Source organism: Novosphingobium sp. LASN5T (assembly GCF_003856955.1).
Lineage (GTDB): Bacteria > Pseudomonadota > Alphaproteobacteria > Sphingomonadales > Sphingomonadaceae > Novosphingobium.
The window spans coordinates 1-57,671 of the sequence record NZ_RQSI01000004.1 but is presented as its reverse complement, the minus strand read 5'-3'; the positions used below and the strand labels follow the sequence as shown (position 1 = coordinate 57,671).

At 66.8% G+C, this 57,671-nt stretch carries 48 protein-coding genes and 1 pseudogene (1 of these 49 running past the window's edge); 27 read left to right on the top strand and 22 right to left on the bottom strand.

From position 1 onward, the window contains the following. From EH199_RS04630 to EH199_RS04580, 11 genes are all read right to left on the bottom strand, one after another. Positions 1–1,305 carry the start of a DUF2126 domain-containing protein gene (locus tag EH199_RS04630; protein WP_124808103.1) on the bottom strand. Its footprint begins 2,112 nt before the window's first position, so only the first 1,305 of its 3,417 coding nucleotides appear in the window; its start codon is at positions 1,303–1,305; its stop codon lies off the left edge, out of view. A gap of 233 nt (positions 1,306–1,538) precedes the next feature. Then, on the bottom strand, positions 1,539–2,693 hold the full coding sequence (locus EH199_RS04625) for an aminotransferase class I/II-fold pyridoxal phosphate-dependent enzyme (RefSeq protein WP_124808102.1): 1,155 nt from the start codon (positions 2,691–2,693) through the stop codon (positions 1,539–1,541). A 28-nt stretch (positions 2,694–2,721) separates the two neighbouring features. Continuing rightward, positions 2,722–3,309, bottom strand: coding sequence for an NTP transferase domain-containing protein (locus tag EH199_RS04620; RefSeq protein ID WP_190287128.1), 588 nt, complete (start codon positions 3,307–3,309; stop codon positions 2,722–2,724). Next, a complete protein-coding gene (locus EH199_RS04615; protein WP_124808100.1) occupies positions 3,302–4,300 on the bottom strand; it encodes an XdhC family protein in 999 nt (332 codons plus the stop codon). The genes EH199_RS04620 and EH199_RS04615 overlap by 8 nt, the downstream gene beginning before the upstream one ends. A 31-nt stretch (positions 4,301–4,331) precedes the next feature. Continuing rightward, positions 4,332–4,874, bottom strand: coding sequence for a cytochrome C (locus EH199_RS04610; RefSeq protein WP_124808099.1), 543 nt, complete (start codon positions 4,872–4,874; stop codon positions 4,332–4,334). Positions 4,875–4,918: 44 nt separating this feature from the next. Then, positions 4,919–5,461 (bottom strand): methylamine dehydrogenase light chain, encoded by a 543-nt coding sequence (locus EH199_RS04605; protein WP_124808098.1) that lies wholly within the window; start codon positions 5,459–5,461, stop codon positions 4,919–4,921. 49 nt (positions 5,462–5,510) lie between these two features. Further along, positions 5,511–6,113, bottom strand: coding sequence for a methylamine utilization protein MauD (locus EH199_RS04600; RefSeq protein ID WP_124808097.1), 603 nt, complete (start codon positions 6,111–6,113; stop codon positions 5,511–5,513). Between the two features lie 4 nt (positions 6,114–6,117). After that, entirely contained in the window at positions 6,118–6,693 is a 576-nt protein-coding gene (locus EH199_RS04595; protein WP_124808096.1) for a MauE/DoxX family redox-associated membrane protein, read from the bottom strand. After that, positions 6,690–7,874: an amine dehydrogenase large subunit gene (locus EH199_RS04590; protein ID WP_124808095.1), complete on the bottom strand. Its 1,185-nt coding sequence runs from the start codon at positions 7,872–7,874 to the stop codon at positions 6,690–6,692. Before EH199_RS04590 ends, EH199_RS04595 begins: the two co-directional genes overlap by 4 nt. Positions 7,875–7,994: 120 nt before the next feature. Then, positions 7,995–9,134, bottom strand: a complete 1,140-nt coding sequence (locus tag EH199_RS04585; RefSeq protein ID WP_124808094.1) for an MFS transporter — start codon at positions 9,132–9,134, stop codon at positions 7,995–7,997. Positions 9,135–9,239: 105 nt separating this feature from the next. Continuing rightward, positions 9,240–9,875 carry a TetR/AcrR family transcriptional regulator gene (locus EH199_RS04580; RefSeq protein WP_124808093.1) on the bottom strand — a complete coding sequence of 212 codons (636 nt, stop codon included), beginning with the start codon at positions 9,873–9,875 and terminating at the stop codon, positions 9,240–9,242. 300 nt (positions 9,876–10,175) lie between these two features. Between EH199_RS04580 and EH199_RS04575 the strand changes: the two genes are divergently transcribed. The 9 genes from EH199_RS04575 (at position 10,176) to EH199_RS04535 (ending at position 21,433) form a co-directional block, all read left to right on the top strand. After that, positions 10,176–10,637 (top strand): (2Fe-2S)-binding protein, encoded by a 462-nt coding sequence (locus tag EH199_RS04575; protein ID WP_124808092.1) that lies wholly within the window; start codon positions 10,176–10,178, stop codon positions 10,635–10,637. Beyond that, positions 10,634–12,877: a molybdopterin cofactor-binding domain-containing protein gene (locus tag EH199_RS04570; protein WP_124808091.1), complete on the top strand. Its 2,244-nt coding sequence runs from the start codon at positions 10,634–10,636 to the stop codon at positions 12,875–12,877. Before EH199_RS04575 ends, EH199_RS04570 begins: the two co-directional genes overlap by 4 nt. Positions 12,878–13,088: 211 nt before the next feature. After that, complete coding sequence (gene peaA / locus EH199_RS04565; RefSeq protein WP_124808090.1) at positions 13,089–14,933, top strand: quinohemoprotein amine dehydrogenase subunit alpha; 1,845 nt, start codon at positions 13,089–13,091, stop codon at positions 14,931–14,933. Next, complete coding sequence (gene peaB / locus EH199_RS04560; protein ID WP_124808089.1) at positions 14,930–16,384, top strand: quinohemoprotein amine dehydrogenase maturation protein; 1,455 nt, start codon at positions 14,930–14,932, stop codon at positions 16,382–16,384. Before peaA ends, peaB begins: the two co-directional genes overlap by 4 nt. After that, complete coding sequence (qhpC, locus tag EH199_RS04555; RefSeq protein WP_124808088.1) at positions 16,381–16,710, top strand: quinohemoprotein amine dehydrogenase subunit gamma; 330 nt, start codon at positions 16,381–16,383, stop codon at positions 16,708–16,710. The genes peaB and qhpC overlap by 4 nt, the downstream gene beginning before the upstream one ends. Before the next feature lie 94 nt (positions 16,711–16,804). Then, on the top strand, positions 16,805–17,932 hold the full coding sequence (locus EH199_RS04550) for a hypothetical protein (protein ID WP_223806472.1): 1,128 nt from the start codon (positions 16,805–16,807) through the stop codon (positions 17,930–17,932). 24 nt (positions 17,933–17,956) lie between these two features. Next, positions 17,957–18,979, top strand: coding sequence for a hypothetical protein (locus tag EH199_RS04545; protein WP_124808087.1), 1,023 nt, complete (start codon positions 17,957–17,959; stop codon positions 18,977–18,979). Between the two features lie 29 nt (positions 18,980–19,008). Beyond that, positions 19,009–20,712, top strand: a complete 1,704-nt coding sequence (locus tag EH199_RS04540; protein ID WP_124808086.1) for an ABC transporter ATP-binding protein — start codon at positions 19,009–19,011, stop codon at positions 20,710–20,712. Positions 20,713–20,746: 34 nt separating this feature from the next. After that, positions 20,747–21,433, top strand: a complete 687-nt coding sequence (locus EH199_RS04535; protein WP_255420440.1) for a S8 family serine peptidase — start codon at positions 20,747–20,749, stop codon at positions 21,431–21,433. A gap of 97 nt (positions 21,434–21,530) precedes the next feature. Here EH199_RS04535 and EH199_RS04530 read toward each other — a convergent pair whose 3' ends face one another. Continuing rightward, positions 21,531–24,248, bottom strand: a complete 2,718-nt coding sequence (locus tag EH199_RS04530; protein WP_223806471.1) for a TonB-dependent receptor — start codon at positions 24,246–24,248, stop codon at positions 21,531–21,533. A 403-nt stretch (positions 24,249–24,651) separates the two neighbouring features. On the opposite strand from EH199_RS04530, the gene EH199_RS04525 reads away from it, so the two are divergent. After that, positions 24,652–26,676, top strand: a complete 2,025-nt coding sequence (locus tag EH199_RS04525; RefSeq protein WP_124808084.1) for a tetratricopeptide repeat-containing sulfotransferase family protein — start codon at positions 24,652–24,654, stop codon at positions 26,674–26,676. On the opposite strand, the gene panC is transcribed toward EH199_RS04525, so the two are convergent. Beyond that, the gene (gene panC / locus EH199_RS04520; RefSeq protein WP_124808083.1) at positions 26,673–27,527 is read right to left on the bottom strand and encodes a pantoate--beta-alanine ligase; all 855 of its coding nucleotides are present in this window, start codon (positions 27,525–27,527) and stop codon (positions 26,673–26,675) included. The two genes, EH199_RS04525 and panC, sit on opposite strands and share 4 nt — an antisense overlap. Positions 27,528–27,650: 123 nt before the next feature. Here panC and EH199_RS04515 point away from each other — a divergent pair, with 123 nt between their 5' ends. From EH199_RS04515 to EH199_RS04500, 4 genes are all read left to right on the top strand, one after another. Next, positions 27,651–28,502, top strand: coding sequence for a division plane positioning ATPase MipZ (locus tag EH199_RS04515; RefSeq protein ID WP_124808236.1), 852 nt, complete (start codon positions 27,651–27,653; stop codon positions 28,500–28,502). Continuing rightward, positions 28,499–28,783, top strand: a complete 285-nt coding sequence (locus tag EH199_RS04510) for a molecular chaperone DnaJ (protein ID WP_124808082.1) — start codon at positions 28,499–28,501, stop codon at positions 28,781–28,783. The genes EH199_RS04515 and EH199_RS04510 overlap by 4 nt, the downstream gene beginning before the upstream one ends. A 40-nt stretch (positions 28,784–28,823) precedes the next feature. Next, entirely contained in the window at positions 28,824–30,227 is a 1,404-nt protein-coding gene (pgmG, locus tag EH199_RS04505; protein ID WP_124808081.1) for a phosphoglucomutase/phosphomannomutase PgmG, read from the top strand. Between the two features lie 214 nt (positions 30,228–30,441). Next, the gene (locus EH199_RS04500) at positions 30,442–32,889 is read left to right on the top strand and encodes a ligase-associated DNA damage response DEXH box helicase (protein WP_124808080.1); all 2,448 of its coding nucleotides are present in this window, start codon (positions 30,442–30,444) and stop codon (positions 32,887–32,889) included. A 201-nt stretch (positions 32,890–33,090) separates the two neighbouring features. Here EH199_RS04500 and EH199_RS04495 read toward each other — a convergent pair whose 3' ends face one another. From EH199_RS04495 to EH199_RS04480, 4 genes are all read right to left on the bottom strand, one after another. Then, positions 33,091–33,531, bottom strand: coding sequence for a biopolymer transporter ExbD (locus EH199_RS04495; RefSeq protein ID WP_124808079.1), 441 nt, complete (start codon positions 33,529–33,531; stop codon positions 33,091–33,093). 54 nt (positions 33,532–33,585) lie between these two features. Then, positions 33,586–34,113 (bottom strand): biopolymer transporter ExbD, encoded by a 528-nt coding sequence (locus EH199_RS04490; protein WP_124808078.1) that lies wholly within the window; start codon positions 34,111–34,113, stop codon positions 33,586–33,588. Positions 34,114–34,245: 132 nt separating this feature from the next. Next, entirely contained in the window at positions 34,246–35,007 is a 762-nt protein-coding gene (locus EH199_RS04485) for a MotA/TolQ/ExbB proton channel family protein (protein WP_124808077.1), read from the bottom strand. Between the two features lie 89 nt (positions 35,008–35,096). Then, the gene (locus tag EH199_RS04480; protein ID WP_124808076.1) at positions 35,097–35,762 is read right to left on the bottom strand and encodes an energy transducer TonB; all 666 of its coding nucleotides are present in this window, start codon (positions 35,760–35,762) and stop codon (positions 35,097–35,099) included. A 352-nt stretch (positions 35,763–36,114) separates the two neighbouring features. Here EH199_RS04480 and EH199_RS04475 point away from each other — a divergent pair, with 352 nt between their 5' ends. The 3 genes from EH199_RS04475 to EH199_RS04465 are packed head-to-tail and all read left to right on the top strand — an operon-like array spanning position 36,115 to position 38,826. After that, positions 36,115–36,984, top strand: coding sequence for a hypothetical protein (locus EH199_RS04475; RefSeq protein WP_124808075.1), 870 nt, complete (start codon positions 36,115–36,117; stop codon positions 36,982–36,984). Between the two features lie 49 nt (positions 36,985–37,033). Continuing rightward, a complete protein-coding gene (locus EH199_RS04470) occupies positions 37,034–37,468 on the top strand; it encodes a thioesterase family protein (protein ID WP_124808074.1) in 435 nt (144 codons plus the stop codon). A gap of 32 nt (positions 37,469–37,500) precedes the next feature. Beyond that, complete coding sequence (locus EH199_RS04465) at positions 37,501–38,826, top strand: homoserine dehydrogenase (protein ID WP_124808073.1); 1,326 nt, start codon at positions 37,501–37,503, stop codon at positions 38,824–38,826. A gap of 19 nt (positions 38,827–38,845) precedes the next feature. Here the strand turns inward: EH199_RS04465 and EH199_RS04460 are convergent, their stop codons facing one another. Then, complete coding sequence (locus EH199_RS04460) at positions 38,846–39,289, bottom strand: hypothetical protein (RefSeq protein ID WP_124808072.1); 444 nt, start codon at positions 39,287–39,289, stop codon at positions 38,846–38,848. A 61-nt stretch (positions 39,290–39,350) separates the two neighbouring features. Here EH199_RS04460 and glpX point away from each other — a divergent pair, with 61 nt between their 5' ends. Together glpX and EH199_RS04450 are read left to right on the top strand one after the other, a co-directional pair. Continuing rightward, positions 39,351–40,346 carry a class II fructose-bisphosphatase gene (gene glpX / locus EH199_RS04455; protein WP_223806470.1) on the top strand — a complete coding sequence of 332 codons (996 nt, stop codon included), beginning with the start codon at positions 39,351–39,353 and terminating at the stop codon, positions 40,344–40,346. Positions 40,347–40,418: 72 nt separating this feature from the next. Next, positions 40,419–41,561, top strand: a complete 1,143-nt coding sequence (locus EH199_RS04450; RefSeq protein WP_124808070.1) for a serine hydrolase — start codon at positions 40,419–40,421, stop codon at positions 41,559–41,561. A gap of 96 nt (positions 41,562–41,657) precedes the next feature. On the opposite strand, the gene rpoC is transcribed toward EH199_RS04450, so the two are convergent. Together rpoC and rpoB are read right to left on the bottom strand one after the other, a co-directional pair. Continuing rightward, complete coding sequence (gene rpoC, locus EH199_RS04445; RefSeq protein WP_124808069.1) at positions 41,658–45,938, bottom strand: DNA-directed RNA polymerase subunit beta'; 4,281 nt, start codon at positions 45,936–45,938, stop codon at positions 41,658–41,660. Between the two features lie 125 nt (positions 45,939–46,063). After that, positions 46,064–50,227 (bottom strand): DNA-directed RNA polymerase subunit beta, encoded by a 4,164-nt coding sequence (gene rpoB / locus EH199_RS04440; protein WP_124808068.1) that lies wholly within the window; start codon positions 50,225–50,227, stop codon positions 46,064–46,066. A gap of 362 nt (positions 50,228–50,589) precedes the next feature. Here rpoB and EH199_RS24335 point away from each other — a divergent pair, with 362 nt between their 5' ends. The 5 genes from EH199_RS24335 to rplL all read left to right on the top strand — a co-directional run bounded on the left by EH199_RS24335 (position 50,590) and on the right by rplL (position 52,835). Next, entirely contained in the window at positions 50,590–50,739 is a 150-nt protein-coding gene (locus EH199_RS24335) for a hypothetical protein (protein ID WP_190287126.1), read from the top strand. Positions 50,740–50,764: 25 nt separating this feature from the next. Continuing rightward, on the top strand, positions 50,765–51,295 hold the full coding sequence (locus EH199_RS04435; RefSeq protein WP_190287124.1) for a DUF2975 domain-containing protein: 531 nt from the start codon (positions 50,765–50,767) through the stop codon (positions 51,293–51,295). Further along, positions 51,295–51,507: a helix-turn-helix transcriptional regulator gene (locus EH199_RS04430; protein WP_124808066.1), complete on the top strand. Its 213-nt coding sequence runs from the start codon at positions 51,295–51,297 to the stop codon at positions 51,505–51,507. Before EH199_RS04435 ends, EH199_RS04430 begins: the two co-directional genes overlap by 1 nt. 371 nt (positions 51,508–51,878) lie before the next feature. Further along, positions 51,879–52,391 carry a 50S ribosomal protein L10 gene (gene rplJ / locus EH199_RS04425; protein WP_124808065.1) on the top strand — a complete coding sequence of 171 codons (513 nt, stop codon included), beginning with the start codon at positions 51,879–51,881 and terminating at the stop codon, positions 52,389–52,391. Between the two features lie 66 nt (positions 52,392–52,457). Continuing rightward, entirely contained in the window at positions 52,458–52,835 is a 378-nt protein-coding gene (gene rplL, locus EH199_RS04420; protein ID WP_124808064.1) for a 50S ribosomal protein L7/L12, read from the top strand. 224 nt (positions 52,836–53,059) lie between these two features. Here the strand turns inward: rplL and EH199_RS04415 are convergent, their stop codons facing one another. After that, on the bottom strand, positions 53,060–54,388 hold the full coding sequence (locus tag EH199_RS04415; RefSeq protein ID WP_124808063.1) for a hemolysin family protein: 1,329 nt from the start codon (positions 54,386–54,388) through the stop codon (positions 53,060–53,062). A gap of 161 nt (positions 54,389–54,549) precedes the next feature. Between EH199_RS04415 and EH199_RS04410 the strand changes: the two genes are divergently transcribed. After that, the gene (locus EH199_RS04410; protein WP_124808062.1) at positions 54,550–55,242 is read left to right on the top strand and encodes an OmpA family protein; all 693 of its coding nucleotides are present in this window, start codon (positions 54,550–54,552) and stop codon (positions 55,240–55,242) included. 86 nt (positions 55,243–55,328) lie between these two features. Further along, positions 55,329–56,330, top strand: coding sequence for an aldo/keto reductase (locus tag EH199_RS04405; protein WP_124808061.1), 1,002 nt, complete (start codon positions 55,329–55,331; stop codon positions 56,328–56,330). A gap of 22 nt (positions 56,331–56,352) precedes the next feature. Here EH199_RS04405 and EH199_RS04400 read toward each other — a convergent pair whose 3' ends face one another. Next, the gene (locus EH199_RS04400) at positions 56,353–57,129 is read right to left on the bottom strand and encodes a 3'(2'),5'-bisphosphate nucleotidase CysQ (protein WP_124808235.1); all 777 of its coding nucleotides are present in this window, start codon (positions 57,127–57,129) and stop codon (positions 56,353–56,355) included. 292 nt (positions 57,130–57,421) lie between these two features. On the opposite strand from EH199_RS04400, the pseudogene EH199_RS04395 reads away from it, so the two are divergent. Then, positions 57,422–57,671 (top strand): annotated as a pseudogene (locus EH199_RS04395) (electron transfer flavoprotein subunit beta/FixA family protein); the annotation flags it as partial.

Below are 57,671 nucleotides of genomic sequence, written 5' to 3'. Positions count from 1 at the left end.
ATCGGGTTGCGGCGCCCCGGCCTCGGCCTCCGCATCAGCCGCCTGCGCCTGCGGCAGACTTTCCCCGGCGATCAGCGACGGATCGCGCCAGATCGGCACGCCATCGGCGCGCCAGTAGATCGAATAGCCCCAGCGCGGCAGGCTTTCGCCGGGATACCACTTGCCCTGCCCGTGGTGGAGCAGCGATCCCGGCGCGAACCGTTCGCGCAGCAGGCGGATCAGCCGGTCGGCATAGGCGGCCTTGGTCGGACCGACCGCCGCGCTGTTCCATTCGGGTGCCTCGAAATCGTCCTCGGCAATGAAGGTCGGCTCGCCGCCGATGGTGAGTCGCACGTCGCCCGCGGCCAGATCGGCGTCCACCTTGTCGCCCAGCGCGAGCAGGGCGTCCCAGCGCGCCTCGGTGAACGGCTTGGTGATCCGCACCGCTTCCTGGATGCGCGAGACTTCCATCTCGAACCGGAAGTCCGAATGGACCGGCTCCATCACCACGCCTTCGATCGGCGCGGCGGAGCGGTAGTGCGGCGTCGCGCAGAGCGGAATATGGCCTTCGCCCGCGAAGAGGCCCCAGGTGGCGTCCAGCCCGATCCAGCCCGCGCCGGGAACATAGACTTCCGCCCAGGCGTGCAGGTCGCAGATGTCCTGCGACACGCCCTTCGGCCCGTCGACCGCGACCACATCGGGCGTCAGCTGGATCGAATAACCCGAGACGAACCGCGCAGCGAACCCCAGGCGGCGCAGCAACTGCACCAGCAGCCACGCCGAATCGCGGCACGATCCGGTGCCGATCTCCAGCGTTTCCTCGGGCGACTGCACGCCCGGCTCCATGCGGATGACATAGCCGACGGTCTGGTTGACCGCCTGGTTGATCTCCACGAGAAAATCGATCGTGCGGCCCTGATGACCCCGGAAGCGCTTATACAGCGCATCGAACAGCGGGCCTTGCGGTTCCGTCTCGAAATAGGCGGCAAGATCGGAGGCCAGCGCGGGGGCATAAGTGTAGGGGTATTCCTCGGCGTATTCCTCGACGAAGAAATCGAACGGGTTGATCACCGCCAGCTCGGCCAGCAGGTCCACCTCGATCTGGAAATGGTCCACCGGCTCGGGAAACACGATCCGCGCCTGCCAGTTGCCCAGCGGGTCCTGCTGCCAGTTCAGGAAGTGGTTGGGCGGGCTGATCTTCAGCGAATAGTTGGGCACCGCCGTGCGGCTGTGCGGCGCGGGTCGCAGGCGGATGACCTGCGGCCCCAGCATGACCGGCTTGTTGTAGGAATAGCGCGTGAGGTGATGGAGACCCGCCTTGATCATGGTTGGGGACAGTGCGCCAAACAATGCTGCACCGCAACACGTAATGCCGCCGTCACGGGCAAAAATCGGGGCTTGTCGGTTTTGCGAACGTAGGAGCGCAGAAGGCCCACCCCGCTGCGACTAGCGCCGCCTGCGGCGACGCAAGTCTCGCTCCCCTCCCGCTTGCGGGAGGGGCTATCCCTTCTTCTCCCCTCCCGCTTGCGGGAGGGGCTGGGGGTGGGAAACCTGCCCCCTCAGGCCGAGACGGCGCGCGCTTCCGCCGTGCGCGCCGCGAACCAGGGCCGCATCCGCTCGATCGCGTCGATCACGCGATCGGTCGATACCGCGAAGCTGATGCGGATGAAGCGGTGCTCCTCCACCGGATCGAAATCGATACCCGGCGCGGTGGCGACGCCGGTTTCCTCCAGCAGGCGGATGCAGAAGGCCAGGCTGTCGTCGGTCAGGTGGCCGATGTCGGCATAGATGTAGAACGCGCCATCGGGCGGGGCGATGCGGCCCAGCCCCATGCCCGGCAGCGCCGCCAGCAACAGATCGCGGTTGCGCGCATAAGTGGCGACATGGCCTTCGAGTTCGTCGCGACAATCGAACGCGATCAGCCCGGCGTGCTGCGCCAGCACCGGCGGCGTCAGGAACAGGTTGCCCATCCGCGCCCGCGCCTGGTCCACCAGCGCGGCGGGCACCACCACCCAGCCCAGCCGCCAGCCGGCCATGCTGAAATACTTGGAGAAGCTGTTGACCACGATCGCCTGGCGGTCTTCGGCCAGCATCGACACCGCCGGCGCGCCATAGGTGATGCCGTGGTAGATCTCGTCCGAGATCACGCGGATGCCCTTGCGGCGGCAGACCTCGGCGATCGCCGCCAGTTCGGCGGGTTCGATCACCGTGCCGGTGGGATTGGCGGGGCTGGCCAGGATCAGCCCGTCGGGGACCGGGTCCAGCGCGTCGAGCGCGGCGGCGGTCACCTGATAGCGCTCCGCCTCGCCGCAGGGCAGTTCCACCGGCTCCATGTGCAGCGCGCGCAGGTTGTTGCGATAGGCGACATAGCCGGGCCGCGCGATGGCGACGCGCGCGCCGGGATCGAACAGCAGCGACAGCGCCAGCACCAGCCCCGGCGATGCCCCGCAGGTCAACACGATCTGTTCGGGATCGATCACCGCGCCACAGGTTTCCTGATAGTGCCGGGCGATCCGCGCTTTCAGCTTCGGGCTTTCCCAGTAGCCCATGGGATCGGTATCGAGCACATGGTGCGCGGCGGCGATCGCTTGTTCGGGCGCGCCGGTGGAAGGCTGGCCGAATTCCATGTGGATGATCGAACGCCCCTCCGTGCCCAGGCGATGGGCGATGCGGCTGACGGCAATGGCGTGAAATGGCTCTAGGCGGGCGGTCATGCCCTGCCGACTAGCACGGCCCCCCGCATCACAGAAGGCCGGACCGCAAAAGACTCTGGGCGCGCGCCAGGTCTTCGGGCCGGTCCACGTCCAGTTCCGCCCCCGGTGGCAGCGGCAGGCAAGGCGCGTCCGCCAGCAGCGCGCCCGCGCCCCGGTCCCCGGACAGGGCCTCCAGCGCGCCGAAGTGCCTCGCGCCGAACAGAGCCGGCGGCATGCGTTGCCCCCCCGCGCCGCTGGCGATGCGGTCCCCGTCGAACGCCGAAACCAGCGCCGCGGCATGGGCGGCCGGCACCAGCGGCATATCCGCCAGCGCAATCAGCACACCGCGTGCGCCCGCTGCCCGCGCCGCCGCCACGCCGATCGCCAGCGAGCGGGATTGCGGCGCGTGGGGAGAATCGAGCGGCAGGGTCGTCCAGCCGAGCGGAGCAAGGGCGGGCGTATCCTCGCGCACGACGGCAAAATGCTGGGCGAAGGGCAAGCCGGCCAACATGGCGGCCGCATGGAAGGCTACAGGCCGTCCCTCCAGATCCGCGTCCAGCTTGGCTCCACCGAACCGCGTGCCCCGTCCTGCCGCCAGCAGGATGACCGCGATGCCCGCAAAATCCGGATCAGCCACGCAGCGTGGCGGTCGGGTCGGCGGCGGCTGGTTGCGCCCTGGCGGTCGTCCATTCGACACCGCCGGCGCAGGCCTGATAATCCTGCACCACCTCGCCCAGGATCGACAGCGCCAGAGTGGCCGGATCGCGCGTGGACGGAATCAGGCCGATCGAGCCGCGCAAGGCATCGATCCGCGATTCCGGCACGCCTGCCGCGCGCAGCATGTCCACCCGCGCGCGGTGTGTCCGCCGGCTGCCGATCGCGCCGTGGTAGAAGGCCGGCGCGGCCAGCGCGCGCGGCAGCAGAGCCTCTTCCCAATCGTGGTCGTGGAACAGAAAGACGATCGCCGTCCACGCATCGCTTTCGAAAGCGACTTCCGCCGTGCGCGACGCCATCGGATGGACCGCCATCGCCCCGGCGGCTTCCCGCATCAACGGATCGCGTTCGGGCGCATGCGCGATGACCTCGATGCCGAACGCCATGGCCAGCCGGGCGAGCGCAGCAAGGTCTTCGCCCTGCCCCACCGCCACCAGCCGCAGTGGCGGCACGTAGTGCTGCACAAACGCGTCCGCACTCCATCCTGCCGGGGCATCGGCCACGGCAGGCGCGGCCCCCGCGACGCCGAGCGCGAGCGCCATCGGTTCGCGTCGGGCCAGCGCCCCCAGCACGGCCACGATCGATCGCGCATCGCGGCAGGGCGTGAACAACAGGTCGATGCCCCCGCCGCAAGGCAGGCGGATATCGATATAGGGCGATCCGGAACCATAGCGGATGACCCGCCCCTCGCCGCGCGCCAGCACGTCCAGCGCCTCGGCGATCACCGCGGCCTCGATGCAACCGCCCGAGAACGAACCGGCGTGGCGGCCATCGGCCAGCACCGCCATCTGCGTGCCAATCGCGCGCGAAGACGTGCCCTCAATGCCCGCCAGCGTCACCAGCACGCCATCGATTCCGTCGGCCGCGCCGCGCACCAGCAGGCGCAGGATGTCGATGGGGGTGGGCGCGATCATCGGCGCCGCTTACCACATTCCCGAGCCCGGGTCACTTGGTCTCGCCCGGATAGAGCAGGCCGAGCGAGGCCGGCGCGCGGCACTTGCGGATCGCGTCGGCGGCATGGCGGGCGCGTTCGGCGGTCAGCGAGGCCGAATCCATCACCAGCGGCCGTTCGCGCGTCACTTCCGCGCCCGTGAACGGCCTGGTCCCCGGCGGCACGCTGCCCGCGCCGATCACGAAGACCACGTAGTTCATCATGTCCGCCAGTTCCGCGTTATCCTTGATCCGGCTGTGCGCGATATTGGGCAGGCGCAGCAGATAGGCGCGCGATTGCGGCGTGCACATGAACCAGCCGACGCGGCCGAACAGTTCGGGCAGCGGCGCGGGCGCGGATTTGCCCTGCACCCCATGGCAGCCGGCGCAATGCTCGACATAGTCCGACCGCGCCAGTTCCGGATCGACCATCACCTCGGCCGGGGTGAGCTGGGGCGTACTGGGCTGGGCCGGCGTCGCGCGCCCGTCCGCGCGCCCGACGGCACAGGCCAGCGCCAACAGCGCCAGGCAGAAAACGGGCCAGGAACGAAACGCCATGCCGCCAATATCCCTCTGCGCGGTCCGTTCGCGCAATCGCCCGGTCAGGCCGGGCCGACAAGCACGGCGGTGGAGCAGTGGTATTCCATGCTGCTCGTGCCGAAGCACCAGATCACGTCGTTGTTGAGCTGCGGCACGTAGAGCTGCGTCTCGCGATCGGTATTGTTGCAATCGCACTGCATGCAGTACGCTTTGCCGCAGCAATCGCGATAGGCGATCAGGTAGGACTTGCCGTCATCGGGATTGACGCAGGTGCCCACCCACGAAACCGGCGAAGGTTCCGCGCCGGGCGGGCAGGTGTGGATGCCGCCGCCGCAGCAGGTGCAGAGCGAACCGTCGATCGCGCAATAGCGCCAGTAATCGCACTTGGTGTTGTCCTTGCTCTGCGCCACGCGGGCGAAAGCGGTCTTGCCTTCGCCCGACCGGTCAGGCTTGGCCGCCTCGGCCCGGCTGACCGGCAGCAGCGGAAACACCGGGGCGGCCACCAGCGCCGCGCCCAGCCGCGCCAGGATGCCACGGCGCGAGGTGCCGCCCGCGAAACGGCGAAGCAGCGTTTCGCCCATGGCGTCCGCATCGAACTTCTTCATGACCATGCCCCCTTGAAATTGTCCGCGCGGGCCAGCCGCGCCACAGCCATCACGCCACTTCCGCCTTCAGGCTTCCGATATAGTCCTGCACCGAACGGACGCCCATCTCGTGCGCGATCACCAGGCTCTCCAGGTGTTCGCGGCTGTTGACCAGCCCCTTGGACAGCACCGTGCCATCGGCGTCGAGCAGCACCGCGTAAGGCAGCTTGCCCACCTCGAACGCCTGCCCCACGTCCGGCCCGTTGATGAACTGGTACGATCCCAGGCCGTGCTGTTCGATCATCCCGCGCTGCACCGCCGGATCGTCGTCCCCCACGAAGATCAGCTGCACGCGCTCGTCGCGCGCGAACGACTTGGCCATCGGAATCAGCCCCTTGCACAGCGGGCAGGCGGCCGACACGAACATCAGCAGGCGCAGCGCCGATCCGGGCGCGGCGCCACCGACGGTCACCGCCGCGCCTTCGAGCGTCCGCGCCGGAATGGCGGCCGATCGCGCGCCCACCGAAGGCCCGCCCGCCGTGGTCAAAGCCCCGGCCGGCGCCACGCGCATGTGCAGCACGCCCACCTGCCGCGCCAGCGCCAGCACGGCAACGACGAGCGCGAGGACCACGCCCCACGAAATGACCTGCGAAACGATAAGCGCCGTCAGCATGGGCTCACCTCCGTTTGATTCCAGCGTTGACTCTGGCCGCGACGGGCGAGACAGCCAGCGCGGCGATGGCGTTGAACAGCAGATAGAAAACGAACAGGCTGAGGCCGCCCGCCAGGGCGGTGGCCAGCTCGAAGCCGGTGGACGGCAGCGCGGCGGGCAGGCGCAAGGCCGCCAGTGCCATCAGCACCACATTGCGCGCCACCAGCGGCCAGCCCAGCGTCTGGCGCAATTGCGACCGCCCGCAGCCGCAGTCGATCGAGCGCCGCCCGCGCCCGATGTTCACCGCCATCGCCGCTGCGAACAGCCCGAGCAGGAGCAGCGCCGGCACCACGGCCAGGCGCGGCCCGCCCGCCAGCAACGCCACCCCCAGCACCAGTTCCGCCCACGGCAGCACCGCCGCCACGGGTGCGACCAGCACATCGGGCAGCAGCCGGTAATTGGCGATCACACCGGGCAGCACATCGCGATGGAGCAGCTTCGACAGGCCCGCGTGCACGAAGACCAGACCAGTGCCGAACGCGCCGGCCAGCCCCGCGACGCGCAGGCCCGATACCGCAAGATCGGCGGCGACAGCGCTCACCGCGCGTCCGTAACCGTGATCACGCCGCTGCCGGCACGGTCGAGCTTGAGCGTTTCGTCCCAGGTCTTCAGGTCAATCACATGGACCGTACCACCCTCGCCGCCCGAATACATCAGCTTGGGCGCAGCCTCCTGCGTCACCTCGATCGTGGTAGCCGGATCGGTGATCGGCACGCGCTTCACCACTTTCTTCGCCGCGAGATCGACGTCCCAGATTTCGGTGCCGCCGGCCTTGTGCGTCCAGTATTCGCCTGGGTGCATCAGCACGAAGAGATGGCCGGACGCGCGGTGGAGCGCCATCGGCTGCCCCCCGCCGGGATACCAGTTGACGTCGAGCGGCTTGGTGTCGCCCGCGCGCAGCCCGGCCGCCACCTGGATCGAGAAGGGCTCGGAAACCGTCGGCGCCGCCGCCATCTTCGCGGTATAGATCTTGCCGGTGTAGGACAGGAAAACCGCTTGCTGCTTCGTCTTGTCGTAGATCAGGTTGTCGAAGATCGGATCGTCGGTCGCCGAAAAGAACGGAGCCGAATGGGTGATCGCGGGCTTCGCGGCACCCGCCGTGACCGTTGCCAGCGAACCATCGGCGCAGAGCGCGGAGAAGCCGGCGCCGGGATTGGGGATAAGGCTGGCGCAGCCGGGCAGCTCGATCGCGCGCAGGAACTTGCGCTTTTCCAGATCGACCACGCTGACCGACGACGCGGGGCTGAAGTTATAGACGAAACCCAGCTTGCCGTCGTCGCTCAGGATGAAGTCCTGCTTGCGGCCGCCGATCAGCAGGCGGCCGGGAATCGGGATTTCGGCCTGCAGCTTGAGATTGGTCGAATCATAGACCGTGACCATGTCCTGCCGCGTGCCGCGATTGCCCTTGCTCCAGATCGTTTCGGCCACGTAGTAGAACTTGCCCGCCGGATCGATCGCCATGTCCGCCAGAAGCGCCGTCTGCACCAAACCCAGCATCTTGCCGTTGCCGGTGTCGTAGATCGCGGTGCCGGGGAACACGAAACCCCGGTTCACGAAAATCCAGCCCGGCTTGGGCGGCGTGATCGCGGCGACGTCCGACTCTTCAGGCTCCGTGGGATTGGCGGTGTCGGCCAAGGCCTGCGGCGCGTCGATCACCGACAGCGCGAGGCAGGCGGCAAGCGTCGGGATGGCGGAAAGCATGCGGCTGGCAATGGATTTCATCTGACCTTGACCCCCTTCGGTTGCGACGGCCGATGCGGCGCCTTCACCATGCGCCTTGCCCCCGCAAGATAGCATGGCGCTGCGTCGTCGGGTGAAGGTTTGACGCCCGTCCAGTTTTAGTCAAGCGCCTATAGGGGCTGGCGCGCCACCCTTTTGAGGACTCGCGCCGGTCGCACCCGCAAATCCGGCGCGGACCGCCCAGCCGACCGAGACCAGCCCTCCCGTCAGGGCCAGCGCCACGCCGATCAGCAACCCCTCGCGCCCGAACAGCGCCATCATCGCCGTTCCCAGCAACGGCCCGGCGATCAGCCCAAGACTGTGCGTGCAGGCCACGAACACGCGAAAGCGCGAATCCCGGCTCGACGCCGTCGCCAGCCCGGAGCATCGGATGATGATCGCGGTGGAACCGATGTTGAGCAGCACGATCGACGCGACATAGGCGCCGTCCGCCCCCGGCACCGTCAGCACCACCGGCGAAGCGAGCGCCAGCCCGGACAGCAGGGCGGTGACCGGCAGCGGCACCAGCAGCCGTTCGCGCATCACCGCCACCGCCGTCAGCGCGCCGACGACGGAGCCGATCGCCACGGCCTGCCCGATCGTGCGATCGGCGATACCCGCGCGCGTGGCCAGCGCGGCCGAGAAGCTCCACACCAGCATCGTCGAACAGATGAACCAGAAGGTTGCCGCGGCCAGCGCCCAGCCGGCGACCGGCACCGCGCTCCTTCCCGCGGCGATGCCGGACGGGCTATCGATCATCGATGCCGACCGCACGAACGGCACCAGCACCACCAGCGCGAGGGCCGGTACCAGCGCCATAGCCATCAGCGCGGTTTTTGCGCCGGCCGCCAGCATCAGCTCGGGCAAGGCCAGCGAAACCAGCGTCGAGAGAATGAGCTGGGTCAGATAGACCGCGCCATAGGCCTTGCTGGGGCGGTGCGCGGCATAGGCCGCCATGGTGGTGGCATAGACCACCCCCATTGCCAGGCCATAGCCGGCGCGGCACGCGAGAACGGTCGCCAGGCTGCCGGCCAGCGCCGTTGCCAAGCTGCACAGGAATGCCAACACGGCCGCCGCCACAACGCTTCCTCGGGGCAGGACCGGCCCCAGCCACCAGACCGTCAGTGCGCCCAGCGCGGAGCCGGCCTGGGTAAAGCCCACGACCAGCCCGTGCGCCTCCAGCGGCACGGGCCGCGCATCGCTCAACACCGTCAGGTAGATCGGATCGATTCCGGGTTGCAGGCATCCCAGCGCGGCCGCCATCGAGGCCGCCCCAACACCCCTCCCGATGATCGCCCTGTTCCGCATCCGGCACACTCACAGCCCTGGGGTCAGGACCCTTCTGTGCCGCGTGCTGCTTCGCGCGCCTTACCGAAGGCCGGAAATCTGTTCCGGCGTTATCGTTCTGGCGAGATCGACCAGCGCGCGGGCGGCTATGGTCCGAAACGCCATCATCTTCGCGGCCCACGGTTTTTCATATCCGAGGAATGGCGTAGTGCCTTCCATCGACGCGCTGATATAAAGCGCCACCGTGTGCACCTGATCGGGCGACAGCCGGGGATTGAGCAGCGCTACGTATTCCCCGATGAAATCGTGGACCCCCTGGTAAAAGGCCCGGACCCGATCCGCGATGAATTCGTTCTGGTTGGCCAGCGCCCACAGTTCGGTGAACAGCCGCGTGGTGCGCTTGCCGGCGATATCATCCAGGCAAATCTCGATCAGCAGGCGCAGCCTTTCCTCCGCCGGCAGGTCGGGCTGGCGGACGCGGTTCTCCAGCAGCTTGTCATAGCTTTCCAGCAACTCGTCGAGCAGGATCTGGATCAGCATTTCCTTGCGCGGGAAATGGTAGCTGACGTTGCCCACCTTCATCCCGCATTCGGCGGCGATACGGCGGATCGTGAACGCGCCCGCGCCTTCGTCGATCAGCACGGTCAACGCGGCCTTGAGAATGGCGTCGACCGTCTCGGTCCCGCGCGTATAGGTTCCCGGCCGCGTGGCTATCATGTGGGCGACATCGCTTGCCATTGCACCCGGCCTAACACTCCTGAACGTGGGTCGCCAGCCCGACTGCCCCGCCCAACCCTTTTTATCCCGCGCGCGCAACGGCGCTTGACGGATACTTGATGCCTGTCCAATATTTAAGGCGTTTTCAAGCCAATTTCTTGAAACCGGACAACAAAGGTTTCCATCCCGCCAGCGTTCCGCGTTACGGAATATCTGTTTGGCAATGGTGCATCCCGTGCGCCCGGCTTAACAGGTGCGCGGGATGATAATATCCGCGCGATCAAGCATGAAGGACTGCCGATGGCCATTTCGCTGACCGTCAACCGCAAGAAGCGCGTCGTCGACGCCGAAGCCGACAAGCCGCTGCTGTGGGTTCTGCGCGAGGATCTGAATCTGCCCGGTACCAAGTTCGGCTGCGGTGCGGGCCTGTGCGGCGCCTGCACGGTGCTGTTGGACGGCAACGCGGTGCGAGCGTGCCAGACGCCGATCGCCGATGCGGCGGGCAAGCAGATCACCACGATCGAGGACGTGGCCTCGCTGCCGGTGGGCAAGAAGGTGGTCGATGCGTGGGTCGATCTCGACGTGCCGCAGTGCGGCTATTGCCAGGCCGGACAGATCATGTCGGCCACGGCGCTGCTGACGCAGACGCCCAAGCCCACGGCCGAGGACATCGAAGGCGGCATGAGCGGCAACATCTGCCGCTGCGCCACCTACCTGCGCATCCAGAAGGCGATCCGCAAGGCGGCGGGAGTGGCGGCATGAGCATCGTGAAGGATCGAGAAGCCGCCGGCGCGGCACTGAGCCGCCGGTCGTTGAACCGCCGCTCGTTCCTCGCCGCGTCGCTCGCGGGCGGGGCGGTGCTGACCTTCGACGCCCGCATCGCGCTGGCGCAGGCGGCTGGCGCGGCGGGCGAACCCGTCCTGCTCACCGCGTTCATCCGCATCAACGCGGACAACAGCGTGACCATCGGCGCCAAGAATCCCGAGATCGGCCAGGGCGTGAAGACCATGCTGCCGATGCTGATCGCCGAGGAACTCGACGTGGCGTGGAACCAGGTCCGCATCGAGCAGACCGACGCCGACGACAAGCGCTATGGCCTTCAGGTCGCCGGCGGCAGCACCGCGACGCCGAACAACTGGCTTCCCATGCGCCAGGCCGGCGCGGCCGCGCGCGCCATGCTGGTGGCGGCGGCGGCCAAGCAGTGGGGCGTCGCCCCGGCGTCGCTTTCGACCGAAGCCGGCAAGGTGATCGACAAGGCCGGCGGGCGCAGCGTGCCCTATGCCGCGCTGGCGCGCGAGGCGGCCGGCATGCCCGTGCCCGATCTCGCCACGGTGCCGCTCAAGCCGGCGGATGCATTCCATATCATCGGCCAGCCGATGCAGGGCGTGGACACGCCCAAGATCGTCAAGGGCACGCCGCTGTTCGGGATCGATACGCACCTGCCCGGCATGCTCCACGCCGCGCTGGTCAAGTGCCCGGCGTTCGGCGGCACCATCGCCCGGATCGACGATGCGGCCGTGCGCGGGATTCCGGGCGTCGTCGCCGTGGTACCGGTCAACAGCGGCCTTGTCCCGCCGGGGCAGCAGGATGCCGTCGCGATCGTCGCCGACAGCTGGTGGAAAGCCAGCAAGGCGCGCGAAAAGCTGGTGGTGGCGTGGGACGATGCCGCGCAGAAGCAATTCTCGACCGCCGGCTATGCGAAGCAGGCCGCCGATGCGCTGGGCGCCGCGCCGCAGGCCGATCTGTTCAAGGCTGGCGACGCCGACAAGGCCCTGGCCGGCGCGGCAAAGACCGTGACCGCCGACTATTCCTATCCCTTCCTGGCCCACGCCACGCTGGAACCCCAGAACTGCACCGCGCTGTGGACGGCGGACGGCAAGCTGGAACTGTGGGCGCCGACGCAGAACCCGGGCGCCGGGCGCAAGGAAGTGGCCGCCATGCTCGGCATCGCGCCCGAAGCGATGACCATCCACATGACGCGTATCGGCGGCGGGTTCGGCCGCCGGCTGATGAGCGATTACATGGTGCTGGCGGCGCAAGTGGCGAAGGGCGTCCCCGGCCGGCCGGTCAAGCTGCTGTGGGACCGCACCGACGATCTGCGGCACGATTACTATCGCCCCGCCGGCTGGCACCGCTTCACCGCCGGCCTCGATGCCAAGGGCGCGCTGATCGCGTTCAAGGACCACTTCATCACCTTCGGCGCGGACGGGAAGCCGATCCGCGCGGCGGAAATGAGCTCCACCGAATTTCCCGCTCCGGTCGTGCCCGATGCCCATCTGGGCGCGACCTATCTCAAGACCAACCTGCCGACCGGCTGGCTACGCGCGCCGACATCCAACGCCATGGCCTTCGTGTACCAGGGCTTTCTCGACGAGGTGGCCGAGGCCGCCGGAGTCGATCTGCCCGAACTGATGCGCCGCACGCTGGGCGAACCGCGCGAACTGCCGACCGAGCGCAAGGGGCTGGTGTTCCACACCGGCCGCGCCCGCAGCGTGATCGACGCGGTGTGCAAGGCCGCGAACTGGACCGGGCGCACAGGCCCCGCCAAGGGCGCGGGCGATGCGGTCAAGGGGCGCGGCTTCGGCTTCTATTTCAGCCATCGCGGCTATTTCGCGGAAGTCGTCGACGTCACGGTCTCGGGCGGAACTTCGGTGAAGGTCGACAAGATCTGGATGGCGGGCGACATCGGCAGCCAGGTCATCAACCCGCTCAATGCCGAGCACCAGTCGCAGGGTGCGGCGATCGATGGTATCGCGCAGGCGCTGGTGTGGCAGCCGGTGGTGCAGGAGGCGGGCGCGATCACGGCCGACAACTTCGGCGATTTCCCGCTGCTGCGCATCGATGCCGTGCCGCGCGATGTCGCGATCACCTGGGTGAAGAGCGATTTCCCGCCCACCGGACTGGGCGAACCGGCCCTGCCGCCGGTCATTCCGGCGATTGCCAACGCCATCCGCGCCGCCACCGGCAAACGGCTGCGATCCCTGCCGTTGCAGTTGACCTGATCGCGGCCCGAACGCCGCCCGTCAGGACAGCTTCCAACATCCGAAAGGCGTGTGATTCCAACCGGATCACACGCCTTTTTTCGCATCTGCAAAAAAGATGGGCGGCGCTGCAACAAAGGCGTTGACCAATCTTGGACAAGCGTCAAGCTTGCTCTCGTGACCCGCGCTCGAATCGCGCCGCTTCCGGTCCAATCAGGGGGATTTCGCGAGCATGGCCTACCCGGATACCGAGTCCCGTCCACACGACGCGCAGGATGCCGCCGCCAGCCCATCCTGGCGGGCCGCGCTGGCGACGCGCCTGTCGCTGCGCCCGCTGCTGCTGGCGGGCCTGTGCACCGCCACCGCCGTTGTCGCGCAGGCCGGGGGCATGACCGGCGGCGTGGCTGGCGGGGCGGACAAGCCCGAAAGCGAGGAAGGCATCCCGGTCACCGATAGCCTGACCAAGGAAAAGTGCGGCGCCTGCCACACCGCCGACGCGAAGGGCAATCTTTCGCGCATTTCCTGGCTGCGCACCACGCCGGAAGGCTGGGCGCAGGCGATCAAGCGCATGGTCAAGCTGAACGGCTTGCAGATCACGCCCGAGGAATCGCGGCAGGTGGTCCGCTATCTTTCGAGCAGCCACGGGCTTGCCCCCGAGGAAGCAAGGCCGGTGATGTACCTCGTGGAGCATCGCATCCAGGACGAGACCAACATCCCCAGCGAATCCCTGCGCGGAGCCTGCGCCACGTGCCACGCCTTTGCCCAGCCGCTTTCCTGGCGACGGTCGGGCAGCGAGTGGAAGCTGCTGCAGGATTTCCACGTCGCGCTCTATTCGCAGGCCGACGTCCAGTATCGCCGCCCCGCCACGGACGAACCCGGCGCGGTCTTCGGCCAGCCGACGCCGATCGTGACCAAGCCCGGCGCGACGCCGGTGACGCAGGGCCAGATCGCGCTGGACTATACGCGCAAGGTCGCCCCGCTACACACGCCCGAATGGACGCAATGGAAGTCCCGGATGCAGGATCCGCGCCTGGCCGGCAAATGGCTGGTCAGCGCCTCCGCCCCGGGCAAGGGCCGGTTCATCGGCACGATGACCATCGGTGCCACGGCCGACAGCGACGAATTCAAGACCGGCATCGCGCTGCGGTCGCTGACCGACGGATCGACGCTGAGCCGGACCGGCAACGGCATCGTCTATGCCGGCTACAGCTGGCGCGGCCGCTCCGCGCCCTCGGCCCAGCCTTCCGCGCCCGATGCGCTCGACAATCCGACGCGCGAGACCATGTGGTTCTCGCCCGATCGCAAGAACGCCGAAGGTCGCTGGTTCTGGGGGGAATATCAGGAATTCGGTTTCGACGTGAAGCTGGTTCGCGCAGACGGCAGCCCGACGATCGGCGCTGTCTGGCCCAACGCGATCAAGGCCGGCACCAGGGGGGTGGACGTCCACATTTTCGGCGATAGCCTGCCGGCTGCGCCGACTGCGAAGGATATCGACCTTGGCGCCGGGCTCGCGGTGACCAGGGTCGTCACCGCGAGCCCCACCGAAATCGTCGTATCGGTCGATGCCGCCCCCGGCGCTGTCGCCGGCGTGCATGATGTTTCGGTGGGGAGCGCGGTGCTCGCTTCGGCCCTGCCGGTCTATCGCAAGGTCGATTACCTGAAGGTCACGCCCGACACCAACCTGTCGCGGCTGGGCGGCGCGCACTTCGCCAAGGGATACGCCCAGTTCGATGCCGTGGGCTTCGACAACGGCCCCGATGGCAAGCCCAACACCGCCGACGACGTGAACATCGGCCCCGTCGCCGCCGACTGGAGCATCCAGGAGTTCCAGTCGGTCTGGTACGATGACGACAAGGCCTATGTCGGTTCGATCAGCCAGAAGGCGCTGTTCACGCCGAACGTGGACGGACCGAACCCACAGCGCAGCGGCAATCGCAACAACTATGGCGAGGTCTGGGTGGTCGCCACGGCCAAGGCCGAAAAGGACGCCCAGGGCAAGCCGCTGACGGCCAAGTCCTACCTCGTCGTCACCGTTCCCGCCTACAAGCGCTGGGATCAGCCGGAGGTTTCGCAATGACGACCATGCTGGCCCACCGCTACCGGCGCGGCGAACTTCACGAATTCCGCTCGTCCGACACGGACTTCATGTACCTGGTTTCGGCGGGCGCGATCTTCGCGCTCGACGAAGGCACCCGCGCCGTGCTCGATCTGCTCGACGAGGGCGAGATGAGCCACGCGGAACTGGCCACGGCGCTGGCCGGCGCGGGCCATTCCCCGGCGGACGCGGAGGACCTGATCCGCGAATTGCGGCAGGTCCGCGCGATCCATTCGGAACAGGTCACCACCGCGCCCGCGCCGTCCGCCCCGCCGGCGGACTATCCCCTGCAGGCGCTGGTGCTCAACGTCACCAACCAGTGCAACCTGGCCTGCACCTATTGCTACGAATTCGGCGCGGACAAGATCGCCACGCCCGCCGGCAAGCCGAAGTACATGGCGCTGGAAACCGCGAAGTCCTCGGTCGATTTCCTGCTGGCCGGATCGGGCAACCGCGAAGCGGTGCACATCACCTTCTTCGGCGGCGAAACGCTGATGAACTTCCGCCTGCTGCGCGATGTGGTGGGCTATGCCAACGAGCAGGCGGCGGCGCAGGGGCGCAAGATCACCTTCAGCCTGACCACCAACGCCACGCTGCTGACCGACGAGATCATCGATTTCCTGTCGGACAACGCGATCGGCGTCACCGTCAGCATGGACGGCCCGGCGGAAATGCAGGACGCCCGCCGCGTCTACAAGAGCGGCAAGGGCAGCTATGCGGTGATCGAGCCGCGCCTGCGCAAGCTGATCGCCCGTCACAAGACCCGCGCGATCACAGCGCGCGTCACCCTGACGGCGGGGGTCACCGACGTGATCCGCATCTACCGCCATCTCAAGGACGACATCGGCTTCCACGAAGTGGGCTTCGCGCCGGTGACGACCGCGGGCGAGGAGCGCGAATATTCGCTCAACGGCGATGACATGACCGGCGTCCTCGCCGGTTTCCATGCCCTCGCCGACGAATGGCTGGACTATGCGCTGCAAGGGCGGATGCACGGCTTCACCAACGTCAGCGAAACGATCGGCGAACTGATCCAGGGCACCAACAAGTCGCACCCGTGCGGCGCGGGCCTCGGCCTGCTGGGGGTGAGCCCCTCGGGCGACCTTTCGCCCTGCCACCGCTTCACCGATGCCGATACGCACACCCTGGGCCACATCTCCACCGGGATCGACCAGGGCAAGCGCGAGGACTTCCTTGCGCGCGGGCACGTTCAGGCCAAGTACGAATGCCAATCGTGCTGGGCGCGCCCGCTCTGCGCCGGCGGCTGCCATCACGAGGCCTTCGTCCGCTATGGCGATACCGGCCACGCCAACCTGCATTATTGCGACTGGATCCGCCAATGGACCGACACGTGCCTGAAGATCTACGGCACGCTGGCCGTGCGCAACCCCGGCTTCCTCGAACGCTTCGCTGAACGAAAGGGCTTGTCATGAAGCATCTCAAGCCGATCAATAAGAAGGCCCAGAAGATCGAAGAGACTATCACTTCGGTTGATGAAGACGTCGTCGCGCTGCAGCAGCAGCCGCGCCCACACGTACCGATGGGGTGCACCCTGTCGTTCTCGCCGGGGTGGGAAGTCGATGCCGGGGGCGGCACGGCGGGCCTGTGCCAGCCGGTCGAGCGCGACATCTACGATTGCTATGTCACCTGCTTCTGGCCGGTGCAGGTGCCCGACCACGTCAATTATTCGCCGGACTGGGCGAGCAATTGCGCGGCGGCAACGAAGGACTGGCGCAATCTCGATCTCGTCTTCCCGTGAGCGGGCGCGCCCGCGCCTGCCACGCCGAACCCTGACCATCCGGGGCGGACCTGCCGCGTTCCTGCGGCGCGCCCCTTCGAGGAAGAGAAGCACGATGAAGCAGCTTCGTTCCCTGCCCCGCCTGAAAGCCCTGATAGCGAAAGCACGGGTGGCGCCGGCACTCGTTACGGCGCTGGCCGCCGCGGCGCCCGCCCATGCCGGCACGATGATGATCGGCACGTATCCGGACAAGCTGTTCACGATCGACGACACCAACGGCGCGATCACCGACCGCATCCAGCTGCAGGCGGGCCTGCCCACCTCGCTGCGCCTGTCCAACGACAAGGCGAAGATCTACGTCACGACGATCACCACCAGCGGGATCGTGGTGCTGGACAGCGCCACGCGGCGCATCCTCAACCAGTTCAGCCTGAACACGCCCACCACCAAGTACCGCTTCATGGGCGGCGTTCCCGATCCGACGGGCCGCTGGTATTACACCCAGCTCATCCGCTTCGACAAGGAACCGGACCGCTACAAGGTTAGCAAGCCGCTCTACGCGGTGATCGATCTTCAGCAGAAGAAGGTCGCGCGGACCGTGGAAATCGATCCGCAGGACGATACGCTCGGCGGCTTCCGCCCCACCTTCGCGCTCTCGCCCGACGGCAAGACGCTGTACAAGTTCGGCGACAAGGTGCTGGTGATCGATACGGCGACCCTGAAGGTCAACGAGCGGCTGGACCTTGCCAAGCCGGAAACCACGGGCATGGAGAACGTGGCGTTCGGCGGCGGCGTGGAAGCGTTGCAGAATCCCAACGAGTTCGTCTCGCTGTTCAACGCTTCCGACCCCTATGTCCACGCCAAGATGTTCGGCATCGGGCGCTTCAACCTGACCAACCGCACGTTCGATTTCACCCCGATCGGCCCGGTGCCCACCGGCATGGCCGGGCTGGAAGTCACGCCCGACGGGAAGGACGGCTATACCGTCGTCACCAACGGCACGCTGGGCAACAAGCGCTGCGAATTCTGGCACTTCGACATGGCCACCAACAAGGTGATGGAGAAGGCGGAATTCCACTGCCGTTCGCGCTTCTCGTTCGGCATCTCGGCCGACGGGCAGAAGCTGTACATCCACGGCGCCAGCTATGACATCGAGGTGTACGACGCCAAGACGCTCAAGTACGAACGCACCTGGGATCTCGGTGCCGATGCCACCATGGCCGGCCTGCTCCACCTGAAATAGCGGGACGACGATGACAGGACGCCCATGACCGGACCACAGCCAGCGGTGCGATTGCGGGGCGGCGGCGTTTCCGTCGCGACCTGCGCCCACCTGCTGGCGCAAGACGGGTTTTGCCTGGCGGGGGCGGCGGTCGAACCGCGCGCCCCCGTTCCCGTGATCATGCTGAGCGATCCGGCGCTGGCGCTGCTGCGCGATATCTTCGGCCAGCCGGGCCTGTTCGCCGCCCTGCCCCGCATCGAACGACGCGTGGTTTCGTGGGGCGGCAGCGTGTCCGCGCCGCTGCCCCATGGCGCGGCGGTGGTGTCCGGCGCCCAGATCGAGGCCGAACTGGGCCTGCCGGCGCTGCCCGCCGACATGCTCCAGGAGGCACCCGCGCCGTTCACCATCCACGGCGCGCCGCCGTTTCCCGAACCCGCGCTGCACCGTTTCGGCACGCGCGAGGCCGTGGCTGTGCCGGTCACGCTGCGCGCGGGGGCCGATCGCGCGACCTGCCATGTCGAAGCCACGCCGGAAGGGTGGCTGTTCCTGATTCCGCAAGGGGCAGACGCCGCCTGGCTGCTGGGCGTGGGCAACGCGCCGGAAGCCTTGCTGGCGCAAAGCCGCCTGGTCGCGCCGCTGGTCGACACGCTGGGGCCGGCAGGCGCCCGGTTCGAAACCGCGCCGCGCCTGCTCGACCGGCTCGCCGGGCCGGACTGGATCGCCTGCGGCACGGCCGCCATCGCGTTCGATCCGATCTGCGGCGACGGCACCGCGCAGGCCGCGCGCGAGGCCATCCTGGCAGCGGCGGTGCTGGCCGCGATCCGCGACGGCGGTGACCGCGAGGCGCTGCTCGCGCACTACCGGGCGATGCTGATCGCCTCGATGCGACGGCACCTGCAGGTCAGCCTGCCGTTCTACCGCTCAGGGGGCGACACGCCCTGGTGGCGCGAACAGGCGGAGGCGCTGGCGCAGGGCCATGCCTGGTGCACCGGCCAGCTGGCGCGCGTGCCCGAACCGCGCTTCGTGCTGCGTGGCAACCGCCTGTTCGCGCGGGAGGCAGCCGCCTGAGCCAGCCTGCAGCCTCGAATTCGGCCCCGATGCCAGCGGCACCGCCGCCGCCCGTGGCCGACTGGGGCACCTATCGCCGGCTGCTGCCCTATGTGCGCCCCTATCTGCGGCCGCTGCTGGGCGTGCTGCTGGTCAGCCTGCTTTCGACCGGGGTGGGCCTGGCGCAGCCCTATCTTTCCAAGCTGATGATCGACGAGGCGCTGCTGCGCCGGAACATGAACGCGCTGCTGGCCGTGTCGGGCGCGATGATCGTGGTCACGCTGGCAGGCTTCGCGCTGAACATCCTCGCCAGCTATCGCTACGTCGGGCTGTCGGCGGCGATGCTCTACGACATTCGCGTGGCGCTGCTCCGCCACCTGCAAACGCTCAGCCCGCGCTTCTACGGCGGCTTCCGGCTGGGCGACCTGATGTCGCGCATCAACAGCGATGTCAGCGATGTGCAGCGGGCGGCGGGCGACACGCTGCTTTCGGTGCTGAGCAACGTGCTGTTCTTCATCGGCTGCGTGGCGATGATGGTGTGGCTGGACTGGCGGCTGTTCCTGATCGGCACGGTGCTGGTTCCGGTAGCGGTCATGGTCTTCCTCCACTTCCAGAAGAAGGTCACCGCGCTTACGCGCGAAATGCGCGAACGCGGGGCGGATCTCGGCAGCCTGCTGGTCGATACCGTCATGGGCATGCGCGTGGTCGCCGCACTCGGCGCGGAAGCGCACGAGGTCGACCGCTTCGGCGCCCGCAACAGCGCCTTCGTGCGCGCCATGCTGAAGATGCAGGTCGCCTCGTTCATGACCGGCGCGCTACCCGGCACGCTGCTGACCGCCTCGACCTCGGTGGTGATCCTCTATGGCGGCACGCGGATCATCCACGGTGAGATGACGATCGGCGCGCTCGTCGCCTTCATGGCCTATCATATGCGGCTGTTCGGGCCGATCCAGGCTTTACTGGGGCTGTCTTCGGGCCTGGCCTCCACCCGCGTCTCGCTGGCGCGGATCTTCGAGCTGTTCGATACCCCGGCGGAAGTGACCGAGCAGACCGATGCGCGCCCGCTCGGCCCCGTGCGGCAAGGCATCCGGTTCGAGCGCGTCTCATTCCGCCACGATCGCGAACCGGTGCTGGCGGGCGTGGACCTGTTCATTCCCGCCGGCAGCTTCTGCGCGATCCTGGGCGAAAGCGGCGCGGGCAAATCGACCATGGCCGACCTGATGGTCCGCTTCCTCGATCCGCAACAGGGCCGCATCCTGGTGGACGGGCACGACCTGCGGCAGACGTGCCTGGCCGATCTGCGGCGCGAGGTGCTGCTGGTCGATCAGGCGCCGTACCTGTTCAACGACACCATCGCCGGCAACATCGCCTTCGCCATGGACGGCGTGCCCCGCGCGCGTATTGCCCAAGCCGCTGCGGCCGCCGGGCTGGAGCCGTTGCTGCGCCGCCTGCCGCAGGGGCTGGATACCCGCACCGGCGAGCGTGGCCTGGCGCTGTCGGCCGGCGAGCGCCAGCGCATCGCGCTGGCCCGCGCGCTGCTGCGCGAGCCATCGGTGCTGATCCTAGACGAACCGACCGCCGCGCTGGACGAGGGCACCGAGCAGCGCGTGGCCGACGGGCTGCGCGCGGCGCTGCCGCAGGCGACGATCGTGGTCATCACGCACAAGCCTGCGCTGGCCCGGCGCGCGGACCTGATCGTCACGCTGAACCATGGCCACGCCACCGTGGCCTCGAACGAGCCGGCTTTTGCCTGAAAGCCCTGCCCCGCCCGCTGGAAGCGGACGCAGCGTGCGCGTCGCCGTAATCGACAGCGGCGTCCACCCCGATCATCCGCATATCGACGGCGCGAGGCTGCTGCCGGGCGCGGCCATCGCTTCGGACGGCACCCTGTCCGACGCAGCCGACGCCACGCTGGACCGGCTCGGCCACGGCACGGCCGTGACCGCCGCCATCCAGGAAAAGGCGCCGGACGCGCTGATCCTGCCGGTGCGCGTGTTCCACGACGCGCTGAAGACCAGCGCCCGCGCGCTGGCGCTGGCGATCGGCTGGAGCATCGAACAGGGCGCGGACGTGATCAACCTCAGCCTCGGCACGACCAATGCCGCGCATCGCGAAGGATTCGCGGCCGTGGCGGCCCGCGCGGCAGAGGCCGGCGCGCTGATCGTTGCCGCGCGCGAGGCCGATGGTACCCCCTGCTGGCCGGGCGCGCTCGATGCGGACAACGTGCTGGGCGTGGGGCTGGACTGGGACTGTCCGCGCGAGACATGGCGCGTGCAGGACGGCGTGCTGTTCGCTTCGGGCTATCCGCGCCCGATCCCCGGCGTTCCACCCCGGCGCAATCTTTACGGCATCAGCTTCGCCACCGCTCAGGCGAGCGGCTTCGCGGCGCGGACGGGCGCCGGCTTGCCGCCCGATGGCAATCGCGCCGAACGGTTGCGCGCGCTGCTGTTGTCCGGAGCGGAACTTCCCGCCTGACCAGCGCATCGCGCCACCTGCCCCACATCGCACGCCCATGAAAAATCCCCCCGCGACCGAAGTCGCGGAGGGATCATCCTGCGCTGCTATGCTGCGATCAGTATTTCACGCCGGCGCGCAAACCGAAGAACTGCGGCCGGATCGTGAAGTTACGCGACGATCCGGAGCAGAACGTGATCGAACAGAAGGTGTTCGTCGTCAACGTGCCGCGCTTGTCGAACGCGTTCTGGATGAACACGTCGAAGCTCCAGTTGTTGATCTTGAGACCACCGGAGAAATCGAAGCTGACGAACCCCGGAGTGCTGCAGGATTTTCCGGCAGCGGTCTGCGAAGCGGCAAGCGCCAAGGTGCCGCAGGTCAGAAGGTTGTTCTGCTCGACGTTCAGGTCCTGCGTCGCCGAGGTCTGATACAACGCCGCGCCCTGCAGATAGACCGCATAGTCACCGACTGTGGTGTCATAGCGGATCGAGGTCGTCCCCTTGAATTGCGGCTGACGCGGCAGCCGGGTACCGTCTGCGGCAGCGACCGCGGAGGTCGAGGTGCCGTTCACGACGACCCTCGAACCGGTCGGACAAGAGGCCAGCTGCACGATCGACAATGCGGCACGGTCCGCCACGAAGTTGCAGAAGTTACCGGTCAGCTTGCCGTCGTTGTAAGCACCCGAGGTCGAGATGGTGACCTTGCCGAGCTTGAGATCGGCATCGTATTCCACGCCCTTGACCTGGGCCGTGCCGGCGTTGCCGGTGTAACCCGCGCCCTGCGCGCCGGCGACAACCACGCCGTACTGGATATTATCCCAGTTTTCGAGGTAGATGGAGGCATTGAAGCGGAAGATGTTGTTCCACGTCGTCTTGATGCCCAGTTCGAAGTTGGTGAGCGTTTCCGACTTGAACGCCGGCGCGGCAACCGTCACCTGCGGCAGCCCGCCCGAAGCGCGGATGCGCAGCGGCCGGTTGTAGCCGCCCGGCCGGAAGCCGGTGGAATAGTTGAAATAGATCATCTTGGTTGGCGTGACCTGCCAGTCGAGCGCCACCTTGTGCGTTTCTCCCTGCTCCTTGTACCGGCCGTAGCCGTCCGCCGCGAGCGGGTTCTGGTTGGAACAGGCGAGCCGCTCGGCCGGCAGGGGCACGGTACAACCCACACCGAGCGCCGAAGCGGTAACGCCGGAGAAGCCCTTGATCTTGTAGTCGGTCCAGAAGTAGCGGATGCCGCCGGTCAGCTTCAGGTTCTCGAAGATCTTGTAGTGACCCTCGGCGAAGATCGCCTCGTCGTGGTAGCTCTGGTTGTTCTCGGTGATGTAGAAACCATCGCCCTTCACCGCGGCGGACGGGCTGACGACCATCGTGCCGCCGGCCGCGGTCGGGATGCCGAAGCCCGCCAGAGACGTGGTATTGCCGCTGCCGGAACTGTACGCGCCAGCCTTGGTATAGCCCGCGATCTGGTCAAGGCCGTGGATCGCGTAGTAGTTGTTGTTTTCCTGCTGTTGCGACTGGTAGAAACCGCCGATCGTCAGATCAAAGGGCCAGCTCTTCGGCGTCGAGATGCGCAGTTCCTGCGTGAACTTGTTACGGTTGTTATCCTGGTGATAGTACTGCGTCGGGTTGATCAGCGTCGAACACTTGAGCGTCAAGCCCGATCCGGTACAGCCCGCCTTGTCGAAGAACTGCAGATAGTTTTCATATCCGCCGCCGAAACCGTCATAAGTCACGGTGTAATAGGTGTAATCGTTACGCAGCTTGGTGTTGCGGCGGAAGATGCCCGTCGCCGAGACGACGTCGAAGTCGCCGATGTGGCCGTGGATGCTCAACTGGGCCTGCACCCATTTGTCGTCCTGCCGCGTGAGATCGTAATCGTGGACCTGCAAATCGCCGACGCGCGGATCGTAACCGAAATAGCCGTAGGCGATCTGCCTTTGCGCCGTGACCTGCGGATTGACTTCCCAGCCGGGCGCCGGTTCCCACAGCAGCGACAGGCGGCCGCCATATTCGTAGATCGGGTTGTAGTCCTTCTTGGCGATCGCGGCGTTGTTGAGCGTGTAGCTGGTGAGCGAATTGTTGTCCCCCAGTTCCAGCGTCGAAGACCGCCCGTCGTTGAACTTTCCATTGTTAGGCGTGTTGTCGACATAGCCGCCATCGCGCCGGTAGTAGGCCATCGCGCGCACCGCCACCGTTTCGGTGACGGGCAGGTTGACGTAGCCCTGGATCTGGCCGCCAAAGGCACCCTTGCCGTATTTGTTGACTTCGGATTCCGCGCCGAACTCGAACTTGCCCAGCTTGGGCTTGTTGGTGATGATGCGGATCGTGCCGGCCAGTGATCCCGCACCATACAAGGTACCCTGCGGACCGGACAGCGCCTCGACGCGTTCCAGATCGTAGGCATGGATGTCGGGCGAGCCGGTGCCCGTGATCGGAATATCGTCAATGTAATAGCCGGCCGATGCGTAGTTGCCGCCGGCGGGGACGATTCCGCGGAAATAGATGGTCTGACGGCCAGGCCCAAGGCCCGCGAACGAGACCGACGGCAGCAGCGTGGCAAAGTCGCTCAGGCCCTTGACCTGCCGCTGCCCCAGCGTGTCGGCGCTGAGCGCCTGCATGGAGATCGGCACCTTCTGGATGCTCTGCGCGCTGCGCGTGGCGGTCACGATGATTTCGCCAAGGCCCTCGCCAGCCGCGGGCGCGGCATCCGCCGGCTGTTCGGCGGGGGCGGCCTGATCTTCCGCGAAGGCGGTGCCCGGCAGCGCCAGTCCGGTCAGGAATGTCGACGCGCCCAGCATTCCCATGATCTTGAGCGAGCGCGACTTGCATGCAGTTTTCATAAGCCCCCCTTTTGACGTTCGCGCCTTTCATCCTCTCCCAAGGATCGTGCGGCCCGGTTCCCGGGTCTCGCCACCAGTGCCTGCCGCCTTGCCGAGCGAAAATTGTGCAATCGCGAACAACAATGCGCTCGCACACGCACAACCCCTCGGCCCCCGCGAAGCAGATGCCTCGCGGATCGCCGCCACGGCGTGGCGACGGCAGGTTCAAAATCTCAAATGCCCCGGACTTTCGCGCCCCAAACCGAAGTTAGTACGCCCGTCCGAAATCGATAGTGCCAGCGATTGGACAGGTGTCAACTTCCTTGTTGCAAAAGCACGGAGGTGCATATTGACTCGACAAATATCCTTTCCGTCGGCACAAATTTCGCAGTTGCAAACACGGGATCGACACATGGCGGGCAGCATGACGGCCAGTCGCGAAGAGACGGCGAACGAGGCGCTGGAGCGTGCCGTACGGCTGCTCGACGCCGAACCGGAAGCAGCGCTGACGCTGGCCGACGCGGTGCTGAAGAATGCGCCGGGGTTGCCGCCGGCGGAAATGATCGCGTGCCAGGCCCTGCGCCGGCTGGGTAACGCCGGGGCGGCCCTACCGCGACTCGCCGCGCTGGCCCGCAGGCACCCCGGGGCGCCCCCGGTGCTGTGGGAATGGGCACAGGCGGCCAGCGAAGCGGGTGATGTCCGCCAGGCAATCGCCGCGCTCGAAAGTCTCACCCGGCAACAACCCGGCGTGGCGAGCGGCTGGTTCCTGCTGGCGGGGGAATTGCGCAAGGACGGCCGCCACGAAGACGGCTGGCGCGCCGACCTTTCCGGCATTCACGCCGCTTCGCGCGATCCCGAACTGGTCCAGGCGGCGATGGCGATGAACGAAGGGCAGCTCGAGGACGCCGCAGCCACCCTGAAGGCACGACTGGAACGGTTGCCCGACGATCCCGTGGGCACCCGCCTGCTGGGCGAGGTTGCCTGGCGGCGCGCGGACATGGCCGAAGCGATGACGCTCGTCCGGCGCGCGCTGGACCTTGCCCCCGGCTTCGATCTGGCCCGCGATTTCCTGATCCGCCTGCTGCTGCAGACCAACCGCCTGCCCGAAGCGCTCGAGCACGCCGAAGTGCTGGCGCGCTCACCGGTGAACAATCCGGGGCATGACCTGATCATGGCCTCGGTGCTGGTGCGGTTGGGCGATCAGGAACGGGCACGGGCGCTTTACGAAAAGCTGCTGGCGCAAAAGGCGGACCAGCCGCAGGTCTGGCAGAACCTGGGCCATGTGCTGAAAACGCTGGGCGAACAGGCCGAAGCGGTGCACGCCTACCGCCAGGCGGTGGCGCACCTGCCAACGATGGGCGAGGCATGGTGGAGCCTTGCCAACCTCAAGACCGTCAAGTTCGGCACGGACGACATCGCGGCGATGGAGCAGGCGCTGGCCACGCTGGGGCCGGACGCGGCGGACCGGCAGGAAGACGTGTTCCACCTGCACTTCTCGCTGGGGAAGGCCTACGAGGACGCGAAGGACTATCCCGCCTCGTTCCGCCACTATGACCGGGGCAACCACCTGCGCCGCACGATGGTGCGGCATGATGCGGACCAGTTTTCAGCGGAAGTGGCCGCGACGCGCGAGACGTTCACCAGCGCCTTCATCGCCGCGATGGGCGAAGGCGGCTGTCCCGCGCCCGATCCGATCTTCGTCGTCGGCCTGCCCCGCTCCGGCTCGACGCTGGTGGAGCAGATCCTTTCCAGCCACAGCCAGGTGGAAGGGACGATGGAACTGGCGGAAATGATGATCATCGCCAGCCGCCTGCAAGCGCGTGTGGACGAAGGCGAGTTTCCGGATTTCCGCGCGATGGTCTCCTCGCTGACGCCGGCGGACCGGCTGCGGCTGGGCGAGGAATATATCGAGCGCACCCGCGTCCACCGCCAGACCGACAAGCCGCTGTTCATCGACAAGATGCCCAACAACTGGCAGCATATCGGCCTGATCCGGCTAATCCTTCCTAACGCCAAGATCGTCGATGCGCGCCGCCATCCGATGGCCTGCTGCTTTTCCGGCTGGAAGCAGCATTTCGCGCGCGGGCAGACGTTCACGTATGATCTTGGCGACATCGGCCGGTACTATGCCGATTACGTCGCGCTGATGGCAGCGTTCGACCGGCAGGCGCCCGGCGCGGTGCACCGCGTGATCTACGAGAGAATGGTGGCCGATACCGAGGCCGAAGTCCGCCGCCTGCTCGGGCACCTGGGGCTGCCGTTCGAGGAGGCCTGCCTCTCGTTCTGGGAAACCCGGCGGGCGGTGCGCACGGCGAGTTCCGAACAGGTGCGCCAGCCGATCTTCACCGACGCGGTGGAGCACTGGGCGAACTACGCGGAATGGCTGGACCCGTTGCGCGCCGCGCTCGGACCGGTGATCGACGCCTATCCGGACGCTCCTGCCAGCTAACCCACCGGCATGTTGTCGATCAGCCGCGCCTTGCCGATCCGCGCGGCCACCAGCAGACGGGCGGGCCGTCCGGTCAGGGCCGCCACCTCCTCCAGCGTCGCCGCATCGCGCAGGTCGGCGTAATCGATCGAGGCGAAGCCGGAAGCGAGAATTTCGGCACGCAGCATCGCGAGCGTACCGGCCACCCCGGCGCCGGCTTCGATCGCGGCGATCGCCTTGCGCATCGCCTGCGAAAGGCCCGCCGCCTGAGCCCGTTCCGTGGGCGTGAGATACTGGTTGCGGCTGCTCATGGCGAGGCCATCGTCCTCGCGCACCGTGGGCACGCCGATGATCGCGTCGGCATAGGGCTGCGTCAGATCGAGATCGCGCGCCATGCGGCGGATGATGGCCAGCTGCTGCCAGTCCTTCTCGCCGAACAGCGCGATATCCGGCCGCACCTGGTTGAACAGCTTGCACACCACCGTCGCCACGCCATCGAAATGCCCCGGCCGCGCCGCGCCGCACAGCACCGCGTCCAGCCCGGAAACCGAGACATTGGTGGCATAGCCATCGGGATAGACCTGATCGACCGTCGGCGCCCACAGCAGGGCCACCCCCTCGGCCTCCAGCAGCGCCGCATCCTGGGCCATGCGGCGCGGATAGGCATCGAGATCCTCGTTCGGGCCGAACTGGCGCGGATTGACGAAGATCGACACGGCCACATGGTCGGCGCGGCGCCGCGCCTCGCGCACCAGCGTCAGGTGCCCCTCGTGCAATGCCCCCATGGTGGGGACGATCGCGAGGGTTTTTCCCCCGTTTTTGAGCAGGTCCACCGCTTCGCGCAGGGTATCGAGCCTAGAGATGGTTTGCACCGGGCCTGCCTCTCCTTTAATTCACGACAAGGGACGAAGCGGGGTTCCTACCCCCCGTTCCCCTCCGGCGGCAAGCACTGCCGGACCTGTCGGCAACACAAGCAGCGAGTTCATTCCTTGTCCATCGGAGCACCGCCACCCGCACCGCAGCAGCCCGCAGGTCCGCACCGGATCGTCTTTGCCAACGAAAAGGGCGGCACCGGCAAGTCCACCACCGCCGTGCACGTGGCGGTCGCGCTCGCCTATCAGGGCGCGCGCGTGGCGGCGATCGACCTCGATGCGCGGCAGCGCACGCTGCACCGCTATCTGGAAAATCGCGCGGAAACGCAGAAGCGCCGGCAGATCGATCTGCCGACGGCGACGTTCGCGGTCTATGGCGGTGACAATGTTGACGAGCTTGAAGCGCTGACCGAACAGCTTTCCGCCGGGCACGATTTCATCGTGTTCGATACCCCGGGGCGTGACGATCCGCTGGCCCGCCACGTCGCCACCCGTGCCGATACGCTGGTCACGCCGCTGAACGACAGCTTCGTGGACTTCGACCTGATCGGGCAGGTGGACGCGGAAACCTTCAAGGTCCGCCGCCTTTCGTTCTACGCCGAACTGATCTGGGAAGCCCGCAAGAAGCGCGCGATGACCACGATTCGCGAAGCGCGGCGCGAGATGGACTGGGTTGTCGTGCGCAACCGCACCCAGCATATCGAGGCGCGCAACCAGCGCCGCATCGATCAGGCGCTGGTCGAACTGTCCAAGCGCGTCGGCTTCCGCATCGCCAGCGGCCTGTCCGAACGCGTGATCTATCGCGAACTGTTCCCGTCGGGCCTGACACTGCTCGACAAGGGCCATCTCGGCGAACTCGGCACCAGCCATCTCGTCGCGCGGCAGGAGCTGCGCTCCCTGGTCGCGGGCCTCAACCTGCCGATGCCCACCGGCGCGCTCGGCGCTCATGCGGGGACGCTGGAAAGCGCCGCATGATCAAGCTGATCTGGCTTGCGGTCCTGGCCAGTGTCGCCGTGCGATTGCTTGCCGGGCGCTGGCCATGGGAACTGTGGCGCGACAGCGAGCGCGCCGGCGCCGAAAGCCGTGCGCGCACGCTGCTGGGCGTGCCCCCGCAAGCCTCGCGGGATGACATCGTGGAGGCTCATCGCCGCCGGATCGCGCAGGTCCACCCGGATCGTGGCGGCTCGTCGGAAGCGGTCCACGAAGCCAATGCCGCACGCGATCTCCTGCTCGGGCGGCTGGCGGAGCGGCGGTGACATCGCCCGGGCGGCCGCCGCGTCGACGGGGCGGCGGATCATGACGCACCGTTTTCATCCCTCCATCCTGCGCGAATACGACATCCGCGGCGTGGTCGGGCAAACGCTGGGCGAAGCCGACGCCCGCGCGATCGGGCAGACGTTCGGAACCCGTGCCCGGGCGGAAGCCGAAGCGCCGCGCATCGTGGTGGGCCGCGATGGCCGGCTGAGTTCGCCCGCGCTGGAGCAGGCGCTGGTTGAAGGGTTGCTCTCCGCCGGCGTCGATGTCGTGCGGATCGGGCTGTGCCCCACCCCGATGCTCTACTTCGCCGAAGCGACGCTGGACGGCGTTACCGGCGGCATCCAGGTCACGGGCAGCCACAATCCGGCCGACCAGAACGGCTTCAAGTTCGTGCTGCGGGGCCGCCCGTTCTTTGGCGAAGCCATCGCGGAACTCGCTTCCATGGCGCAGGCGGGGAACCATGCCACGGGCACGGGGCAGGTCACCGACGCCGCGGTGATCGACAGCTACGTCGCCACGCTGCTCGCGGCCCTCGATGGGATCGAACCCGCCGTGCTCGGCGGGTTGCGGATCGGCTGGGATGCCGGCAACGGCGCCGCCGGCCCGGTGGTCGACAGGCTGGTGGAGCGGATGCCCGGCTTTCATGTCCGCCTGCATACCGCGGTGGACGGCCGCTTCCCCAACCACCATCCCGACCCGACGGTGGAAGCCAATCTAGACGACCTGCGCGATACCGTGGCCGCGCACGCGTTGCAGTTCGGCGTCGCGTTCGACGGGGACGGCGACCGGATCGGCGTGGTCGACAGTGTGGGCCGCGTGATCTGGGGCGATCAGCTGATGATGATTTTCGCCGAGGACGTGCTGCAAGCGCGCCCCGGCGCCGCGATCGTGGCCGACGTGAAAGCCAGCAACCACCTGTTCGCGCGCATCCGCGCGCTGGGCGGACAGGCCCATATGTGGAAGACCGGCCACAGCCTGATCAAATCCCGCATGGCCGAAATCGGCGCGCCGCTGGGCGGCGAGATGACGGGGCATATCTGCTTTGCCGATAGCTACTTCGGCTTCGACGACGCGCTCTATGCCGCGATCCGGCTGATCGTCGCCACCGTGCGGCTGGGCCGGTCGGTCACGGCGCTCCGCGGCGCGATGCCCGAATCGGTCAACACGCCCGAACTGCGCTTTCCCGTGGCGGAGGAGCGCAAGTTCGCGGTGATCGCTGACGTGACGGAGCGCCTGCGCCAGAGCGGCGCCGCGGTCGAGACCATCGACGGGGCGCGCGTGACAACACCCGACGGCTGGTGGCTGCTGCGCGCATCCAACACGCAGGCCGCGCTAACCGCGCGCGCCGAAAGCGACGATGCGGATGGCTTGGCGCGGTTGCTGGACGCGATCGACGCGCAACTTGCCGCATCGGGCGTCGCGCGCGAAGCGGGGCTCCCTTGATCGAAACAAGTCCGGAAAGGGGGCGCCTCCGCGGGCGGAAGCGCCCCACCGGGGCCAACACCAGGATGGAGGCTCGGCTCCGGCAATACCGCGCAGACCCGTATTGTTCCAATTCAGGACACTATAGAGCTTTCCCGCGCGCAGGTCAGTCCCGAAATTTCAGCGGGCTACGCCTTTTTGGCCCGTTCCGGACAAATTGTGCGATATTTCAACGATGAATAGAGGCGCAATTCCCCCCGAAATCAGCGCTTGGTTCGCCACGCGAAACTGGCGCGTCCGGCGGCACCAGTGCGACATGCTCTCCGCCGACGACTCGCGGCGGCACGCCCTGCTCGTGGCCGATACTGGCGCGGGCAAGACCCTGGCGGGTTTCCTTCCGACGCTCGCGGCATTCGCGCCATCGCGGCTGGGTGGGATGCCTCCTCCCGACAGCCTCCATACGCTCTACGTTTCGCCGCTCAAGGCGTTGGCGCACGACGTTCAGCGCAATCTCATGGCGCCGGTGGAAGCGATCGGCCTGCCGATCCGCATTGAAACGCGCAGCGGCGATACCCCATCGGACCGCAAGGCCCGTCAGCGCGCCCGTCCGCCGCACGTGCTGCTGACCACGCCCGAATCGCTTTCGCTGCTGCTGAGCTATCCCGAAGCGCAGACGATGTTCGCCGGCCTGCAGCGCATCGTCATCGACGAGGTCCATGCCTTCGCCTCGGGCAAGCGGGGCGATCTGCTGGCGCTGGCGATGACCCGGTTGCAGGCGATCGCCCCGCAACTGCGTCGCAGCGCGCTGTCGGCAACCGTGGCCGATCCCGACGCCTACCGGCGGTGGCTGGCGCCAGGCGGAGATGCGGCGGCGGTTACGCTGGTCGAGGGGGAGCCCGGCGCGCCGCCGGAAGTCGATATCCTGCTGCCGGTGGAACAGCGCGTCCCCTGGGGCGGGCACGCCGCCGCGTGGGCGGTGCCACAGCTTATGGACGCGATCCGCGCCAACCGGACGACGCTGGTCTTCACCAACACGCGGTTCCTGGCCGAATTCATCTTCGAAAGGCTGTGGGACGCGAACGAGGATCACCTGCCCATCGGCATTCACCACGGCTCGCTGTCGAAGGAGGCGCGGCGCAAGGTGGAAGGCGCGATGGCGCGCGGGGAACTGCGCGCGCTGGTCGCCACCGCCAGCCTCGATCTTGGCGTCGACTGGGGCGATGTCGATCTCGTCGTGCAAATGGGCGCACCCAAGGGATCGTCGCGGCTGATGCAGCGGATCGGGCGCGCCAACCATCGGCTCGACCAACCAAGCCGCGCGCTGCTGGTGCCCGGCAACCGCTTCGAATTCCTGGAAGCCACCGCGGCGCAGGACGCGGTGCGCGAAGGCCAGCGCGATGGCGAGGAGTTCCGCGCGGGCGGCCTCGACGTGCTGGCGCAGCATGTCATGGCCTGCGCCTGCGCCGGGCCGTTCGTCGAGGCCGCGCTGCTGGCCGAAGTGCGCTCGTCCGATGCCTATGCCTGGATCGACGATGCGATCTGGAAGCGTGTGCTCGCGTTCGTGGCCACCGGCGGCTACGCGTTGCGCGCCTACGACCGGTTCCGGAGAATCGTACCCGGGAACGACGGAACGTGGCGGCTCGCGCATCCCGAACACGCCGCGCGGTTCCGCATCAACGCCGGGATCATCATCGATTCCGAAATGCTGGAGGTTCGATTCCGCAACGGGCGTTCGCTGGGGCGGGTGGAGGAAGGCTTCGGCGCCGCGCTCAGCCCCGGCGACACGTTTCGCTTTGCCGGGATGGACCTGGAAGTGGAAAGCGTGCGCGATCTGGATCTGATCGTGCGCGCGGCAAAGGCATCGGGCCGCATCCCCAGCTACATGGGCGCTCGGATGCCGCTCACCACCCACCTTTCGGACCGGGTGCGCGCGATGATCGTCGATCGGGCAGGATGGGCGCGCTTCCCGGATGACGTGCGCGAATGGCTTGAAATGCAGGACTGGCGCAGCCGCCTGCCCGGCCCGGGCGACTTGCTGGTCGAAAGCTTCCCCCACGCCGGCCGCCACTACACCACCTATTACACGTTCGAAGGCTGGAACGCGAACCAGTCGCTGGGCATGCTGATCACGCGGCGCATGGAGGACCAGGGGCTCGGACCGATGGGCTTCGTCGCCAACGACTATTCGCTGGCAGTCTGGGGCCTGCGGCCGGTGGACGATCCGGCCAGCCTGCTTTCGCCCGACATCCTCTCGCACGAGTTCGTCGAATGGGTGCAGAATTCCTACATGCTGCGGCGCGCGTTCCGCGAAGTGGCGGTGATTTCAGGGCTGGTCGAGCGGCAGCAGCCCGGTCAAGGGCGATCGGGGCGCAAGAGCGGCCGGCAGGTCACCTTCTCGACCGATCTGATCTACGACGTGCTGTGCAAGTACGAGCCAGACCACGTGCTGATCCAGGCCGCCTGGGCCGACGCACGGGCGCGGCTGACCGACGTGGGCCGGCTTGCCGATCTGCTGGAACGCGCCTGCGGGCAGCTCGTCCACGTTCGGCTGGATCGGGTCAGCCCGATGGCGGTGCCGGTGATGGTGATGATCGGCCGCGAGAGCCTGCCCACCGGCGCGGCCGACGACGAATTGCTGATCGAAGCCGAAACGCTGGCCGCCGCCGCGATGCGTCCGGCTTGATACGCCGCGGACGTAGAGATTTCCCACCCCCAACCCCTCCCGCAAGCGGGAGGGGAGCGAGACTTGCGCTGCCGCAGGCGGCGCTGGTCGCAGCGGGGTGAGCCAGCTACGCTTCACGCGTTCAAACTGCGCAACCCCCAAAAGCAAAGGGGGACGGATTGCTCCGTCCCCCCTCGTTCGTTCCCGCAAGGGGCGCGATGCTTATTCGCCGGCCTTCTGGAAGGTGGCGAAGTTCTCGTTGCCGACGAAGCCGAACTTCGTGACCTTCGAATCCGTGATGATCTTCAGGATCCGGTTCGCGGTCTCGTAGCTGGCGTATTCTTCCGGCTGGAACTGCAGTTCCGGTTCCGGATTCATCGCCTTGGTGGCCGACAGCAGCGAAACGAGCTGGCCTTCCGTGGTCGGCGCGCCGTTCCAGAGGATCTGGCCGGCGGTCGTGAGAACAAGCTTGTTCTTGACCGGATCGACCTTCTGGTCCGGGTTCGGCGGGCTTGCCTGCGGGAGGTTGATGTTGACCGCGTGGGTGGCCACGGGGATGGTGATGATGAACATGATGAGGAGAACGAGCATGACGTCGATCAACGGCGTCGTGTTCATTTCCATCATCGGCGAGCCATCATCCTTGCCGCCGCTCATTGCCATAAGGAGTTACTCCTGTTCGCTCTCTGGCCTGGTGTAACCGTTCGGTGACGGACGTCAGCCGTTCGGATCGACCGGGGTCGAGATGAAGCCGACCTTGGGGTAGCCCGCGGCCTGCACGTTGTAGATCGCACCGGCGATGCACTTCCACGGAACGTTGACGTCGCCGCGAATGTGCACTTCGGGGATCTTTTCCGGGTCCATGTTGGCGGCGCCGCCTTCACGCTTCACGATCGCGTCGAGGCGATCGAAAGCCTGCTTGTACAGCTCCTGGTTGTCCACCGGCGTGATATTGTTGAAATAGACGCGGCACTGGCCGTTACGCGTCGAACCCTCGTAGCCAGGCTCCTTGGGGCTGCGCCCCGAGGCATCCGTGGAAACGACCGAGAGCATCAGGTTTTCGACCTTGTTCTGCGATTCCTCGGAGACAAGGATCGGAACCTTCAGCTTTTCGACCGTCTGGATCGCGACTGGCACCGCGATGAGGAAGATGATCAGCAGCACGAGCATCACGTCCACGAGCGGCGTGGTGTTGATGTCCGACATCGGGCGCTCTTCGCCGCCGCCACCTACAGACATTGCCATTGGTTACATCCTATCCGATTTGAGCCACGGGAGGGCCGGAGGTTCGGTTCGCGGTTCCCCGCCAACCTGGGCCTCCGGCAAGACCCGTGTTCCGGACAGGACCGGCGGCGAACCGCCGGTCCCGGCTTTCGATTACTTCTTGACCGGAGCCGCGGCGGCCGGAGCAGCCGGCTTGGCAGCGGGAGCGGCCGGAAGAGCCGGCTTCACCACGCCCTTCGAGGCGAGGTTCGCGAGAACGTCGGTGCTGAAGCCGGTCAGCAGTTCGGCAACGCGCTTGTTGCGGCTCTGCAGGTAGTTGTAGGCAAGCACGGCCGGAACGGCGACGAGCAGACCCAGCGCGGTCATGATCAGAGCTTCACCGACCGGACCCGCGACCTTGTCGATCGAGGCCGAACCGGCGAGACCGATCGCGATCAGGGCGCGATAGATGCCGACGACGGTACCGAACAGACCGATGAACGGCGCGGTAGCACCCACGGTCGCGAGGAACGGCAGGCCGCCAGCGAGCTTGGCGTTGATCGTGGCTTCCGAACGGGCGAGCGAACCGTGCAGCCAGTCGTGGGCTTCGGTGGCGTCCATCTTCGAAACCTGTTCGTCGGCGGCGATACCGTCGTCGACGACCTGGCGCCAGGCCGAGTTCTTCTCGAGCTTGGTGGCGCCTTCCTTCAGCGAGGCGGCGCGCCAGAAACCGGCGATGCTCTTGTACTGGCCCAGGATCTTCTGCTGTTCGAAGAACTTGGTGAACAGGATGAAGAACGAACCGAACGACATAATGCCGAGGATCACGACGGTGGCGTAGGAAATGAAACCGCCGGCCTGAAGGGCTTCGACGAAGCCGAACTTGTTCTGCGGCGCGGCATCGGTGGCCGCAGCGGCGAGAGTCTGGATAAACATTCGGGTCTTCCTCTCAAAATCAAGTCAAAGTGCGAAAAGCTGATGATCGCGGAGAACGCTATTTCAAAACTTCCCCGGGGTCGGCCGGATCAATCCTTCGGGATGACCCAGCGAATCGAGCTTGCGTAGCTACCCGTGGTCGGATTGCCCTCGCCATCGGTGGCCGGAGTGAAGCGCGCGCGACGACGGACGTTCGCGCAGGTCGCATCGTCCAGATCAGGGCTGCCGCTCGACTTGGTGATCTGACAATCGACCACCTTGCCGTCGGTACCGATGGATACACGGAAGCCCGTGACGCCTTCGCGTTCTTCACGCAGCGCGCGCGAGGGATAGTCGTTCGACGTCGCCCAGTTTGCCGGGCTGCCCTTCGGCGAAGCGCCCTTGGGCTGGAAACGGGGAGGCGGCGGCGGCGGCGGCGCGGCGGGAGCCGGCGGCAGCACGACAGGCGCAGGCGCAACGACCGGCGGCGGCGTAGTAACGGCCTGAACCTGCGGAGCCGGCGCGTTAAAGCTGATCGGCGGCGGCGGAGCCACGATCGGCGGCGGCGGCGTATCCTGCTTCGGCGGCGGAGGCGGCGGTTCCTCCGGCGGCTTGTCTTCCTCGATCTTGACCGCCGAGGTCACCTCTTTCACCTTCTTGAACGCCGAGTACGCCAGCCCGCTCACCAGCGCATAGCCAACGACGACATGAAGGATCGCGACGATGATGAGCGCGGTGATCTTGTTACCGCTCATCTGTTGGTCAGCGTATGCCATTCAGCTCCAATACTCCATGATCGTCCACTCCGGTCCCGAACCGACGCACCCCCCCGGTGCACCGATTCCGGCCAAAGCAGAGCCTTCGGACAGAATCACCGTTCCATCCGACTGGCCAAACCAATAGAATTCAATCCACCCTGCCGGCAACCCGGTTACCGCCGACATCGGGCGCAAGGAGCCCGGCGGCGGCATCTCGGACTTGTGTTTTCAGCATTGCCCGAACGGGGCGAGCTTTAACGCCGAAGGCAAAGGCGCGCAAATGCTTTTCCGGTTAAGGTTCGATTCACGGTTGCACTGTCTGAAAATCCGGAAAAAACCGACGTACCCGATCACAGCGGAAGGACCGCCCATGCCCCCTATCCCGTTCCGCGTCCCAGCGCTCGCCGCGGCCCTCGCGCTGGCCGGCCTGACCAGCCCTGCCGGGTCGCAAACCCCGGCTCAACCCGCGATTCGCACCGCCTTTCCGGTCACGGCAACGTATGCGGACCTCGCCGATCTGGCGGTGCCGGCGCGCATCGTCGCGCGCGCGGAAGTGACGAAGATGGCGCCCCTTAAACCCGAACAGGCGCCCGATGTGGCGCCCGGCCACATCCGCGTCTATCTTGAAGCCCGCACCACCGCCGTCCTGATTGGGTCCGATCTGGGCGAATCGCTGCGGTTTCTGGCCGACGTGCCGCTCGATGCGCTGGGGAAAGCGCCCAAGCTCAGAAAAACGCAGGTCCTTCTTTTCGCGCAGGCGGTGCCGGGCCGGCCCGGCGAGCTGCGGCTTGTCGCGCCCGATGCCATCATCCCGGCCACGCCCGAGGTCGAAGCCACCACCCGGTCGATCCTGACCGCGCTCGTCGCGCCCGATGCCCCGCCGACGATCACCCGCCTGCGCGAGGCGCTGCACGTTTCCGGCAATCTGGTGGGCGAAGGCGAAACGCAGCTTTTCCTCGCCACGGCGAACGGCGCGCCGGTTTCCATCTCGATCCTGCGCCGCCCCGGCGAACCGACGCGCTGGGGCGTCAGCTTCACGGAGATCGTGGACCAGGCCGCACGCCCGCCGGCGAAGGATACGCTGGCCTGGTATCGGCTCGCCTGTTTCCTGCCCCCCGCGCTGCCGCCACAAGCCAACCTCTCGGGATCGCCGGCAGACCGGCGCGCGGCCGCAGAGGACTATGCGCTGGTGCTGACGGACCTTGGCCCCTGCACGCGCAGCCGCCAACCCGCCGGTTAAGGCCCGGGTGAGGGCTTGCCGGCACCGTCGGCGCGGCTACAAGGCGGCCATGCCTTATGATCGCGACACGCCGTTCCGCCACACCTTCCGCGTCCGCTACGCAGAATGCGACCCGCAGGGCGTCGTCTTCAATTCGCGCTATCTTGAATACGCGGATGTCCTGATCAGCGAATTCTGGCGGGCGCTGGGCGTCAAGAGCGTCGGCGAAGGGTCGTTCGAAGTGCATGTGGCACGGGCGATCGTCGATTACCGCGCGCCGATCCGCCCCGACGAGTTGATCGAAGGGCGCATCTGGCCCGGGCGTTTCGGCAACAGCAGCATGGTCACGCATATCGAACTGCACGGCACCGGCGATGACGCCAGCCTGCGTTCGGCGATCGAGCTCGTACAGGTCCACGTCGATCTCGAAACCGGCCAGTCGCAGCGCATTCCGGACGTAGTCCGCGCCCTGTTCGGCGTTGCGGAATTTGTCCACCCCGCCTAGGGCGCGAGCCGAAACCTGACGATGGGGATACCATGAGCGAACCCTTGCGCATCGCGCTTGCCGGACTGGGCACTGTCGGCGGCGGGGTGATCCGGCTGATCGAGACCAATGCGGAGATCATCGCGCGCCGCGCCGGGCGCCCCATCGTGATCACCGCCGTCAGCGCGCGCAACCGCGGCAAGGACCGGGGTGTCGACCTTTCCGGCTACCACTGGGAAGACGACATGGTGATTCTGGGCGAACGGCCCGATGTGGACGTGGTGGTCGAACTGGTCGGCGGGGCGGACGGCCCGGCGCTGGCGCTGGCGCGCACCACGTTCGAAGCGGGCAAGGCGCTGGTCACCGCGAACAAGGCGATGATCGCGCACCACGGCATCGAACTGGCGACCCGCGCGGAAGCCGCGAAAGCCGCGCTGAAGTTCGAGGCCGCCGTCGCCGGCGGCATCCCGGTGATCAAGGGACTGAAGGAAGGCGCCGCCGCCAACGCGATCCAGCGCGTCTATGGCATTCTCAACGGCACCTGCAACTACATCCTCTCGACCATGGAGGACACCGGGCGCGACTTTGCCGACGTGCTCGCCGAAGCGCAGGCCAAGGGCTATGCCGAAGCCGATCCCACGTTCGATATCGACGGCATCGACGCCGCGCACAAGCTGTCGATCCTGGCCAGCGTCGCGTTCGGTACCGCGATCGATTTCCAGTCGGTCATCGCCACCGGCATCCGTCGGGTGCTGGCCGCCGACATCGCGCAGGCCGACGCGCTGGGGTACTATATCCGCCTGATCGGCATGGCCGAAACAGACGTGGACGCCGATGGCAACCGCCGCCTGTTCCAGCGCGTGCACCCCCACCTTGTCCACCGCGATCATCCGCTGGCCCATGTCGATGGCGCGACCAATGCGGTCGTGGTCGAAGGCAACTTCGCCGGGCCACTGCTGTTCCAGGGCGCGGGCGCGGGCGATGGCCCGACGGCCAGCGCCGTCGTCGCCGATCTGATCGACATCGCGCGCGGAGACATCGGCGCGCCGTTCTCGATTCCCGTGGCGGAACTGGACCCCGCCACGCCGGCCGCCAGCGGCCATCGCAGCGGCCGCGCCTATCTGCGCTTCACCGTGGCCGACCGGCCCGGCGTGCTCGCGGAAATCACCGCGGCAATGCGCGATGCCGGCGTCTCCATCGAGAGCATGATCCAGAAAGGGCGCGGCGTGGCCGGCGATGCGCCGGGCGCCGGGCAGGTCCTCGTCGCGATGGTCACCCACGAAGGGCCGGAAAGCGGGATTGCCGAAGCGCTGCGCCTGCTCGAAGGTTCGCCCAGCCTGGCCGAAGCCCCGCTGGTCATGCACATTCTCGGCGAATAACCGCCTCAGGCCGGCACTTTCAGGGCGCCGGGATCTCGCCGTTGGCGATCTTCTCGGCGTCGGACCCCTTCGGCGGTTCGGGCAGCGCCGTGATGTCGAAGTAATAGACCGGCGCGGGCACCTTGCCCACGCGGATGCACCCGCGCGAGCAATCCGGCAATCCGCTGACGTTGGGCGCGCGCGGCAGGCCATCGTTGGTGGAACGCGCGGTGTCGGTCTGGTCGCGGTTGGGCAGGCGCTCCTTCTCGTTGCGCTCGGCATCGCCGCACACAACGATCTGGCCCGGAATGCGCGAGCGGGGGCGACACTCTGGACGGCGCAGATCAACCTGCTCCTTCTGCGTATCGATCGCCTGTTGAACCCGCCTGTCGGCTTCGGAAGCAACGTTCTGCGCAAGAACCGGCGAAGAAAAAGCAATCGGCAGTGCCAATATGGGCAGGAACAGCAAAGCTATTCTCGACAAGACCTGTCCCTCGCGTCTAGGGCCATCGCATTCGCCTGCGCAGCCTGAATCAGGAGTTAACGTGAGCAGCCAATCTACCGCAAAGCCCGCCCCCTCCAAGGTACTAGATCGCGTTCTCGTCCTGGAAATGGTCCGCGTGACCGAAGCCGCCGCGATCGGCGCCGCCAAGCTGATCGGCCGGGGCGATGAAAAGGCTGCCGACGCCGCCGCCGTGGAAGCGATGCGCATCGCGTTCAACGAACTCTACATGGACGGCACCGTCGTGATCGGCGAGGGCGAGCGCGACGAGGCGCCGATGCTCTATATCGGCGAAAAGGTTGGCGCCGCGCCCGACAAGGGGCCGAAGATCGACATCGCGCTCGATCCGCTGGAAGGCACGACGATCACCGCCAAGGCCGGCCCCAATGCGCTGGCCGTGCTCGCCGCCGCCGAGGAAGGCGGCCTGCTCAACGCGCCCGACGTCTACATGGAAAAGCTGGCCGTGGGGCCGGGCTATGCCGAAGGCATCATCGATCTGGCCAAGAGCGTGAGCGAGAACGTGAAGGCGGTGGCCGACGCCAAGGGCGTGGCGCCGTGCGACATCACGGTCTGCGTGCTCGATCGCCCGCGCCATGCCGATATCATCGCCGAACTGCGCGGTCTGGGCTGCGGCATCCACCTGATTCCCGATGGGGACGTGGCCGGCGTGATCGCGGTGACCAACGAGGACACCGGCATCGACCTGTACATGGGCACCGGCGGCGCGCCCGAAGGCGTGCTGGCGGCGGCGGCGCTGCGCTGCGTCGGCGGCCAGTTCAAGGGCCGGCTGCTGTTCCGCAACGAGGACGAGAAGGCCCGCGCCCGCAAGTGGGGCATCGAGGATCTGAACAAGATCTACGATCTCAAGGAACTGGCCAAGGGCGATTGCATCTTCGCGGCAACCGGCGTGACCGACGGATCGTTGCTGAAGGGCGTGAAGGTCCGCAAGGACGGCGTGATGACCACCGACAGCGTGGTGATGCGCGCCGCGTCGGGCACCGTGCGCTGGGTGCGCGGCGAGCACCGCAACAAGCACTGATCGCCGCTTTCATCGGTTCTTGCACCCTTTGTCCGTCTGGGCCACCGTGACGGGCAAAGGGAGAGGACCTGCATGAACGGCGCGATGGAATTCGAGGCGGCGCTCGCCGCCGCAAACCTGCCCGGCGCGGTGGCGCTGGTCACCGACAGCACCGGAACCCGCTACCTGCGCGCCTTCGGCATGGCCGACGCGGTGGCCGGGGTGCCGATGCGGGAAGACACGCTCTTCCAAATCGCCTCGATGACCAAGGCGCTCACCTCCACCGCCGCGCTGCAACTGGTCGAACGCGGCCAGCTAGACCTCGATGCGCCGATCGGCGCGATCCTGCCCGATCTGGCCGATCTGCCCGTGCTGGAAGGGTTCGATGAGGCCGGCCAGCCCATGCTGCGCGCGGCGCGCGCACCGGTCACGCTGCGCCACCTGCTGCTCCACACCGCCGGCTGCGGCTATACCTTCATGGACGAAACCCTGCTGCGTTGCGCCAAGGCCGGCCCGAAGACCGCGCCCGGCAGCCGCGAAAGCCTGCGCCTGCCGCTGCTGTTCGATCCGGGCGCGCAATGGCAGTACGGCACCGGCACCGACTGGGTGGGCCTCGCCGTCGAGGCGGTTTCAGGCCTGTCCTTGCAGGACTGGTTCGATCGCGAACTGACCGGCCCGCTGGGCATGACGGCAACGCGCTTTCACGCCGATCTTCCCGCCAACGCATCGCAGGTCCATGCCCGCGACGCCGACCGCGGGTTCGTGACGGTGCCGATGGTGCTGGGCGCCGGCAGCTATCAAAGCGGCGGCGGCGGCCTTTCCTCTACCGCAACCGACTATGCGCGGTTCCTGCGCATGGTGCTGCGCGGCGGCGAGCTGGACGGCGTGCGCGTGGTCTCGCCGGAAACGGCACGGCTGATGCGGGCGGACGCGCTGCCCGCGTCGCTCTCGGCCGGGGTGCTGACCAGCGCCCTACCCCAGCTCGCCACGCCGTTCGATCCGCTGCCGGGTCAGCGCGGCGGCTGGACGCTGGGCGGCTTCCTGGTGAACACCGAGACGGGGCCGTCGGGCCGCTCGCCCGGCAGCCTGCACTGGGCCGGCATCCTCAACTGCTATTACTGGATCGATCCCGCGCGTGACATGGCCGGCGTGATCCTGGCCCAGCTGGCGCCGTTCGCCGATCCCGGCGCGCTCTCCGCCTTTGCCGCGCTGGAACGGCTGGCCTGCGCGCAATAGGCGCCACGAGACCGCGCGCGCACGTCCCGCACGAAAAAGCCCCGCCGGATCTCTCCGGCGAGGCTTTTCTGGTCGGGCCTGCAAAGGCGCGAAGGCTTACGCCTCGTCGCCTTCGATCAGGTATTCGCCGGCGTCCGCGTCGGTGCCGTGGGTTTCACCCTCGACCGCCGCCAGCGGATCGTTACCGATCGCCGCTTCGGGACCCTGCGCCAGTTCGGCGGCATGTTCCTCGGCCGCCGTTTCCGGCGCGATCAGCGATTCCTGCAGCTTGCGATAGGACGCGCGGAGCGCGGCATCGCGGCTGGAAGCGGCCACACGCAGGCGGTTCATGCCCGCACCGGTACCGGCGGGGATGAGACGGCCGACGATGACGTTTTCCTTCAGACCGATCAGGCTGTCGCGCTTTCCTTCGACCGCCGCCTGCGTCAGCACGCGGGTGGTTTCCTGGAACGACGCGGCGGAGATGAACGAACGCGTCTGCAGGCTGGCCTTGGTGATGCCCAGCAGCACCGGCTTGCCTTCGGCCGGGCGCAGGCCCGCTTCCAGCTTGCCGTTGACTTCGTTCATCTCTTCGAGATCGACCTGCTCGCCCGGCAGCAGGGTGGTATCGCCGCCATCGGTGATTTCCACCTTCTGCAGCATCTGGCGAACGATCACCTCGATGTGCTTGTCGTTGATCTTCACGCCCTGCAAGCGGTAGACTTCCTGGATTTCCGCGACGAGGTATTCCGCCAGCGCCTCGACACCGAGGACTTCGAGAATGTCGTGCGGGTCCGGCGAGCCGGAGATCAGGTTGTCGCCCTTCTTGACGTAGTCGCCTTCCTGAACGTCGATCACGCGGCTCTTGGGCACCAGGTACTCGACCGGTTCACCCTCTTCCGGGATGATCGCGATCTTGCGCTTGGCCTTGTAGTCGCGGACGAATTCGATCCGGCCCGCGATCTTGGCGATGATCGAGTTGTCCTTGGGCTTGCGCGCCTCGAACAGCTCGGCCACGCGCGGCAGACCGCCGGTGATGTCGCGGGTCTTGGCGGCTTCGCGGCTGGCGCGGGCGAGAATGTCGCCGGCGTTGACCTCCTGGCCGTCCTCCACCGAGAGCGTCGTGCCCACCGCGAGCATGTAGCGCGCGGTTTCGCCCGAGTTCTCGTCCAACAGGGTCAGGCGCGGACGGAGATCATCCTTCTTGGCCCGCCCGCCGGCGCGGTTCTCGGTGACGACGCGCTGCGCGATACCGGTCGCTTCGTCGACCTGTTCGGTCAGCGTGCGGCCGTCGATCAGGTCCTGATAGCGCACGATACCCGGCTTTTCGGTGATGACCGGGGTGGTGAACGGGTCCCATTCGGCCAGGCGATCGCCCTGGCTGATGATCGCGCCGTTCTCGTGCAGCAGGTGCGTACCATAGGGCACGCGGTGCATCGCGCGTTCGCGGCCTTCGGTATCCATCACCACGATTTCGCCGTTGCGGGCCAGCGACAGGCGGCGGCCACGGCTGTCCGTGATCGTCGGGATGTCGCGGTACTGCACGGTACCGTCGCAGAGCGATTCGAGGTGCGACTGTTCGTTGAGCTGCGCCGCACCACCGATGTGGAAGGTACGCATGGTCAGCTGCGTGCCCGGCTCGCCGATCGACTGCGCGGCGATGACGCCCACCGCCTCGCCGATGTTGACCGGCGTACCGCGCGCGAGGTCACGGCCATAGCACTTGCCGCACACACCCTGCTGCGCTTCGCAGATCAGCGGCGAACGGATGCGCGCGGACTGGACGCCCGCCGCCTCGATCTTCGCCACCGCCGGCTCGTCCAGCAGCGTGCCCTTCTCGACGATGACGGAACCGGTCTTCGCCTCGATCAGGTCTTCGGCCAGCGTGCGGCCGAGGATGCGTTCGCCCAGCGAGGCGATCGTCGTACCGCCCTGCACGATCGCGCGCATTTCCAGCGCCCGTTCGGTGCCGCAATCGTCGATGATCACCACGCAGTCCTGCGACACGTCGACCAGACGGCGGGTCAGGTAGCCCGAGTTCGCCGTCTTGAGCGCGGTGTCGGCCAGACCCTTGCGGGCGCCGTGCGTCGAGTTGAAGTATTCAAGGACGGTCAGGCCTTCCTTGAAGTTCGAGATGATCGGCGTTTCGATGATCTCGCCCGAAGGCTTGGCCATCAGGCCGCGCATGCCCGCAAGCTGCTTCATCTGCGTCGGCGAACCACGCGCGCCGGAGTGCGACATCATGTAGATCGAGTTGACCGGCTTTTCGCGGCCGTGCTCGTCCACCGGGGTCGCGCGGATTTCGTCCATCATGGCGTTCGCCACCTGGTCGCCGCAACGGCTCCAGGCGTCGATGACCTTGTTGTACTTTTCCTGCTGCGTGATCAGGCCGTCCTGGTACTGCTGCTCGTAATCGGCCACCAGTTCCTTGGTTTCGTTGACCAGCGCATCCTTGCTGTCGGGGATGATCATGTCGTCCTTGCCGAACGAGATGCCCGCCTTGAACGCGTTGCGGAAGCCGAGGCTCATGATCGCGTCGGCGAACAGCACGGTCTCCTTCTGGCCGGTGTGGCGATAGACCTGATCGATGACGTCCGCGATTTCCTTCTTGGTGAGCAGGCGGTTGACCAGCTCGAAGGGAACCGTGTGGCTCTTGGGCAGGCATTCGCCGATCAGCATACGGCCCGGCGTGGTCTCGTACCGCTTGAGGTACTGCTGACCGCTCTCGTCCGTCTGCGGCACGCGCGCGATGATCTTGGAGTGCATGGTCACGGCACCGGCGTGCAGCGCCTGATGCACTTCGGCCATGTCGGCCAGCATCATGCCTTCGCCGGGCTCGCCCTTGCGATCCATCGACAGGTAGTAAAGCCCCAGCACCATGTCCTGCGACGGCACGATGATCGGCTTGCCGTTGGCGGGGCTGAGGATGTTGTTGGTCGACATCATCAGCACGCGCGCTTCGAGCTGGGCTTCCAGCGAAAGCGGCACGTGGACGGCCATCTGGTCACCGTCGAAGTCGGCGTTGAAGGCCGAGCAGACCAGCGGGTGCAGCTGGATCGCCTTGCCCTCGATCAGCACCGGCTCGAACGCCTGGATGCCAAGGCGGTGCAGCGTCGGCGCGCGGTTCAGCATCACCGGGTGTTCGCGGATCACCTCGTCCAGGATGTCCCAGACTTCCTTGCGTTCCTTCTCGACCCACTTCTTCGCCTGCTTCAGGGTCATCGAGAGACCCTTGGCGTCGAGCCGGGCATAGATGAACGGCTTGAACAGTTCGAGCGCCATCTTCTTGGGCAGCCCGCACTGGTGCAGCTTGAGTTCGGGGCCGGTCACGATGACCGAACGGCCCGAATAGTCGACGCGCTTGCCGAGCAGGTTCTGGCGGAAGCGGCCCTGCTTGCCCTTGAGCATGTCGGACAGCGACTTCAGCGGACGCTTGTTGGCGCCGGTGATGACGCGGCCGCGGCGGCCGTTGTCGAACAGCGCGTCCACCGCTTCCTGCAGCATGCGCTTTTCGTTGCGCACGATGATGTCGGGCGCGCGCAGCTCGATCAGGCGCTTGAGGCGGTTGTTACGGTTGATGACGCGACGGTAGAGATCGTTGAGGTCCGAGGTCGCGAAGCGGCCGCCGTCCAGCGGCACCAGCGGGCGCAGTTCCGGCGGAATGACCGGCACCACGTCGAGGATCATCCATTCCGGGCGGTTGCCCGAATCGATGAACGATTCCACGACCTTGAGGCGCTTGATGATCTTCTTGGGCTTCAGCTCGCTCTTGGTGGTGGCGAGCTCCTCCATCAGGTCCTTGCGTTCCTGTTCGAGGTCGAGGTCGATCAGCATCTGCTTGACCGCTTCGGCCCCGATGCCGGCGCTGAACGCGTCTTCGCCGTATTCGTCCTGCGCGTCGAGCAGTTCGTCCTCGGTCAGCAGCTGGTAGCGTTCGAGCGGGGTGATGCCCGGCTCGATCACGACATAGCTTTCGAAGTAGAGGATGCGCTCAAGCTGCTTGAGCTGCATGTCCAGCAGCAGGCCGATGCGCGAGGGCAGCGACTTCAGGAACCAGATATGCGCGACCGGGGCGGCCAGCTCGATGTGGCCCATGCGCTCGCGGCGCACCTTGGTGACGGTGACTTCGACGCCGCACTTTTCGCAGACGACGCCCTTGTACTTCATGCGCTTGTACTTGCCGCACAGGCATTCGTAGTCCTTCACCGGACCGAAGATGCGCGCGCAGAACAGGCCGTCGCGCTCGGGCTTGAACGTGCGGTAGTTGATCGTTTCCGGCTTCTTGATCTCACCGAAGGACCAGGAGCGGATGCGCTCGGGCGAGGCCAGACCGATCTGGATCTGGTCGAACGTCTCGGGCTTGGCGAGCTGGTTGGTGAATTTGGTCAGGTCGTTCATCGGTTTCTTCCTTTATCCCCCTCCCGATCGCGGGAGGGGTTAGGGGTGGGTCTGGTGCCGGGGTGGCGCCTGGTCGGCCCACCCCGATCCCCTCCCGCAAGCGGGAGGGGCGATGCGAAGTCCCTTTACTCCGCCGCCTCTGCAAGGCCGTCGTCGTCTTCCTGATCGTCCAGCGACGACAGTTCGACGTTGAGGCCCAGCGAGCGCATTTCCTTGACGAGCACGTTGAAGCTTTCGGGAATGCCGGCCTCGAAGGTGTCGTCGCCCTTGACGATCGCTTCGTAGACCTTGGTGCGGCCGACCACGTCGTCCGACTTCACCGTCAGCATTTCCTGCAGCGTATAGGCCGCGCCGTAGGCCTGGAGCGCCCAGACCTCCATTTCCCCGAAGCGCTGGCCACCGAACTGGGCCTTGCCGCCCAGCGGCTGCTGGGTGACGAGGCTGTACGGCCCGATCGAACGCGCGTGGATCTTGTCGTCGACCAGGTGGTGCAGCTTCAGCATGTAGATGATGCCCACCGTGACCTTGCGGTCGAAGGCTTCGCCCGTGCGCCCGTCATAGAGCGTGGACTGGCCCGAGGTGTCGAGACCGGCCTTGGTCAGCATCGCCGAGATGTCGGATTCGCGCGCGCCGTCGAACACCGGGGTGCCCATGGGTACGCCGGCCTTCAGGTTCTCGGCCAGCTCGACGATCTCGGCCGTGTTCCGGCTGTCGATATCGGCGTGGTACTGCTCGCCGTACACGTCCTTGAGCTTGTCGATAAGCACGCTCGGCGGCGCGGCCGCTTCCGGATTGGGGTTGGCATAGCGCCAGTCCTCAAGCGCGTGCTTGATCTGCTGGCCCAGGCCGCGCGCGGCCCAGCCCAGGTGGGTCTCGAAGATCTGCCCGACGTTCATGCGCGAAGGCACGCCCAGCGGGTTCAGCACGATGTCGACGTGGGTGCCGTCTTCCAGGAACGGCATGTCCTCGATCGGCAGGATGCGGCTGATGACGCCCTTGTTGCCGTGACGGCCGGCCATCTTGTCGCCCGGCTGCAGCTTGCGCTTCACCGCGACGAAGACCTTGACCATCTTGAGCACGCCCGGAGCGAGTTCGTCGCCGCGTTCGAGCTTTTCCTTGCGGTCCTCGAACTTCTCCTGGATCGCCTTGACGGTCTCGTCGTACTGCGCCTTGACCGCTTCAAGCTGCGCCTGGCGCGCATCGTCGGCCACCGCGAACTTCCACCATTCGTGGCGTTCGACATCGGCAAGCACCTGCTCGTCGATCTCGATGCCCTTCTTCAGGCCCTTCGGCGCGGCCGCGGCCACCTGGCCGAGCAGCATGTCGCGCAGACGGTTGAAGGTGGCGCGGTTGAGGATCGCGCGTTCGTCCTCGCGGTCCTTGGCGAGGCGTTCGATTTCCTCGTTCTGGATGGCGCGGGTACGGTCGTCGATCTCGATGCCGTGGCGGTTGAACACGCGCACTTCGACGATCGTGCCCGAAACGCCCGGCGGCAGGCGGAGCGAGGTGTCGCGCACGTCGCTGGCCTTTTCGCCGAAGATCGCGCGCAGCAGCTTTTCTTCCGGGGTCATCGGCGATTCACCCTTGGGGGTGATCTTGCCGACCAGGATGTCGCCCGGATGCACTTCGGCGCCGATATAGACGATGCCCGCCTCGTCGAGGTTGCGCAGCGCTTCCTCGCCGACGTTGGGAATGTCGCGCGTGATGTCTTCCGGCCCCAACTTGGTGTCGCGGGCCATGACCTCGAACTCCTCGATGTGGATCGAGGTGAACACGTCGTCCTTCACGATCCGTTCGGAGATCAGGATCGAGTCTTCGTAGTTGTAGCCGTTCCACGGCATGAACGCGACGAGCGTGTTCCGGCCGAGCGCCAGCTCGCCCAGATCGGTCGAGGGACCGTCGGCCAGCACGTCGCCCTTTTCGACCACGTCGCCCACCTTCACCAGCGGACGCTGGTTGATGCAGGTGTTCTGGTTCGAACGCTGGAACTTCTGCAGCGTGTAGATGTCCACGCCCGACTGGCCGGGTTCGACATCGCCCGAAGCGCGGATGACGATACGCGTCGCGTCGACCTGGTCGACGATGCCGCCGCGCAGCGCCGCGATCGCGGCGCCCGAATCGCGCGCCACGGTCTCTTCCATGCCGGTGCCCACGAACGGCGCGTCAGCCTTGACCAGCGGCACCGCCTGGCGCTGCATGTTCGAGCCCATCAGCGCGCGGTTGGCGTCGTCATTTTCCAGGAACGGAATGAGCGAGGCGGCCACCGAAACGAGCTGCTTGGGGCTGACGTCCATCAGCGTGATCGTGTCGCGCGGAGCCATCACGAATTCGCCGTTCTGGCGCGCCGAGACGAGTTCCTCGACGAACGAGCCGTCGGCCGTGGTTTCGGCCGAAGCCTGCGCCACGGTGTGCTTCTGCTCTTCCATGGCCGAGAGGTACACGACCTCCTTGGTCACCTTGCCGTCCACGACCTTGCGGTACGGCGTTTCGATGAAGCCGTACTTGTTCACGCGGGCGAAAGTGGACAGCGAGTTGATCAGACCGATGTTCGGGCCTTCCGGCGTTTCGATCGGGCAGATGCGGCCATAGTGCGTCGGGTGGACGTCGCGGACTTCGAAGCCCGCGCGTTCGCGGGTAAGACCGCCCGGCCCAAGCGCCGAAACGCGGCGCTTGTGCGTCACTTCCGACAGCGGGTTGGTCTGGTCCATGAACTGCGACAGCTGCGACGAGCCGAAGAATTCACGCACCGCCGCCACCGCCGGCTTGGCGTTGATCAGGTCGTTCGGCATGACCGTCGACACGTCGACCGACGACATGCGCTCCTTCACCGCGCGTTCCATGCGCAGCAGGCCGACGCGGTACTGGTTCTCCAGCAGCTCGCCCACCGAACGCACGCGACGGTTGCCGAGGTTGTCGATGTCGTCGACTTCGCCCTTGCCGTCCTTCAGGTTCACCAGTTCCTTGACCACGGCGAGGATATCGTCGGTGCGCAGGGTGGTGACCGTGTCGGGGCAGTCGAGGCCAAGGCGCATGTTGAGCTTGACGCGGCCCACGGCCGAAAGGTCATAGCGGTCGGCGTCGAAGAACAGGCCGTCGAACAGCGCTTCGGCGGTTTCGCGCGTCGGCGGTTCGCCGGGGCGCATCACGCGGTAGATGTCGGCCAGCGCCTGGTCGCGGTCCTCGGCCTTGTCGGCCTTCATCGTGTTGCGGATCCACGGACCGGTGTTGACGTGGTCGATGTCGAGCAGCTCGAGCCGGTCGACGCCCGCCTTGTCGAGCACTTCGAGGTTCTCGGGGCTGACTTCGTCGCCCGCCTCGATCCAGATGCGGCCGGTCGATTCGTCGATCAGGTCCTTGGCCGAATAGCGGCCGAAGATTTCCTCGGTCGGGATCAGCAGTTCCTCAAGCCCGTCCTTGGCCGCCTTGTTGGCCGCGCGCGGGCTGATCTTCTGGCCGGCGGGGAAGATCACCTCGCCCGACTTGGCGTCGACGATGTCGAACGCCGGCTTCGCGCCGCGCCACTGTTCCAGCACGAACGGCACGCGCCAGCCGCCTTCGCCGCGCGCCCAGGTGACCTTGTCGTAGAAATAGTCGAGGATCTGCTCGCCGTTGAGGCCCAGCGCATAGAGCAGCGCCGTGACCGGCAGCTTGCGCTTGCGGTCGATGCGGACGTTGACGATGTCCTTGGCGTCGAACTCGAAATCGAGCCACGAACCGCGATAGGGGATCACGCGGGCGGCGAAGAGGTACTTGCCCGACGAGTGCGTCTTGCCGCGGTCATGGTCGAACAGGACGCCCGGCGAACGGTGCATCTGCGACACGATGACGCGCTCGGTCCCGTTGATGAAGAAGGTGCCGTTGTCGGTCATGAGCGGGATATCGCCCATGTAGACGTCCTGCTCCTTGATATCGATGAGCGACTTGGTTTCGGTCTCGGCGTCGACCTCGAAGGTCGCCAGCTTGAGCGTCACCTTCATCGGCGCGGCATAGGTGATGCCGCGCTGGCGGCATTCGTTGACGTCGTACTTCGGCGCCTCGAGCACGTAGCCGTCGCGCTCCTTGATATCGAGGCTGGCGGTGCCGGCGAAGTCCTGGATCGGGAACACCGACCGCAGCGTCTTTTCCAGGCCCGAGACATAGCCCGTGGCCGGATCGGAGCGCAGGAACTGCTCGTAGGATTCGCGCTGAACCTCGATCAGGTTCGGCATCTGCACGACTTCGTGGATGTCGCCGAAGATCTTGCGGATGCGCTTCTTCACGCCGGGGCGTGCGGGAGCCTTGGTCGCCATGGAGGAGTTCTGCCTCTTCGCTCTATCAAAGGCCGGGCGAACCCGGCAAAACGGTGCCAAACGCGGCGTTGGCGCATCAAACGCGAAAAGGCCGCACGGCACGGCACCCGATTCGGGAACCCGGCCAGCAGCCTTCGCGTCAGATAAACCCGCGCGCTTCCTTCCTTGTGCCGTCCCCCGCGTATGGGAAAGCCTTGCTCGAAGCGCCGGTTGTGAAAGGCCATATAGGGAGGCGATCGCGCGCTGTCAAAGGGGTGGCCGCAGTTCGGCGCGACCTACATATCGATTTTCGATATTATTAATTGACGATAAGAATAGATGCTCTTATTGAATATCGATATCAACCACCTGGAGAAGTCCCCATGCCCAGCCCTCGCCTTGCAGGATCGCGCACCGCCATCGTGCCGCTCGCCTGCGCGCTGCTGCTGCTCCTTCCAGCGCTTGCCACCGCCACCGCATCGGGACCGCGCCAGGCGCTTGCCCCCACCTTGCCGCTGCCGACGCTCGCCTGACCCTATCAACGAGGAAACCACCACCATGTCTCTTCGCCCCCGCGACCCCCTGCTGACGGCGGGGCGCCTGATCGTCACCGCCGGCCTCGGCCTCGCCGCCCTGATCGGCGTGACCAGCCTGCTCGGCGCCCCGGCCATCGTCCTGTTCCGGGCCGACGTGCTCGCCGGCATCGCCTCGGAAACCGGCCACGCCGCCAGCACGCAGACCATTCCGGGCCTCGCCGTGATCCTGCTGCTGATCGCCGCAATGGCCGCCGCGGCCTTCCTGTTCCTGCTCGACCTGCGGCGCATCATCGACAGCGTGGGCGCTGGCGATCCCTTCATCCCCGCCAACGCCCGGCGCTTGACCCGCATGGGCTGGCTAACGCTGGCGGTGGAAGGTATGTCGTGGCCCGTCGGCGCGATGGGCGTGTGGCTGGCCGGCATGATCGGCAACGCCACGGCGGACTTCGATATCTCGCCGGGATCGTTCCTGCTGGCGATCGTGCTGTTCATTCTCGCCCGCGTCTTTCGCGAAGGGGCGCGGATGCGCGACGATCTGGAAGGAACCGTGTGATGCCGGTCGTGGTTAAGCTCGACGAACTGCTCCAGGCCAGGGGTATGACGCTCACCCAACTGGCCGAGCGGGTCGACATGACGCTCGCCAACCTGTCCATCCTCAAAACCGGCAAGGCCAAGGCGATCCGCTTCTCGACGCTGGAAGCCATCTGCCAGGAACTGGGATGCCAGCCGGGCGACCTGCTGGGCTACCGGGGCGAGGCGGAGTGACCGCACCGCGCGGCCTCCGGCCCTTGCCACGGGGACTCCAGCCTTGACTCGGCGCCCCGTCCTGCTATTGGCCCGCCCCTGATTGAAGGGCGTAAGTCCCGACATCATCCGTCCGAGACAGCTGGTGCGGGCTTCCCGCTTAATCTCCAGCCTAGGCGGGGAAAAGAGTTTCCGGGGCCGCGTGCCCCTTGGCCCGGCGTTCCGCCCCGCGGATCGTGGTGCCAGCCGCGCTTTCGGGCGCACCTCCTTCCCTTGTCAACGGACTCTCCGGTGCTCCTCCGTGGGGCATCGACCCCTGCATCCGCAGGGGCAAGCAAACGTAGCCGGCCGTTCCGGGCCTGTCCCGGGCGGCCATTGTGAAGGAGTAAGGCATGGATCGTTCGCAGAAAGCCGAATCGGTCGCGTTCCTGAACTCGGTCTTCTCCGAGGCCGGCGCGGTGGTCATCACCCGCAACCTCGGCATGACGGTGGCCCAGTCCACCGCCCTGCGCACGAAGATCCGGGAAGCGGGCGCGACTTACAAGGTTGCGAAGAACCGTCTTGCCAAGCTTGCCGTCGCGGGCACCGATTACGAAGGCATTGGTGATTTCTTCACCGGTCCGACGGCGATCGCTGCCTCGGCCGATCCGGTTGCCGCCGCCAAGGCGGTGATCGAATTCGCCAAGACCACCGACAAGATCGAAATTGTCGGCGGCGCGATGGGTGGCCAGATTCTCGATGCGGAAGGGGTCAAGGCGCTCGCCTCGATGCCGTCGCTCGACGAACTGCGCGCCAAGCTTATCGGCCTCATCCAGGCTCCGGCCACGAAGATCGCCCAGCTCACCACCGCTCCGGCGGCGAAGCTGGCCCGTGTCTTCGGCGCCTACGCCAAAGAAGCCGCGTAAGACGTATCGAAACGATTTTCGTCCGGCGCGCCGCGCCGGGCGCCACGAAATCAGGAGTGAAATATCATGGCCGATATCGCCAAGCTTGTTGAAGAACTGTCGAAGCTGACCGTCCTCGAGGCCGCTGACCTCGCCAAGGCCCTGGAAGAAGCATGGGGCGTTTCCGCCGCTGCCGCCGTTGCCGTTGCCGCCGCTCCGGCTGCCGGTGGCGAAGCTGCCGCCGCTGAAGAAAAGACCGAATTCGACGTCATCCTGACGGGCGACGGTGGCAAGAAGATCCAGGTCATCAAGGAAGTCCGCGCGATCACCAACCTGGGCCTGACCGAAGCCAAGGCGCTGGTCGAAGGCGCGCCGAAGGCCGTCAAGGAAGGCGTTTCGAAGGCGGAAGCCGAAGAAATCAAGAAGAAGATCGAGGAAGCCGGCGGCACCGTCGAGCTCAAGTAATCTTCTTCCGGTCTTCCGGACAGAAACAGCAAAGGGCGGTCCTTCGGGGTCGCCCTTTTCGTTTGCGGGTACAGCGCCGACGAGACCCTAGGGTCGGATGCCATCACCGTGGACGTCATTGCGAGGGGCGAAACCCCGCGGCAATCCAGAGTCCCGCGTGCGGCTCTGGATTGCTTCGCTAACGCTCGCAATGACGAAGTAGGTCAACCCGAAGCCGTCAGACTCTACCCGTCCAGCTCGGCCTTTTCAGGGTGCGCGGCCTTGATCCGGCTCACCAGCACCTTGTCGATCTTGCGGCCGTCCATGTCGACGATCTCGAAGCGCCAGCCCTGCTCGGCGAAATGCTCGCCCTCGGTCGGCAGGTGCTTCAGCACCGACAGCACGTAACCGGCGGCGGTCGCGTAGTCGCGGTCTTCGGGCAGGTCGATCGCCAGCCGGTCGCCCAGCGCGTCGGCGGGCAGCGCCCCGGCGATCAGCAGCGAACCGTCGTCGCGCTCAACGATCATCGGCGCATCGCCCTCGTCGCCGTGGCCCACGAAATTGCCGGCAATCGCCGCCAGCAGGTCCGCCGGGGTGACGATGCCTTCCAGATGGCCGTATTCGTCATGCACCAGCGCCAGCGCGACTTCGGCCTGCTGGATCACGCGCAGCGCGTCCATGGTGTCGAGCTGGTCGGGTACGATCGCCGGCTTCTTCATCAGCCGCGTCAGCATGATCTTGCGCCCGCGCAGCAGCACCGACAGCACGTCGCGCACCTTGGCCACGCCCACGATCCGGTCCACCGAACCGTCCGCCACCAGCAGCAGCGAATGCGGGCTGTCCTCGATCGCGGCGCGGATTTCCGCCTCGCTCGCCTTGCGCTCGATCCAGTGCAGTTCGGTGCGCGGCGTCATCACCTCGCGCACCGGGCGTTCGGCCAGCCGCATCACGCTGGTCATCAGCGCGCGCTCGTCCTCCTCGATCACGCCGGAGCGGGTGGCCTCGGCGAAGATCATCTGGAGTTCCTCCGCCGTGACTTCCTGCTCGGCCCCCTTGTTCAACCGCAGCAGGCGCAGCAGCAGGCCGGACGAGCGGTCCAGCGCCCACACGAACGGCGCGTTGATGCGGGCGATCAGCACCATCGGGCGCGCGGCGACGATGGCGATCGGTTCCGCCGCGCGCAGCGCCAGTTGCTTGGGCACCAGTTCCCCGACGACGAGGCTGAGGTAGGTGGTGATCGCGATGACCAGGATGAAGCCCGCCTCGCCGGCATAGCGGGCGGGCACCCCCGCGGCCGCCAGCCGCTCGCCCACCGGGCCGCCCAGGCTCGCGCCCGAATAGGCGCCGGCCACGATGCCGACGAGGGTGATGCCGATCTGCACGGTCGAAAGGAACTTGCCGGGATCGGCCGCCAGCTCCAGCGCGGTGCGCGCGCCCCGGCTGCCGGCCTCGGCCGCAACCTTCAGACGCGCCGGACGCGCGGAAACGATCGCCAGTTCCGACATGGAAAACAGGCCATTGAGCACGACGAGGCCCACGATGACGAAGACGTCAGGCCAGGGAAAAGGTGTCACGCCCTGTCCGCTAGCAGATTCATCGCCATTCGCGAAGTCCCACCGTTCGGGAACAGTTCAGACTGGCGGTGCGTAATCAGGTCGATGTAGGTTAATCACGCCGGTTCACCGCCGCGGGAGAGAGCGGCCGGGGCGAAGCGTCGCAAGAAGGGGAATACAACATGAAGATTCGTCGGGTCCTCGTTTCGAGCCTGTGCGCGGTGTCGCTCGTCAGCCTCTCGGCCTGCGTCACCGATCCCAACACGGGCGAGAAGAAGGTATCGCGCACCGCCATCGGCGGCGTCGGCGGCGCGCTGGGCGGCATGCTGCTGGGCGGCCTGATCGGCGGCAAGACCGGCCGCATCCTGGGCGCGGGCATCGGCGGCATCGCCGGCGCCGCGGTGGGCTATTCGATGGACAAGCAGATCAAGCAGCTGCGCGAATCCACCGCCGGCAGCGGCGTGGATGTGACGCCGACCGACAACGGCTCGGCCATTCTCGTCAACCTGCCCAACGGCGTGACGTTCGATACCGACAGTTCGGCGATCAAGCCCACGTTCCGCGATACGCTGGACAAGGTGGCGCAATCGCTCAACCAGTATCCGGACAGCCTGATCGACGTGTACGGTCACACGGATTCGACCGGGTCGGACGCCTACAACCAGGCCCTTTCGGAACGCCGCGCCCGCGCGGTGGCCGATTACCTGACCTCGCGCGGGGTGTCCTATTCGCGCATCCGCAGCCAGGGCTTCGGCGAGACGCAGCCGGTCGCCTCGAACGATACCGAGGCGGGCCGTTCGGCCAACCGCCGCGTCGAGATCAAGATCGTGCCGATCTCGCAGGATGACGTGGCCCGCGCCCGCTCGGGCCAATAACGCGGCTCTCATGGCATGATACCGAACCAGCCGGGTTGACGTTCCGCGCACCCGGCTGGCATCGGCGTGGCAAAGGAGATTCTGCCATGCCGATCCAACGCCGCCCCATCGCCGGACGCCCGACCAACCCCGTGGGGCTCGGCTGCATGTCGCTTAGCTGGGCCTATGGCGGCCGCCCGAGCGACGAGGACGGGCTGCGCCTGCTCGATCGCGCGATAGAGGTAGGCTACGATCATTTCGACACCGCCCGCCTCTATGGCATGGGCCACAACGAAACGCAGGTCGGCAAGGCGCTGAAGGGCAAGCGCGACAAGGTGTTCCTCGCCTCCAAGATGGGCATCTTCGCCAGCGGGGAGAAGCGCGGGATCGATTGCCATCCCGATACGATCCGCAGCGAACTCGAAGTCTCGCTGCGCCTGCTCCAGACCGACCACATCGATCTCTACTATATGCACCGGCGCGATTTCAGCGTGCCGATCGAGGACTCGGTCGGCGCGATGGCGGACCTTGTGCGCGAGGGCAAGATCGGCGCGATCGGCCTGTCCGAAATGTCGGCCGAGACGCTGCGCAAGGCCGCCGCCGTCCACCCCATCGCCGCAATGCAGACCGAATATTCGCCGTGGACCCGCCAGGCGGAAATCGCCGTGCTCGAAGCCTGCCGCGAACTGGGCACGACCTTTGTCGCCTTCTCGCCCGTCGCGCGCGGCGTTCTCGCCAACGGCGTGGCGGACCCGGCGACGCTGGAGGAAAAGGACATCCGCCGCGCCATGCCACGCTTCCAGGGCGATAACTGGACGCACAACTACGGCCTGGTGCAGCAGTTCAACGCCATCGCCACCCGCGCGGGCGTGACACCGGCGCAATTGTCGCTCGCCTGGGTGCTGTCGCGCGGGGAGCATGTCGTCGCGATCCCCGGCACCGGCAAGATCGCGCATCTCGAGGAGAACATCGCCCGCTGGGACTGGGTCCTTCCCGCCGATGTGGCCGCCGAAGTGGACGCGCTGATCAACCAGCAGACGGTCGCCGGCCACCGTTACGCCGGGGCGATGCTGCCGACGATCGACACCGAGGATTTTGCCGAAGCCTGAGAAGTGGCCCGGAAAGGGCGGGTCAGGCGAGCCTGGCCGCCCGCTCCGCCAGCCGGTCCACCGCCGCCGCGTGAATCGCGGGGGCGGTTACCAGCAGCCCGAACGCGCGGGGATCGCGCTTGTTGAAGACCAGCGGCTGCCCGAAGGCATCGGTGGTGGTGGCACCCGCCTCGCGCGCGATCAGCGCGGCAGCCGCCACGTCCCATTCGAAGCCCCAGCGCAGCGTGGCCAGCAGGTCCGCTTCATCGGCGGCGACCATCGCGATGCGCAGCGCGATCGAATTGGGCTTGTCCACCAGCACCAGGTCGCCATCGACTCCCGCCAGCGCATCGGCCGGCACGCGCGATCCGGTCAGCTCGGTCCGGCTGCTCGCATGAAGCGCCACGCCATTGCGGGTGGCGCCCTTGCCGGCAGTGGCCCGCCAGAACTCGTCGCGCGCCGGGGCGCTCATCATGCCGATCAGTGGACGGCCGCCGCTGACGAGTGCCACGGAAACCGCCCACCCCGGACGCCCGCGCACGAAATCGCGCGTGCCGTCGATCGGATCGACCAGCCAGCACAGCCCGCGCTCCAGCCGCTCGGGGTGATCGACCGTTTCCTCCGACAGCCAGCCGGCGGAAGGCAGCAGTGCGTGCAGTTCGCGCTTCAGATAGGTATCGACGGCGATGTCCGCCTCGCACACCGGATTGCCCGGCGTCTTGTCCCACACTTCCAGCGCGTGTCCGTGGCCGGGCCAGCGCGAAAGCGCCATCTGTCCGGCCTGGTGGACAATTGCTTCAAGGCGATCGAAGTCGATCATGGGCATCGCGTTTTCCGCCCTGCTGGACTTGGGCAGCCAACGCAAGCATCGTGCGTGTATTATTCCACCAAGGTCGCAAGGACGCGGCAGCGCCGCCACCAAGCCTTGCATGGGATCATTCCTGTTTCGGGGGGTGCTCAGCCAGGATGCACCCGGTAGGGTCCGGCTCCGCGAATCCTGCCTTTGCCATCGGCCGATCGATTTTCTTTCCACGCTGGCGGTAGATAGATTGACGTTTACGTAAACGCAAATTATGCCGCCACCATATCCAACTGGGAAAGGCTTTGAAGCGATGAAAGCCCTGGTCTGCGTGAAGCGGGTGATTGATTACAACGTGAAGCCGCGAGTGAAGGGTGATGGAACGGGTGTTGATCTTGCGAACGTGAAGATGAGCATGAACCCGTTTGACGAGATTGCGGTTGAGGAAGCGATCCGCCTGAAGGAGAAGGGCGTGGTATCGGAGATCGTGGCGGTATCGGTGGGGCCTGCGAAGGCGCAGGAGACGCTGCGCACGGCCCTGGCGATGGGCGCGGACCGGGCGA

What these genes read in the sequence shown, in the direction of transcription:
- pgmG (WP_124808081.1), top strand. Translation starts at nt 28,824, where the DNA reads ATGACGCACCGTTTTCATCCCTCCATCCTGCGCGAATACGACATCCGC.
- EH199_RS04470 (WP_124808074.1), top strand. Translation starts at nt 37,034, where the DNA reads ATGCCTTATGATCGCGACACGCCGTTCCGCCACACCTTCCGCGTCCGC.
- EH199_RS04510 (WP_124808082.1), top strand. Translation starts at nt 28,499, where the DNA reads ATGATCAAGCTGATCTGGCTTGCGGTCCTGGCCAGTGTCGCCGTGCGA.
- EH199_RS04400 (WP_124808235.1), bottom strand. Translation starts at nt 57,129, where the DNA reads ATGATCGACTTCGATCGCCTTGAAGCAATTGTCCACCAGGCCGGACAG.
- EH199_RS04610 (WP_124808099.1), bottom strand. Translation starts at nt 4,874, where the DNA reads ATGGCGTTTCGTTCCTGGCCCGTTTTCTGCCTGGCGCTGTTGGCGCTG.
- qhpC (WP_124808088.1), top strand. Translation starts at nt 16,381, where the DNA reads ATGAAGCATCTCAAGCCGATCAATAAGAAGGCCCAGAAGATCGAAGAG.
- EH199_RS04585 (WP_124808094.1), bottom strand. Translation starts at nt 9,134, where the DNA reads ATGGCGGCCGCGCTGGGATGCCTGCAACCCGGAATCGATCCGATCTAC.
- rplJ (WP_124808065.1), top strand. Translation starts at nt 51,879, where the DNA reads ATGGATCGTTCGCAGAAAGCCGAATCGGTCGCGTTCCTGAACTCGGTC.
- EH199_RS04465 (WP_124808073.1), top strand. Translation starts at nt 37,501, where the DNA reads ATGAGCGAACCCTTGCGCATCGCGCTTGCCGGACTGGGCACTGTCGGC.
- EH199_RS04570 (WP_124808091.1), top strand. Translation starts at nt 10,634, where the DNA reads ATGAGCATCGTGAAGGATCGAGAAGCCGCCGGCGCGGCACTGAGCCGC.
- rpoC (WP_124808069.1), bottom strand. Translation starts at nt 45,938, where the DNA reads ATGAACGACCTGACCAAATTCACCAACCAGCTCGCCAAGCCCGAGACG.
- EH199_RS24335 (WP_190287126.1), top strand. Translation starts at nt 50,590, where the DNA reads ATGCCCAGCCCTCGCCTTGCAGGATCGCGCACCGCCATCGTGCCGCTC.
- EH199_RS04450 (WP_124808070.1), top strand. Translation starts at nt 40,419, where the DNA reads ATGAACGGCGCGATGGAATTCGAGGCGGCGCTCGCCGCCGCAAACCTG.
- EH199_RS04550 (WP_223806472.1), top strand. Translation starts at nt 16,805, where the DNA reads ATGAAGCAGCTTCGTTCCCTGCCCCGCCTGAAAGCCCTGATAGCGAAA.
- EH199_RS04590 (WP_124808095.1), bottom strand. Translation starts at nt 7,874, where the DNA reads ATGAAATCCATTGCCAGCCGCATGCTTTCCGCCATCCCGACGCTTGCC.
- EH199_RS04435 (WP_190287124.1), top strand. Translation starts at nt 50,765, where the DNA reads ATGTCTCTTCGCCCCCGCGACCCCCTGCTGACGGCGGGGCGCCTGATC.
- EH199_RS04430 (WP_124808066.1), top strand. Translation starts at nt 51,295, where the DNA reads ATGCCGGTCGTGGTTAAGCTCGACGAACTGCTCCAGGCCAGGGGTATG.
- EH199_RS04405 (WP_124808061.1), top strand. Translation starts at nt 55,329, where the DNA reads ATGCCGATCCAACGCCGCCCCATCGCCGGACGCCCGACCAACCCCGTG.
- EH199_RS04475 (WP_124808075.1), top strand. Translation starts at nt 36,115, where the DNA reads ATGCCCCCTATCCCGTTCCGCGTCCCAGCGCTCGCCGCGGCCCTCGCG.
- rpoB (WP_124808068.1), bottom strand. Translation starts at nt 50,227, where the DNA reads ATGGCGACCAAGGCTCCCGCACGCCCCGGCGTGAAGAAGCGCATCCGC.
- EH199_RS04485 (WP_124808077.1), bottom strand. Translation starts at nt 35,007, where the DNA reads ATGTTTATCCAGACTCTCGCCGCTGCGGCCACCGATGCCGCGCCGCAG.
- EH199_RS04490 (WP_124808078.1), bottom strand. Translation starts at nt 34,113, where the DNA reads ATGGCAATGTCTGTAGGTGGCGGCGGCGAAGAGCGCCCGATGTCGGAC.
- EH199_RS04480 (WP_124808076.1), bottom strand. Translation starts at nt 35,762, where the DNA reads ATGGCATACGCTGACCAACAGATGAGCGGTAACAAGATCACCGCGCTC.
- peaB (WP_124808089.1), top strand. Translation starts at nt 14,930, where the DNA reads ATGACGACCATGCTGGCCCACCGCTACCGGCGCGGCGAACTTCACGAA.
- EH199_RS04600 (WP_124808097.1), bottom strand. Translation starts at nt 6,113, where the DNA reads ATGCTGACGGCGCTTATCGTTTCGCAGGTCATTTCGTGGGGCGTGGTC.
- EH199_RS04575 (WP_124808092.1), top strand. Translation starts at nt 10,176, where the DNA reads ATGGCCATTTCGCTGACCGTCAACCGCAAGAAGCGCGTCGTCGACGCC.
- EH199_RS04615 (WP_124808100.1), bottom strand. Translation starts at nt 4,300, where the DNA reads ATGATCGCGCCCACCCCCATCGACATCCTGCGCCTGCTGGTGCGCGGC.
- EH199_RS04500 (WP_124808080.1), top strand. Translation starts at nt 30,442, where the DNA reads ATGAATAGAGGCGCAATTCCCCCCGAAATCAGCGCTTGGTTCGCCACG.
- EH199_RS04540 (WP_124808086.1), top strand. Translation starts at nt 19,009, where the DNA reads ATGCCAGCGGCACCGCCGCCGCCCGTGGCCGACTGGGGCACCTATCGC.
- rplL (WP_124808064.1), top strand. Translation starts at nt 52,458, where the DNA reads ATGGCCGATATCGCCAAGCTTGTTGAAGAACTGTCGAAGCTGACCGTC.
- EH199_RS04530 (WP_223806471.1), bottom strand. Translation starts at nt 24,248, where the DNA reads ATGAAAACTGCATGCAAGTCGCGCTCGCTCAAGATCATGGGAATGCTG.
- EH199_RS04605 (WP_124808098.1), bottom strand. Translation starts at nt 5,461, where the DNA reads ATGAAGAAGTTCGATGCGGACGCCATGGGCGAAACGCTGCTTCGCCGT.
- EH199_RS04625 (WP_124808102.1), bottom strand. Translation starts at nt 2,693, where the DNA reads ATGACCGCCCGCCTAGAGCCATTTCACGCCATTGCCGTCAGCCGCATC.
- EH199_RS04545 (WP_124808087.1), top strand. Translation starts at nt 17,957, where the DNA reads ATGACCGGACCACAGCCAGCGGTGCGATTGCGGGGCGGCGGCGTTTCC.
- EH199_RS04580 (WP_124808093.1), bottom strand. Translation starts at nt 9,875, where the DNA reads ATGATAGCCACGCGGCCGGGAACCTATACGCGCGGGACCGAGACGGTC.
- EH199_RS04410 (WP_124808062.1), top strand. Translation starts at nt 54,550, where the DNA reads ATGAAGATTCGTCGGGTCCTCGTTTCGAGCCTGTGCGCGGTGTCGCTC.
- EH199_RS04495 (WP_124808079.1), bottom strand. Translation starts at nt 33,531, where the DNA reads ATGGCAATGAGCGGCGGCAAGGATGATGGCTCGCCGATGATGGAAATG.
- EH199_RS04525 (WP_124808084.1), top strand. Translation starts at nt 24,652, where the DNA reads ATGACGGCCAGTCGCGAAGAGACGGCGAACGAGGCGCTGGAGCGTGCC.
- peaA (WP_124808090.1), top strand. Translation starts at nt 13,089, where the DNA reads ATGGCCTACCCGGATACCGAGTCCCGTCCACACGACGCGCAGGATGCC.